The 57,671-nt window shown below is 64.9% G+C and carries 44 protein-coding genes (2 of these 44 cut by a window edge); 15 read left to right on the top strand and 29 right to left on the bottom strand.

Going from position 1 to position 57,671, the window contains the following annotated elements:
• From V6M50_RS16645 to V6M50_RS16620, 6 genes are all read right to left on the bottom strand, one after another.
• Positions 1-572, bottom strand: the 5' portion of a protein-coding gene (locus V6M50_RS16645) for a YkvI family membrane protein (RefSeq protein ID WP_332819696.1). 568 nt of this gene lie to the left of the window's left edge; the window shows 572 of its 1,140 coding nt (coding positions 1-572); it begins with the start codon at positions 570-572; its stop codon lies beyond the left edge, outside the window.
• A complete protein-coding gene (locus tag V6M50_RS16640) occupies positions 569-1,609 on the bottom strand; it encodes a DUF1611 domain-containing protein (protein ID WP_332819695.1) in 1,041 nt (346 codons plus the stop codon). The genes V6M50_RS16645 and V6M50_RS16640 overlap by 4 nt, the downstream gene beginning before the upstream one ends.
• Positions 1,610-1,629: 20 nt before the next feature.
• A complete protein-coding gene (locus tag V6M50_RS16635) occupies positions 1,630-3,816 on the bottom strand; it encodes a TonB-dependent receptor (RefSeq protein WP_332819694.1) in 2,187 nt (728 codons plus the stop codon).
• Between the two features lie 4 nt (positions 3,817-3,820).
• Positions 3,821-4,963 carry a dipeptidase gene (locus tag V6M50_RS16630; protein WP_332819693.1) on the bottom strand — a complete coding sequence of 381 codons (1,143 nt, stop codon included), beginning with the start codon at positions 4,961-4,963 and terminating at the stop codon, positions 3,821-3,823.
• Positions 4,964-5,144: 181 nt separating this feature from the next.
• The gene (locus V6M50_RS16625) at positions 5,145-6,137 is read right to left on the bottom strand and encodes a dipeptide epimerase (RefSeq protein WP_332819692.1); all 993 of its coding nucleotides are present in this window, start codon (positions 6,135-6,137) and stop codon (positions 5,145-5,147) included.
• Positions 6,138-6,151: 14 nt separating this feature from the next.
• Entirely contained in the window at positions 6,152-8,131 is a 1,980-nt protein-coding gene (locus V6M50_RS16620) for a serine hydrolase domain-containing protein (RefSeq protein ID WP_332819691.1), read from the bottom strand.
• A 140-nt stretch (positions 8,132-8,271) separates the two neighbouring features.
• On the opposite strand from V6M50_RS16620, the gene V6M50_RS16615 reads away from it, so the two are divergent.
• Genes V6M50_RS16615 through V6M50_RS16605 form a run of 3 tightly spaced genes read left to right on the top strand, consistent with a single transcriptional unit; the run spans position 8,272 to position 10,877 of the window.
• On the top strand, positions 8,272-8,895 hold the full coding sequence (locus V6M50_RS16615; RefSeq protein ID WP_332819690.1) for a helix-turn-helix domain-containing protein: 624 nt from the start codon (positions 8,272-8,274) through the stop codon (positions 8,893-8,895).
• Between the two features lie 56 nt (positions 8,896-8,951).
• Positions 8,952-10,622, top strand: coding sequence for an N-acyl-D-amino-acid deacylase family protein (locus V6M50_RS16610; RefSeq protein ID WP_332819711.1), 1,671 nt, complete (start codon positions 8,952-8,954; stop codon positions 10,620-10,622).
• Between the two features lie 48 nt (positions 10,623-10,670).
• The gene (locus V6M50_RS16605; RefSeq protein ID WP_332819689.1) at positions 10,671-10,877 is read left to right on the top strand and encodes a hypothetical protein; all 207 of its coding nucleotides are present in this window, start codon (positions 10,671-10,673) and stop codon (positions 10,875-10,877) included.
• A 17-nt stretch (positions 10,878-10,894) separates the two neighbouring features.
• Here the strand turns inward: V6M50_RS16605 and V6M50_RS16600 are convergent, their stop codons facing one another.
• A complete protein-coding gene (locus V6M50_RS16600) occupies positions 10,895-11,938 on the bottom strand; it encodes a proline racemase family protein (RefSeq protein WP_332819688.1) in 1,044 nt (347 codons plus the stop codon).
• Positions 11,939-12,136: 198 nt separating this feature from the next.
• On the opposite strand from V6M50_RS16600, the gene V6M50_RS16595 reads away from it, so the two are divergent.
• The 9 genes from V6M50_RS16595 to V6M50_RS16555 all read left to right on the top strand — a co-directional run bounded on the left by V6M50_RS16595 (position 12,137) and on the right by V6M50_RS16555 (position 21,929).
• Positions 12,137-12,484 (top strand): RidA family protein, encoded by a 348-nt coding sequence (locus tag V6M50_RS16595; RefSeq protein WP_332819687.1) that lies wholly within the window; start codon positions 12,137-12,139, stop codon positions 12,482-12,484.
• Positions 12,485-12,643: 159 nt separating this feature from the next.
• Positions 12,644-13,504, top strand: a complete 861-nt coding sequence (locus tag V6M50_RS16590; protein ID WP_332819686.1) for a TorF family putative porin — start codon at positions 12,644-12,646, stop codon at positions 13,502-13,504.
• A gap of 105 nt (positions 13,505-13,609) precedes the next feature.
• Positions 13,610-13,699, top strand: coding sequence for a K(+)-transporting ATPase subunit F (gene kdpF, locus V6M50_RS16585; protein ID WP_066860912.1), 90 nt, complete (start codon positions 13,610-13,612; stop codon positions 13,697-13,699).
• Positions 13,700-13,713: 14 nt separating this feature from the next.
• Positions 13,714-15,417: a potassium-transporting ATPase subunit KdpA gene (gene kdpA / locus V6M50_RS16580; protein ID WP_332819685.1), complete on the top strand. Its 1,704-nt coding sequence runs from the start codon at positions 13,714-13,716 to the stop codon at positions 15,415-15,417.
• Between the two features lie 13 nt (positions 15,418-15,430).
• Entirely contained in the window at positions 15,431-17,470 is a 2,040-nt protein-coding gene (gene kdpB, locus V6M50_RS16575) for a potassium-transporting ATPase subunit KdpB (protein ID WP_332819684.1), read from the top strand.
• Positions 17,471-17,481: 11 nt separating this feature from the next.
• Positions 17,482-18,075, top strand: a complete 594-nt coding sequence (gene kdpC / locus V6M50_RS16570) for a potassium-transporting ATPase subunit KdpC (protein WP_332819683.1) — start codon at positions 17,482-17,484, stop codon at positions 18,073-18,075.
• Positions 18,072-20,747 carry a sensor histidine kinase KdpD gene (locus V6M50_RS16565; RefSeq protein WP_332819682.1) on the top strand — a complete coding sequence of 892 codons (2,676 nt, stop codon included), beginning with the start codon at positions 18,072-18,074 and terminating at the stop codon, positions 20,745-20,747. Before kdpC ends, V6M50_RS16565 begins: the two co-directional genes overlap by 4 nt.
• Positions 20,747-21,433, top strand: a complete 687-nt coding sequence (locus V6M50_RS16560; protein WP_332819681.1) for a response regulator transcription factor — start codon at positions 20,747-20,749, stop codon at positions 21,431-21,433. Before V6M50_RS16565 ends, V6M50_RS16560 begins: the two co-directional genes overlap by 1 nt.
• 121 nt (positions 21,434-21,554) lie before the next feature.
• Positions 21,555-21,929 carry a hypothetical protein gene (locus V6M50_RS16555; protein ID WP_332819680.1) on the top strand — a complete coding sequence of 125 codons (375 nt, stop codon included), beginning with the start codon at positions 21,555-21,557 and terminating at the stop codon, positions 21,927-21,929.
• Here V6M50_RS16555 and V6M50_RS16550 read toward each other — a convergent pair.
• From V6M50_RS16550 to V6M50_RS16510, 9 genes are all read right to left on the bottom strand, one after another.
• Positions 21,886-25,170, bottom strand: a complete 3,285-nt coding sequence (locus tag V6M50_RS16550; protein ID WP_332819679.1) for an efflux RND transporter permease subunit — start codon at positions 25,168-25,170, stop codon at positions 21,886-21,888. The genes V6M50_RS16555 and V6M50_RS16550 overlap by 44 nt on opposite strands.
• Position 25,171: 1 nt before the next feature.
• Positions 25,172-26,341, bottom strand: coding sequence for an efflux RND transporter periplasmic adaptor subunit (locus V6M50_RS16545; protein ID WP_332819678.1), 1,170 nt, complete (start codon positions 26,339-26,341; stop codon positions 25,172-25,174).
• Between the two features lie 12 nt (positions 26,342-26,353).
• Entirely contained in the window at positions 26,354-27,550 is a 1,197-nt protein-coding gene (locus V6M50_RS16540) for a TolC family protein (protein ID WP_332819677.1), read from the bottom strand.
• Positions 27,551-27,617: 67 nt separating this feature from the next.
• Positions 27,618-27,953, bottom strand: a complete 336-nt coding sequence (locus tag V6M50_RS16535) for a hypothetical protein (RefSeq protein ID WP_332819676.1) — start codon at positions 27,951-27,953, stop codon at positions 27,618-27,620.
• Between the two features lie 218 nt (positions 27,954-28,171).
• Positions 28,172-28,591 (bottom strand): hypothetical protein, encoded by a 420-nt coding sequence (locus V6M50_RS16530; protein ID WP_332819675.1) that lies wholly within the window; start codon positions 28,589-28,591, stop codon positions 28,172-28,174.
• Positions 28,592-28,905: 314 nt separating this feature from the next.
• The gene (sciP, locus tag V6M50_RS16525; protein ID WP_332819674.1) at positions 28,906-29,193 is read right to left on the bottom strand and encodes a CtrA inhibitor SciP; all 288 of its coding nucleotides are present in this window, start codon (positions 29,191-29,193) and stop codon (positions 28,906-28,908) included.
• A gap of 545 nt (positions 29,194-29,738) precedes the next feature.
• The gene (locus V6M50_RS16520) at positions 29,739-30,305 is read right to left on the bottom strand and encodes a methylated-DNA--[protein]-cysteine S-methyltransferase (RefSeq protein ID WP_332819673.1); all 567 of its coding nucleotides are present in this window, start codon (positions 30,303-30,305) and stop codon (positions 29,739-29,741) included.
• Positions 30,306-30,403: 98 nt separating this feature from the next.
• Complete coding sequence (locus V6M50_RS16515) at positions 30,404-31,087, bottom strand: hypothetical protein (protein ID WP_332819672.1); 684 nt, start codon at positions 31,085-31,087, stop codon at positions 30,404-30,406.
• Positions 31,088-31,115: 28 nt separating this feature from the next.
• Positions 31,116-31,418 carry a hypothetical protein gene (locus tag V6M50_RS16510; protein ID WP_332819671.1) on the bottom strand — a complete coding sequence of 101 codons (303 nt, stop codon included), beginning with the start codon at positions 31,416-31,418 and terminating at the stop codon, positions 31,116-31,118.
• Positions 31,419-31,710: 292 nt separating this feature from the next.
• Between V6M50_RS16510 and V6M50_RS16505 the strand changes: the two genes are divergently transcribed.
• Together V6M50_RS16505 and V6M50_RS16500 are read left to right on the top strand one after the other, a co-directional pair.
• Positions 31,711-32,622, top strand: a complete 912-nt coding sequence (locus V6M50_RS16505) for a LysR family transcriptional regulator (RefSeq protein ID WP_332819670.1) — start codon at positions 31,711-31,713, stop codon at positions 32,620-32,622.
• A 95-nt stretch (positions 32,623-32,717) separates the two neighbouring features.
• Entirely contained in the window at positions 32,718-33,962 is a 1,245-nt protein-coding gene (locus V6M50_RS16500) for an acyl-CoA dehydrogenase family protein (RefSeq protein WP_332819669.1), read from the top strand.
• 35 nt (positions 33,963-33,997) lie between these two features.
• Here the strand turns inward: V6M50_RS16500 and V6M50_RS16495 are convergent, their stop codons facing one another.
• The 11 genes from V6M50_RS16495 to V6M50_RS16445 all read right to left on the bottom strand — a co-directional run bounded on the left by V6M50_RS16495 (position 33,998) and on the right by V6M50_RS16445 (position 53,912).
• Positions 33,998-34,459: a GNAT family N-acetyltransferase gene (locus V6M50_RS16495; RefSeq protein ID WP_332819668.1), complete on the bottom strand. Its 462-nt coding sequence runs from the start codon at positions 34,457-34,459 to the stop codon at positions 33,998-34,000.
• A 20-nt stretch (positions 34,460-34,479) separates the two neighbouring features.
• Entirely contained in the window at positions 34,480-36,810 is a 2,331-nt protein-coding gene (locus tag V6M50_RS16490; protein WP_332819667.1) for a GH92 family glycosyl hydrolase, read from the bottom strand.
• Between the two features lie 58 nt (positions 36,811-36,868).
• Entirely contained in the window at positions 36,869-37,804 is a 936-nt protein-coding gene (locus V6M50_RS16485; RefSeq protein ID WP_332819666.1) for an ROK family protein, read from the bottom strand.
• Positions 37,805-37,999: 195 nt separating this feature from the next.
• Positions 38,000-40,336 (bottom strand): GH92 family glycosyl hydrolase, encoded by a 2,337-nt coding sequence (locus V6M50_RS16480; RefSeq protein WP_332819665.1) that lies wholly within the window; start codon positions 40,334-40,336, stop codon positions 38,000-38,002.
• Positions 40,337-40,350: 14 nt separating this feature from the next.
• On the bottom strand, positions 40,351-41,790 hold the full coding sequence (locus tag V6M50_RS16475; protein ID WP_332819710.1) for a glycoside hydrolase family 125 protein: 1,440 nt from the start codon (positions 41,788-41,790) through the stop codon (positions 40,351-40,353).
• Positions 41,791-41,797: 7 nt separating this feature from the next.
• Positions 41,798-44,122 carry a GH92 family glycosyl hydrolase gene (locus tag V6M50_RS16470; RefSeq protein WP_332819709.1) on the bottom strand — a complete coding sequence of 775 codons (2,325 nt, stop codon included), beginning with the start codon at positions 44,120-44,122 and terminating at the stop codon, positions 41,798-41,800.
• Positions 44,123-44,136: 14 nt separating this feature from the next.
• Positions 44,137-45,210, bottom strand: a complete 1,074-nt coding sequence (locus tag V6M50_RS16465) for a glycoside hydrolase family 43 protein (protein WP_332819664.1) — start codon at positions 45,208-45,210, stop codon at positions 44,137-44,139.
• A gap of 126 nt (positions 45,211-45,336) precedes the next feature.
• Positions 45,337-48,333, bottom strand: a complete 2,997-nt coding sequence (locus V6M50_RS16460; RefSeq protein ID WP_332819708.1) for a TonB-dependent receptor — start codon at positions 48,331-48,333, stop codon at positions 45,337-45,339.
• 293 nt (positions 48,334-48,626) lie between these two features.
• Positions 48,627-50,576, bottom strand: coding sequence for a glycoside hydrolase family 2 protein (locus V6M50_RS16455; RefSeq protein WP_332819663.1), 1,950 nt, complete (start codon positions 50,574-50,576; stop codon positions 48,627-48,629).
• 103 nt (positions 50,577-50,679) lie between these two features.
• The gene (locus tag V6M50_RS16450; RefSeq protein WP_332819662.1) at positions 50,680-53,049 is read right to left on the bottom strand and encodes a GH92 family glycosyl hydrolase; all 2,370 of its coding nucleotides are present in this window, start codon (positions 53,047-53,049) and stop codon (positions 50,680-50,682) included.
• 32 nt (positions 53,050-53,081) lie between these two features.
• Positions 53,082-53,912 (bottom strand): class I mannose-6-phosphate isomerase, encoded by an 831-nt coding sequence (locus V6M50_RS16445; RefSeq protein ID WP_332819661.1) that lies wholly within the window; start codon positions 53,910-53,912, stop codon positions 53,082-53,084.
• Between the two features lie 182 nt (positions 53,913-54,094).
• Here V6M50_RS16445 and V6M50_RS16440 point away from each other — a divergent pair, with 182 nt between their 5' ends.
• Positions 54,095-55,465 carry a sugar porter family MFS transporter gene (locus tag V6M50_RS16440; RefSeq protein WP_332819660.1) on the top strand — a complete coding sequence of 457 codons (1,371 nt, stop codon included), beginning with the start codon at positions 54,095-54,097 and terminating at the stop codon, positions 55,463-55,465.
• A 23-nt stretch (positions 55,466-55,488) separates the two neighbouring features.
• Here the strand turns inward: V6M50_RS16440 and V6M50_RS16435 are convergent, their stop codons facing one another.
• On the bottom strand, positions 55,489-56,658 hold the full coding sequence (locus tag V6M50_RS16435) for an ROK family transcriptional regulator (RefSeq protein WP_332819659.1): 1,170 nt from the start codon (positions 56,656-56,658) through the stop codon (positions 55,489-55,491).
• Between the two features lie 220 nt (positions 56,659-56,878).
• Positions 56,879-57,671, bottom strand: partial view of an N-acyl-D-amino-acid deacylase family protein gene (locus V6M50_RS16430; protein ID WP_332819658.1) — the end only. The gene runs 857 nt beyond the window's last position; only the last 793 of its 1,650 coding nucleotides appear in the window; the start codon falls outside the window, past its right edge; its stop codon occupies positions 56,879-56,881.

Raw genomic sequence — 57,671 nt, 5'->3', positions numbered from 1 at the left:
TTGCCCGACGGCGGCGGCGCATCGGCAAAGCCCCGCCCGATCAGCCCGCCGAAGCTCGCGAGCGCGAGGACAAGGAAAAGCCCGTAAACGGCATAGAGCAGGATCGAGACGTATTTGAACATCCGCTCGACCGCGCCCGTGCCCCATGCAATCACCGCGACAATCGCGACCGCGAGCAACACCGACCCAAGCGCCTCAGGCCAGCCGAAGGTCGCGGCACCGATCGCGCCTGCTGCGGCGCCAAACACCGCAAGGATCAGAATGACAAAGATGATGTACGCGACCTCGAACGCGACCCAGGCAGGGCCGAGAAGCCCCTTGAAAAAGCCGCGATAATCATAGGCTCCAAGCGAGCGCGCGAGCGCGAAGGTCAGCGCCGCTACGACGCTCCAGACAAGCGTCGCGAGCAGCATCGCGGCGAGCCCGCCCCACGGCCCCGCGGGAACAAAATATTCGGCGAGCTCGCGCCCCGTCGCATATCCGCCGCCGATAATGACGGCCTTCAGCGCAAACCCGGGCAGCAGGAAGCGCTGGAACCAGCTCGACCTGCCGCCCGTCTCGCCCACACTCACGCGAGAATATTTTCGACGAGCGCGTCGAACGCCGCGCCGCCGCGGATCGGATCGGCGACGGGAAGGCCAAGCCGCTGCCGTTCGGCGGCCATCAAGGCTTCGGCCGCGTCGGCATCGTAGGCCGACGTGTTGAGGCTGACGCCGCCGCAGCGGATCGCCGGATTGGTGCGGCTGCCGAGGCGGATCGTCAGGTCGATGACCTCCTCGATCGAAGGCAGAGCGAAACTTTCCATGCCGAGGATCACCTTGCGCGTCGGGTCGTGGCAGACGACGAAGACATCGGGCTGGCTGCCATGAAGCAGCCCCAGCGACACCGCGGCATAGGCGGGGTTGAAGATCGACCCCTGCCCTTCGATCAGATCCCAATGATGATCGGGCGCGTCGGGGCTCAATATCTCCGCGGCCCCCGCCTCGAAATCCGAAACCACCGCGTCCATCGGCATGCCGCCCCCCGCGATCATGATGCCCGTCTGGCCGGTCGCGCGAAAATCGGCGTCGATGCCGCGTTCGACGAACGCGCGATGCAGCGCGAGCGCGGTATATTTCTTGCCGAGCGCGCAATCGGTCCCGACGGTGAGCAGCCGTTTGCCGCTGCGCTTGCGGCCATTGCCGATCGGGATCGACGGCGGCGGGGTGCGCACGTCGATCAGCCGCTGCCCGGTACGCTTCGCCGCCTCGGCCAGCACGGGCAGGCTCGCCAGCCGGACGTGGAGCCCGCTGACGATGTCGAGCCCGGCCTCCATCGCCTCGACCAGCGCGGCGATCCAGCTGTCGCCGATCACCCCGCCCTGGTTCGCGACCCCGATCACCAGCGACCGTGCCCCAGCCGCCCGCGCTTCGGCGGGCGACAGGCGCGGCAGGCCGGTGGTGACGGTGCAGCCCGTGATCGCGAGCTCGCCGACGCAGCGGTCGGCCGCCCAGTCGGCGAGACCGAAGGCGGTCTTGGCATAGCCCGCCTCGGTCGTGTCGCCGAGGAACAGCAGATAGGGTTGCGGCAGGGTCAGGCTGTCAGCCAGCCTGCCGATGGGCGCGTTCATCGTTTCCAACTCCAATCCGCTCAAAAGGCCATGTCGAGCGCGACGCCGATAGTCCGTGGCTGCAACGGCGAAATCGCAAGGAAGCTCGGGCGGTTGAGTCCGTCGGCCATCGTCGACCGCGCCATCTCGCCCTTGTTGTCGAACAGGTTGCGGGCATAGGCGCGCACTGTCCAGTGATCGTTGAACGTGATCGAGGCGTTGAGGTCAACCGACGTGTAGGGTTTGGCGCGTGCGACGAGCGGGTCGCTCTCGACCAGCGAAAGCCGGCTGCTGGCGTGACGGACGCCGGCGCCGAAGCTGCCCTTGTTGCTGCTGCCGAGTTCGAACTCATAATCGGCGCGCAGCGCGCCGCTGAACTTCGGCACCGCGGGCAGGCGGTCGCCGTCGACGCCGCTGATGTCTGGCACATCCTCGCTGAGCACCGCGTCGGTGTAGCTGCCCGTCGCGCTGATCGTCAGGCCGGGCGCCGGGCGCAGCGCGAAGCTGCCCTCGATGCCCTTGCTCCTCGCCTTGCCGCCGTTCGCCCCGCCCGACACGCCGCCAAAGGAACGCACGACCTGAATGTCGGTCCAGTCCATCAAGAAGAGCGCGACATCGACCGAGACCATGCGATCAGCGAAATCGGCCTTCAGCCCGACCTCATAGTTTTTCATCCGGTCGGCATCGACCGTCGGCGGCACATTGGGAACGATGACGTTCGGGCCGCCGGGCCGATAGCCGGTGGCGAGACGCGCATAGAGCATCGCATCCTCATTGATGTGGAACTGCGGACTGATCGAATAGGTGAAGACATCCTCCGACGATTTGCCGGGATCATCGGCCTGCGGCACGATCGCGCCCGAGCTGATCTGGCGGAAGGTCTGGTCGTTGCGTGCCCAGCGCAGCCCGCCGGTGATTTCGAACTGCTCGCTCAATTTGAAGGTCGCGTTACCGAAGACCGCATATTCCTTGTAGGTCGCGGGCAGGCCGACGGTCGCGAGCGGATCGAGCGGTGCGATCGGATTGCCCGCCATATCGAACGAGCGGACAAGCTGCGAATTGCTCGTCTTCTCATCGGTGAAGAAGCCGCCGATCAGCCATTCGAAACGCCCGCCGCTCGGCGAGGCGAGACGCACCTCCTGCGTCCATTTCTTGAGGCCGAGATCGAGCGCGAAAGGCGTGATGCCCGGCGGAATCGCGCCGCCGGTGAGCAGCGGGAAGAGCACGCCAAAGGCATAGCTCGCGTCCTGCACCTGCGCGCTCTGCGTCTTGCTGTAGGTCGTCGCCGAGGTCAGCGTCGCGGCGCCGAAATCATAGTCGATCGTCGCCGAATAATAGTCGAGATCGACGTCGAAAGATTCGGGGACATAATTATTGTACGAGCGCCCATCGCCGAGCCGCTTGCCGGTGAGGTCGGCGGCATAAAGACCATTGCCTTCGGAATCGAGCGACTGCCAGATCGCGGCAAGCTTCACGCTGAGTTCGGGCGTCGGCGTCCACAACAGCGCGACGCGGCCGCCGCGCTGCTCATAGTCGTTCTGGTCTTTCAGCGCAGCATTGTTGACGCTGTCGACCCAGCCCGGCGTGCTGCGCCACGCGAAACTGCCGCTGACCGCCAGCCTGTCCTCGACGATCGGCACATTGACCATCGCCTGCGCCCCCCAGCCGAGCCCGTCGCCGCCCTTGATCGCAAAGCCTTCGACCCCGGCGCGCACCTTGAATTCGCGGGTGTCGGGCTGGACGGTGACATATTTCACCAGACCGCCGATCGAGCTCGCGCCATAGAGCGTGCCCTGCGGCCCCTTCAGCACCTCGATCCGTTGAAGATCATAGGGCATGAGGTCGATTGTGAACGCCCCGGCGCGGTTGTAGATCGCGCTTGAGCCCACGGGCGCGTCGTCGAGATAGATGCCGACGGTCTGGCTGTTGTTGAGCGGCGCGACGCCGCGCAGCGTGATCGTCGTCTGCCCCGGCGTGCCGCTGTTGCTGACGTTCATGCCAGGAACGTAACCCGCATAGTCGACAAGCGAGGCCGAACCCTGTTCCTGCAGCTCCTCACCGCTGACGACGGCGATCGAGATCGGCACGTCCTGCACATTCTGCACGCGCTTTTGCGCGGTGACGACGATTTCGCCCGTCGCCTCGACGGCGACCGGTTCCTGCGCCTGCGCCGGCATAGCGGCCATCAATGCGGCGATGCTTCCCGTGATAAAGAGTCCCTGTTTCATTGCCTTACCCCCAGACTTGGGCGAGCAGGCGGCGGAAATTGCCACCGAGCACGGCCCGGATGTTTTCGTTGGAATAGCCGCGGCGGATCAGCTCCTCGGTCAGGTCAAAGACCTTGAGGGGGTGGTCAAAGCCGTCGATGTCGATCTTGTCGCGAAAGGCGTAGCTGCCCTTGTAGAGCCCCTTGAGCGCCGCATATTCGGCCGGGATCATGTCGTCATAGCCATGGAGATCGGCGTCGGAGCCGATGCCGACATGGTCGATCCCGACAAGCTTTGCGACATGGTCGATATGGTCGGCCATATGCCCGACGTTGGTCGGATCGGTCAGGCGGACGAACATGCGCACCCCGGTTATACCCATGACGCCGCCCTTCGCCGCGAGCACCTTGATCGCCGCGTCGGTCTTGACGCGCGGATGGTCGACCAGCGCGCGCGCGTTGCTGTGGGTGATCGCGATCGGTCCCTTGGCGATGGCGATGGCGTCGAGCGTCGTCTTGTCGCCGCAGTGCGAGACGTCGACGAGCATGCGCTGCTTTTCCATCTCGGCGATGATCGCAGCGCCATAATCGCTAACCCCGCCATCGACGCGTTCGGTGCTACCCGACCCGATCATATTCTGGCTGTTATAGGTGAGCTGCGCGCAGCGGAGGCCGAGGCGGCGGAACAGCGCGACATCCTCGATCTTCTCGAAATGCTCGGCATTCTGGATGCCCATGATGACCGCGCATTTCTTGTCGGCCTTGGCGCGATCGAGATCGGCGACGGTGTCGACGAGCGTGAAGACATGGCTGTTGCGCCCGGCAAAGCCCTGCCAGCCGGCGAGGAAGGCGAGCGCTTGGCTCTTCGCATCGGGTCCGCCGAGGCCATAGGCGTTGTGAAAGCCGGTGATGCCCGACGCTTGGAACTCGGCCGCTTCGGCGTCGGTCAGCCGATGCGCGACATAGTCCTCCGACATCGTGATCTTGAGCGGCGCGAGCATGTCGATCACCAGCGACGAAGCGACGAGATCGACCGCGCGGCGCGAATAGCTGCGCCCCGGCGCCGCGGCAAACGCATAGGCTCCCCGGTTCACCATCGGCGCGGACAAAGCGACCCCGACCGCGCCCGCGATGACCGCACGGCGCGTTATTGGGAATGACGCTGCCATTCCAGCCTCCCCTCTTATGTTGATTTCAATTTCAAGACTATTGTCCTAATTAGAAAATTGTCAACCCATTTAGGACAATATGAACCATTTATTTCGTCATCCCGGCGAAGGCCGGGATCTCGACGGCGCGTCAGAACGGAAGGGCGAGATCCCGGCCTTCGCCGGGATGACGGTGAGGACTTTACCCTCCCCAAATTTCCGCGGGGCAGTGAATCATCCCGCCGCGATATTCGACACCCGGCACACGATCGCGCGCGAGAAAGGTCGGGCCGTCGAGGTCGACGATGTCGCAAAGCTGGCCGAGCACGAAGGATGGCGCCATCGACAGGCTGGAGCCCATCATGTTGCCGACCATCACATCGAGCCCCAGAAGCTTCGCCTGCTGCGCGATCGCCAGCCCCTCGGTCAACCCGCCGCATTTATCGAGCTTGATATTGACGACATCGAACCGCCCGACGAGCGAAGCGGTGTCGGCGAGCGACACCGCGCTTTCGTCGGCGACGAAGGGCAAGGGCCGCTTGAGCCCGTCGAGATCGTCCTCGCGCCCGCGTTTGAGCGGCTGTTCAAGCTGCGCGACGCGCGTCGACACCAGCACGGGGAGCAGCTCGACGAGCGTCGCCACGTCATAGCCCTGATTCGCGTCGACCCCGATCCACGCATGCGGACGCGCGGTGCGGATCGCGACGATGCGTGCGATGTCGTCGCTCAAATCGCCGGTCAACTTGACCTTGATCGGCGCCTCGGGATCGATCGCCAGCGCGGCCTTCGCCATATTCCCGGCGCTGTCCGCACCGAGCGTCAGCGTCGAGCGCAGCGCCTTGGGCGGCTTCAGCCCGGCGAGTTCCCAAACCGGGCGCCCCGCCTGTTTGGCCTCCAGCTCCCAGAAGGCGCAGTCGAGCGCGTTCCGCGCCCCGCCCGGCGGCAAAAGATGTTGCAATTCCTCGCGCGTCGCGCCGGCTTCGATGTCGCCGCGGACGCGCGTCGCCTCGGCCAGCATATGGTCGATGTCGTCGCCGAGATAATAGACCCCCGCGCCCTCGCCGCGCCCGACATGCTCGCCGTCCGACAGTTCGGCGACAAGCAGCGCGGTTTCGGTGAAGACATGCCCCGAAATGCGAAAAGGCTGGTGATAGGGAAAGCGCTCGACCCGAAGGTCGAGCGTCAATTCCCGCATGCGCTGCGTCGCCATCAATAGACCATCCCGAAGCCGTAGAGATGGAAGGCGAGCGTCACCCAGACGAGCACCGCAGCGGCAAGGATCAGCAGCACCGCGCCGAGCTTCATCGTCCAGCGGCGCTTGCCCTTGATGCTGAGCCACAGGTGCCAGCCAGCCGTGGCGAGCAGGCCGAAGGCCGCGACCGGGGTCAGGATGCGCAGCAGCTGGATCAACCAGTCGAGCGGACCGCCGAGGCTGCCAATATCGGCCGAGAAGGCGGCGATCAGGCCGATCCAGCCGGCCAGCGCCGCAATCGCTGCCCAGGCGAAGATGCGCGACAGGCGGTAGGCACGCCGCGCCTTGCCCTCGAGCGCGAATTCGGCCTTGAAGCTGCGCCGCACCAGCGCGCGCACCGGCCACGCCAGCGCCGCGAGCAGGATGATCGCGAAGGCGAAGATCAGCGCCGGATTGAGCCACGCGGCATTGACGCTCGCCGGGGCAGGCTCGAACACCATGAAAGGCGAACCGGCATCGATGCTCCAGCGAACGACCCGGCCGTCCTTCACTTCGGCGGCAAGCCGTTCGCCCGTGCCCGTGTCGCGCCACACAAAGGGCTCGACCTCGACCCAGTCGCGCGCGCCGGCGCCAAGGCCGTCGAGCGCCGGCAGCGTGATCTTGCCATCCTCGGTCAGCGAGATCGTCGCCTGTCCGAGCAGGCCGAACAGGCTCGCGAAATTGGTGAAGCTGCCGCGGCTGCTGACATAATTGCCGGCCATCATCTGCGCATGCGCGGCGGCGGTCTTGGCATCAACGGTGCCAGGCTTTTCGGCGCCGGGCAGGTAGCGGTCGGCGAATTTGTGGAACAAGGCGCTACGCACCGCGCCCGCGTCGCCCGCTTTGCCGGCGCTGTTCATCGAGATGTAGACGCCGATGTCGGCATCGGGGAACAACCAAAGATAGGAGTGGAACCACACGGTGTCGCCGCCATGCGCGATCGCGCGGTGGCCGTTGACCCATTGTTCGTAAAAACCAAGCGCCATGCTGTTGAGCGGACCGACGCCGGGGGCTTTGAAGTCGTGCATCTGTTTCGCGGTTTCGGGCTTCATCAGCCCCGCACCGTCACCCAGGTGCGCGATCATGAACTTGCCCATGTCGGAACCGCTCGCCGACAGGCTGCCTGCGGGCGCGGGAACGATAATCTCGAACGGCTTGGGTTTCTGCGTGACGTCGGGATAGCCCTTCGACATGTGCGGCGCGAGCCGCGCCGGAAGCGGCTGGCGGAACGTCGAATGCGTCATGCCGAGCGGCGTGAAGATATGATTTTCGATATAATTGTCGAACGGCTCGCCGCTGACCCGCTCGACGATATAACCCGCGAGCGCGGTCGCATAGTTGGAATAGGCGGGGGTCGTCCCGGGCGCGAACACGCGGTCGGGCAGCGCCAGCGGCATCTGCTTCTTGAGCGTCATGACGGCCTTGGGATCGCTGCTGATCAGGTGACGTATCGATTCCTGGAAACCGGCGGTGTGCGTCATGATGTTACGCATCGTGACCGGCTTGCCTTCAAAGGGCGGAATCTTGAAATCGAGATAGGCGTTGATGTCCTTGTCGAGGTCGATCTTGCCCGCTTCGACCTGCTGCATCACCGCGGTCCAGGTGAGGAGTTTCGACACCGATCCCGGACGGAAAAGCGTGGTCTCGGGCAGGACGGGCGCGCGCTTCGCGACGTCGGAAAAGCCATAACCCTTTTCGAGCACGACCTGATTGCCGCGAACGACAACGACGACCGCGCCCGGGATACGCGCGCGTTCGAGCGCATAAGGCAGGTAACCGTCGAGCCATGCTTCGAGATCCTTGGCATCGAGCGCGACGGGCGCTGCGGGCGCCTTTGCCGCCGGCATTGCAGCAGCTTCGACCTTTTTCGCGGCCGGAGCCGGCACCGGCCCCTGCGCCGCCAGCGGCAGCGCGGCAAGAGCCGCCAGCCCGATCATCGCCTTACGGATGAAACGCATCGCTTTCCCCTTTTCTCTGGCGCGACGGTCAAGCCTTGCGGCAAGTCGCGCGACCCCTTACCAAGGGCTGATAACTATTAGCCCGATAGGGACATAATGATCCTGATTGGAAAATTGTCAAATATGGAATGGAAAAACTGATGGCGGATCGTTCAACCCCGCCCACGCTCGGCACCGTGATGAAGGGCATTCGCTCGCGAAACGGCTGGACACTCAAGGAGATGAGCGCGAAATCGGGCATCCCGGTTTCGACGCTGTCGAAGGTCGAGCACGACCGCCTGACGCTGAGTTATGACAAATTGCAACAGCTCAGCCAGCGTCTCAGCATCCGCATGTCGGACCTGTTCGCCGAGGATGAGGAGAATGGTGCGCCGCGCGTGACGGGGCGGCGGAGCATCGGGACCATCGATCAGGCGGTGCGCGTCACGACCGACAATTACGACTATCATTATCTCTGCACCGACCTGCGGCAAAAGCGGATGATCCCGATCATCACCCGGATTCGCGCCCACAGCGCGAGCGAATTCGGCGAGCTGGTGCGGCACCAGGGCGAGGAATTCATCTATGTCCTCGAGGGCGCGATCGAGATCCACACCGAATTCTACGACCCGGTGTCACTCAAGACCGGACAGGGCATCTATCTCGATTCGTCGATGGGCCACGCCTATGTCGTCGCCGCGGGATTTGAGGAGGCGCTGGTGCTCGGCGTCTGCTCAAGCGCCGACGACGGGCTGATGGACTCACTCATGAGCCTGCACGGCTAACCGCCTTTTCCCGGAGAATTTGGATGACAGCGCACCGGCCCTTCGCCCCTTCCGTGATGCTGCTGTGCAGCTCGGTGCTGCTTTCGGCCTCCGTCGCCGCAAAGCCCGCCGCGCCCGGCTATGACATCGTGATCCGCGGCGGCACGCTATACGACGGGTCGGGCAAGCCGCCGGTCACCGGCGATATCGCGATCAAGGGCGACCGCATCGTCGCGGTGGGCAAAGTCGACGGCAAGGGGCGCACCGAAATGTCGGCGCGCGGGATGGCGGTCGCCCCGGGCTTCATCAACATGCTGAGCTGGGCGACCGAATCGCTGATCGCCGACCCGAGGAGCCAGAGCGACATAAGGCAGGGTGTCACGCTCGAGGTGATGGGCGAAGGCTGGTCGATGGGGCCGCTCAATGCCACGATGAAGGCGCAGGAGGTCGAGCGCCAGGGCGATATCAAATATCCGGTCGAATGGACGAGCCTCGGCAACTATCTGGCGTATCTGGAGAAACGCGGGATTTCGACCAATGTTGCAAGCTTTGTCGGCGCGGCGACGGTGCGCGTGCATGAACTGGGCGAAGGCGATGTCGATCCCGACGCCGAACAGCTCATGCGGATGCGCGCGCTCGTCCGGCAGGCGATGAACGAGGGCGCGCTCGGCGTCGGCAGCTCGCTCATCTATGCGCCCGGCTCCTATGCCGAGACCGACGAGCTCGTCGCGTTGACCAGCGAGGCCGCGAAATGCGGCGGCATGTATATCAGCCACATGCGTTCCGAGGGCGACCGGATCGAGCAAGCGGTCGACGAGTTGATCGAAATATCGCGGCGCTCGGGCGCGCCAGCCGAAATCTATCATCTCAAGATGGCGGGGCGGAGCAATTGGGGCAAACTCCCCGCCGTCGTCGGCAAGATCGAGGCCGCGCGCGCCGCGGGCCAGCGGATCACGACCGACATGTACACCTATACCGCCGGGGCGACCGGGCTCGACGCCGCGATGCCGACCTGGGTGCAGGCCGGCGGGCTGGAGGAATGGATCAAGCGGCTGAAGGACCCCGCGACCCGCGCGCGCGTCGCCGCCGAAATGCAGAAGCCCGGCAGCGACTGGGAAAATCTTTACCTCGGCGCGGGCGCCGACAAGATGATCCTCGTCGGGTTCAAGAATGAGAAGCTGAAGCCGCTGACCGGCAAGACCCTCGCCGAAGTCGCCAAGCTGCGCGGCAAGAGCGCCGAGGAAACCGCGATGGACCTCGTCGTCGAGGATGGCTCGCGCGTCGGCACCGTCTATTTCCTGATGTCGGAGGATAATGTCCGCGCGCAGGTCAAGCTGCCGTGGATGAGCTTCGGATCCGACGCCGCATCGCAAGCAACCGAGGGCGTCTTCCTGAAATCGGGCGCCCACCCGCGCAGCTATGGCAATTTCGCGCGCCTGCTCGGCCGCTATGTCCGCGACGAGAAGCTGATCTCGCTCGAGCAGGCGGTGTACCGGCTCACCACCCTTCCCGCGACCAATCTGGGCATCGCGGATCGCGGCGCGCTGAAGCCCGGCTATTACGCCGATGTCGTCGTCTTCGATCCCGCGACGATCGGCGACCGGTCGACCTTCGAGAAGCCGCACCAATATTCGGTCGGCATGCGCGACGTCTTCGTCAACGGCGTCGCGGTGCTGCAGGACGGCGAACATCGCGGCACCACACCGGGGCGCGCGGTGCGCGGTGCCGGCTGGAAGCGATGCGGATAGCCGTCTTCGCGCTGGACAGAATCGGCGGGCCGCCGCTACCGGCGCGCGATGGGTATCAACGCAACGATCATGAACACCGCCACCGGCCAGCCGATCCAGACGATGAGCTTCGGCCGCATGCCGAAGCCCTGGGCCAGCTTCAACCTCGCGACCGGCGAACTGGTCACCGCCGAGCGGATCGACGTCGGCAAGCCGGCACCGGGTAAATTCGCGGCGACGGTGCATGTTTGGGTGACCGTCAAGCCGCGCGGCTGAAAACTCGCGGGCAATTTTTACCGTGCGGCGACATCGCCGAAACGCGTGGGCAGTTCAAAACCGTGCGCGAAGGGATCGCCCGGTTCGGCGACAAACTCCGCACGCCCGGCATAATAGGCGCGCCCCGCGACCTTGACGCGCGACACGAGCTGGCCGCCCGCACCGTGCACGCTCCACAGCGTGCCGGTGAAGGCTTCGCCCGAAATCCCGCGTACCTCGCACGATTGCCCGACCTCGACCTCGCCGCGCGCGGCGGCAAGCGCGATGCGCGCGGTGACTCCGCTGCCGGTGGGCGAGCGGTCGATCTGCCCTTCGGCAAAGATGCAGAGGTTCGAACTGACGCCCATCCCGAGCGCGACGTCGTCGGTCAGGATGGCGCCGTATAAAAAGCCGAGGTCGGGTTCGGTCGGATGCGCGATCGGCACCGCGGCGCGAACGGCGTCGGTGATCGCGACGCCCGCCGCGACCAGCTCGGCGACCGGCGTGTCGGCGAGCGACAGCCCGAACCGCGACGCGGGCAGGATGACATAATAGGCGCCGCCAAAGGCGATGTCATAGGCGATCGGGCCCCACCCCGGCACGTCGATATGCCGGTCGCGGTGGCTCGCAAAGGATTCGACGCTGATGAACGAGACCAGTGGCGACGTGCCGCCGTCCGCTTCGACCTCGACCTGCACCACGCCGCACGGCGCCTCAAGCCCGAAGGTCGCGCGCCCATCCGTCATCGCCACCCGCCCGCTGTCGACCGCCCAGCGCCCGATGGCGATCGTCGCATGACCGCACATGGTGCTATAGCCTTCCTGATGCGTGAACAGCACCGCGAGGTCGGCGGCGGGATCGCTCGGTGTGGTCGGGATGACGCCGTACATGCCCGCATGGCCGCGCGGTTCGAGCATCGCCATGCGCCGCAGATGGTCGAACCGCGCCAGGGCATCGCGCCGCCGCGCGAGGATCGTGGCGCCTTCGAGTTCGGGATAGCCCTCTTCGATGATCCGGACGGGTTCGCCCGCGGTGTGCATGTCGACAACGCGCAGCCGCGCCTGTTCGGGCAGGGAAGTCATCCGATCAATACCTTTCGATCCGGTCGATACGCGCCATCGGCGCGCGCCAAACGCATCGCCTCCATGACCATATCGCCCGCGATATTGCGACCGCAAAATATGGCCGCCACTTTTTTCCTATATGGGTTTGCCTAATCGGGCATCGCGCGCGAAAGCGGGCAGCCCCTCTCCCGGGACAAACACAAGAAGGAGACAGATATGAGCATCGAACGCCTGCATTCGGGCCCACGCATGAGCCAGGCGGTGATCCATGGCGGGATCGTGTATCTTGCGGGGCAGGTCGGCGCGCCCGACGAAGATGCGACCGCGCAGACCCGCGCCGTACTCGCCTCGATCGACACGCTGCTGGCCGAAGCCGGCACCGACCGGTCGCGGTTACTCACCGCCACCGTCTGGCTCGCCGACATGGCCGATTTCGCGGCGATGAATATGGTGTGGGAAGAATGGATCGGCGGCGTCAATGCCCCGACGCGCGCGACCGGCGAAGTGCGGCTCGCGACCCCTGCTTACAAGGTCGAGGTCATCGTCACCGCCGCGCTGCGCTGAGGCTTTCCGGGTTGGCGCGAAATCGTGCCTGCATATGAAAAACATATGCCGAATGCCGAATTCGCTCTCGAATTGATACGCTGAGCCCACCTAATTGGGCGTCCTCATGATTCGCATTCCCCACCGATTGGCGGTGGCGGAATCGCGAATGGGGGACCTATGCACAAATCGATACTCTTCCCGATCATCGGCCTCACGGGTTTCGCCGCGGTGCCAGCCTATGCCCAATCCGAGACCGACGCACCCGAGGCAAAGCCCGCGGTCGTCGTCAACGGTTCGGCGACCCTGACTTCCGACTACCGCTTCCGCGGCGTTTCACAGACCGACGAGAATATGGCCGTCCAGGGCGGCATTACGATCTCGCACGAGAGCGGTTTCTATGCCGGCGCCTGGGCGGCGAACCTCTCCGCCTGGGGCACCTTCGGCGGCGCGAACATGGAACTCGACTTGATCGCGGGTTACAAGGCGCAGCTTTCGGACAACGTCACGCTCGATACCGGGCTGACCTGGTACATGTATCCGGGCGGTGCCGACAAAAGCGATTTTGCCGAACCCTATGTCAAGCTCACCGGCACGACCGGCCCCGCGACGCTGACCGCGGGCGCCGCCTATGCCCCGAAACAGCAGGCGCTCGGCCGCTGGTATTATACGGGTGCCGATGCGGTGGCGGGCGTCTACAACGATCCCGGCGACAAGGAAGACAATCTCTACCTTTGGGGAGATGCGGCTGTGGCTATCGCGGGAACACCGATCACGGCGAAGGCGCATATCGGGCATAGCGCGGGCAACGATGGCCTTGGCCCCAATGCCACGAGCGTCACGCCCACGGGCAGCTATTGGGACTGGTCGCTCGGCGCCGACGCGACGTGGCGCAATCTGACGCTGAACCTCAGCTATGTCGACACCGACATTTCCGCCAGCGACTCGGCCTATCTCCAACCCGGCTTCAGCAAGGGCCAGGACGGCACCGGATCGATTGCCGACGAGGCGGTCGTCGTGTCACTCGCCGCAGCCTTCTAGAAAGGAACGAAGATGCAGGATCTGCTCTGGATCGCGATACTGGCCGGACTGCTGGCGGCAACGCTCGCCTATGTCCGCCTGTGCGACAATGCGTGAGGTGACGCGATGACCATCGACCTCTGGCTCGCCGCGCTCACCGCGCTCGGTCTTCTCCTCTATCTCGTGGCGGTTCTGATCCGCCCCGAACGCTTCTAGAAAGGAGCGTCGTCATGACCATCCAGGGATGGATCCTCATCCTCGCCTTCATCGGCATCCTGCTCGCGCTGACCAAACCGGTCGGCATGTGGCTTTTCGCGCTGTACGAAGGGCGCCGAACACCGCTTCATACGGTGCTCGGTCCCGTCGAGACCGGCTTCTACAAGCTCGCGGGCATCGAGCCCAATGCCGAGCAAAGCTGGCGCCGTTATGCGGTGCACATGCTGATCTTCAACTTCATGCTCCTGCTGTTCACCTATGCCGTCCTGCGCCTCCAGGGTGTGCTTCCCGGCAACCCGCAAGGACTTGCCGGGGTCGGCGAGCATCTGTCATTCAACACCGCGGTCAGCTTTACGACCAACACCAACTGGCAAAGCTATGGCGGCGAATCGACGATGTCGAACCTCAGCCAGATGCTGGGGCTGACGATCCACAACTTCCTGTCGGCGGCGACGGGCATCGCGCTCGCCTTTGCACTGTTCCGCGGCTTTGCCCGGCGCTCGGCGGCGACGATCGGCAATTTCTGGGCCGATGCGACACGGGTGACGCTCTACCTGCTGCTGCCGCTCTGCGTCCTGCTGACGATTTTCTATATCGCCAACGGCGTGCCGCAGACGCTCGCGGGTGTGGTCGACGTCTCGACGCTCGAAGGCGCCAAACAGTCGCTCCTGCTCGGCCCGGTGGCCAGCCAGGAAGCAATCAAGATGCTCGGCACCAACGGTGGCGGCTTCTTCAACGCCAACAGCGCACACCCGTTCGAAAACCCCAATGCGTTGACCAACCTTGTGCAGATGCTGTCGATCTTCGTCATCGGCTTCGGCCTGACCTGGACCTTCGGCAAGGCGGTCGGCAATACGCGGCAAGGCTGGGCGATCCTGTCGGCGATGATCATCCTGTTCGTCGCCGGGGTCAGCATCACCTATTGGCAGGAAGCCGCGGGCAACCCGATCCTGCATCAACTCGGTGTCGCGGGCGGCAATATGGAGGGCAAGGAGGTCCGCTTCGGCATCGCCGCATCGGCGCTCTTCTCGGTCGTTACCACCGCGGCATCGTGCGGCGCGGTCAATGCGATGCACGACAGCTTCACGGCGCTCGGCGGCATGATCCCGCTGTTCAACATGCAGTTGGGTGAGGTCGTCATCGGCGGCGTCGGCGCGGGCATTTATGGTTTCCTGCTGTTCGCCATCCTCGCGGTGTTCGTCGCCGGGCTGATGGTCGGTCGGACCCCCGAATATGTCGGCAAGAAGATCGAGGCGCGGGAAGTGAAGCTCGCGGTGCTGGCGATCGCCATCCTGCCGCTCACCATCCTCGGCCTCACCGCACTCTCGTCGGTGGCCGAAGCGGGACTGGCCGGGCCGCTCAACAAGGGACCGCACGGCTTCTCGGAAATCCTCTACGCCTTCACCTCGGCGGTTGCGAACAATGGGTCGGCCTTTGCCGGTCTTACGGCCAACACACCCTGGTATAATGGCTTGCTCGGTGTGGCGATGTGGCTCGGCCGCTTCTTCATCATCGTGCCCATGCTGGCGATCGCCGGCAGCCTAGCGGCGAAGAAATACACCCCCGAGAGCACCGGATCCTTTCCGACCACCGGCGGCCTGTGGGTCGGCCTGTTGGTCGGGATCATCCTGATCCTCGGCGGCCTTACGTTCCTGCCGAGCCTCGCGCTCGGTCCCATCGCCGATCATCTCGCGATGATCCGCGGCCAAACCTTCTAAGCGGGGAGCCGACATGGCACGCGCAAACACAAAATCTCTGTTCACGGCCGACCTGATCGTTCCGGCGATCGGCGACGCCTTTCGCAAACTCAATCCCAAGGAGCTGATCCGCAACCCGGTGATGTTCACGACCGCGGTCGTGGCCACGCTGCTCACCGTGCTGCTCGTCGTCGGGCAGGACGGGCTTGCGACCGGCTTCAAGCTCCAGCTGGTGATCTGGCTCTGGCTGACGGTGCTGTTCGGCACCTTTGCCGAGGCACTCGCCGAAGGCCGCGGCAAGGCGCAGGCGGCCTCGCTACGCGCCACCAAGGCCGAACTGACCGCCAAGCGCCTCAAGGGCGGCGACGGGCGCCAGGTCGAAAATGTCCCGGCGAGCGCGCTCAAGGTCGGGGACATCGTCCTCGTCGAAACCGGCGACCTCATTCCCTCTGACGGCGAAGTCGTCCTGGGCGTGGCGTCGGTCAACGAGGCGGCGATCACCGGCGAAAGCGCGCCGGTGATCCGCGAGGCGGGCGGCGACCGCTCCGCCGTCACCGCGGGCACGCGCGTCATCTCCGACGAAATCCGCGTGCGGGTGACGGTGGGTCCGGGTCAGGGCTTCCTCGACCGGATGATCGCGCTGGTCGAAGGCGCCGAGCGGCAGAAAACGCCGAACGAGATCGCCCTCACCCTCCTGCTCGTCGGCCTGACGATCATCTTCCTGATCGCGGTCGGCACGATTCCGGGCTTTGCCACCTATGCGGGCGGCGCGATCCCGGTGAGCATCCTCGCCGCGCTTCTCATCACGCTGATCCCGACGACGATCGCGGCGCTGCTCTCGGCGATCGGCATCGCGGGCATGGACCGGCTGGTGCGCTTCAACGTCCTCGCCAAATCGGGCCGCGCGGTCGAAGCGGCGGGCGACGTCGATGTGCTGCTGCTCGACAAGACGGGCACGATCACGATCGGCGATCGGCAGGCCAGCGAATTCCGCCCCGTCGGCGGCGTGCAGGTCGGCGAACTTGCCGAGGCGGCGCTGCTCGCCAGCCTCGCCGACGAAACGCCCGAGGGTCGCTCGATCGTGGCCCTCGCGCGCGAACGCTTCCAAATCTCCACACAGGCACTGCCAGCGGGTGCCGAAGTCATCCCCTTTACCGCGCAGACGCGCATCTCGGGGGTCCAGATCGGCACGTCGGTCATCCAGAAGGGCGCCGTCGATTCGGTCTTCAAGGCCAATCCGGGCGCCGAAGAGACCGCGACCGCCACCGAACTCCGCCGTATCACCGACGAGATCGCGCGCGGGGGCGGCACCCCGCTCGCGGTCGCCGTCGACGGCAAGCTGCTCGGCGCGATCTTCCTCAAGGACATCGTCAAGGCGGGCATTCGCGAGCGTTTCGGCGAGCTGCGCCAGATGGGCATCCGCACGGTGATGATCACCGGCGACAACCCGCTGACCGCCGCCGCGATTGCTGCAGAAGCAGGCGTCGACGATTTCCTCGCGCAGGCGACGCCCGAGGACAAGCTCGAGCTGATCCGCAAGGAACAGCAAGGCGGGCGTCTTGTCGCGATGTGCGGCGACGGCACCAACGACGCCCCTGCCCTTGCGCAAGCCGACGTCGGCGTCGCGATGAACACGGGCACGCAGGCGGCGCGCGAGGCGGGCAATATGGTCGATCTCGACAGCGATCCGACCAAGCTGATCGAGGTCGTCGGCCTCGGCAAGCAATTGCTGATGACCCGCGGCGCGCTCACCACCTTCTCGGTCGCGAACGACGTCGCCAAATATTTCGCGATCATTCCCGCGATGTTTGTCGTGCTCTATCCAGGACTGGGCGTGCTCAACGTCATGGGGCTGGGGAGCCCCGAAAGCGCGATCCTGTCGGCGATCATCTTCAACGCGCTGATCATCCCGCTGCTGGTGCCGCTCGCGCTTAGGGGCGTCGCCTACAAGCCGATGGGGGCCGGCCCGCTGCTCGCCCGCAACCTTGCCGTCTATGGGCTTGGCGGCCTCGTCGCGCCGTTCGTCGGCATCAAACTCATCGACCTGGCCGTTGGCGGCCTCGGTCTGGCCTAAGGGAGCATAGCATGGGCAACGACTTCACATCCGCGCTGCGACCCGCGATCGTCATGACGATCCTGTTCGCCATCCTGCTCGGCATCGGCTATCCTCTGGCGATGACCGGCATCGGACAGGCGATATTCCCCAGCCAGGCCAATGGCAGCCTGATCCGCGACCAGGCCGGCAAGGTCATCGGCTCGGCCGTCGTCGGCCAAGCCTTTACCTCCGACGGTTATTTCCAGACCCGGCCGTCGGCCGCCGGCGACGGCTATGACGGGCTCGCTTCCTCGGGTTCCAACCTCGGCCCGACGGCGCAGGCGCTGACCGATCGCGTCAAAGCCGACGTCGAAAAGCGGCAGGCCGAAGGCCTGACCGGCGCAGTGCCTGCCGATCTGGTGACCGCCAGCGGTTCGGGGCTCGATCCGGACCTCTCGCCCGCAGCGGCGCTGGCGCAGGCCCCGCGCATTGCCAAGGTGCGCGGACTGCCCGAAAACCGCGTGCGCGCGCTCGTGGCCGAGCAGACCAAGCATCCTCTGCTCGGCATCCTGGGTGAGGAACGCGTCAACGTCCTCGCCATCAACCAGGCGCTCGATCGCCTCGGGGCCGGCCGGGATCGGTGAGGGCGGGCGAGCCAGATCGCCCCGATCCAGACGCTCTCCTGCGGCAAGCGTCGCAGGAGAGCCGGGGACGTCTCAAGATTTTTCTGGGTGCGGCGCCGGGTGTCGGCAAGACCTATGAGATGCTGACCGACGGCGCGGCGCGGGCACGCGACGGGGTGGACGTGGTGATCGGCGTCGTCGAAACCCACGGCCGCGCCGAAACCGAGGCGCTCGTTCGCGGCCATGAGGTGATGCCGCGCCGCGCCATTCCCTATGAGGGCCGCACGCTCAGCGAAATGGATCTCGACGCGATCCTCGAACGCGCGCCGCGCCTCGTGCTGGTCGACGAACTCGCCCACACCAATGCGCCGGGAAGCCGGCATCCCAAACGCTATCAGGATGTCGAGGAACTGCTCGGTGCCGGTATCGATGTCTATTCGACGCTCAACATCCAGCATATCGAGAGCCTGAACGACGTCGTCGCGTCCTTCACGCGGGTGCGTGTCCGTGAGACCGTGCCCGACAGCATCCTCGAAACCGCCGAGATCGAGGTCGTCGACATCCCGCCCGACGAGCTGATCGAGCGGCTGAAGGCCGGCAAGGTCTATCTGCCACAGGAAGCGACGCGCGCGCTGTCGCACTTCTTCTCGAAATCGAACCTGTCGGCGCTCCGCGAACTGGCGCTGCGCCGCGCGGCGCAGGCGGTCGATGCCCAGATGCTCGATCATGTCCGCGCGCTCGGCGTCGGCGGCACCTGGGCGGGCGGCGAACGGATTGTCGTCGCGATCAACGAGCTGCCCGGCGCCGACGGGCTGGTACGCGCCGCCAAACGGAGCGCCGATGCGCTGCACGCGCCCTGGACCGCCGTTTATATCGAGACCCAGCGCGCCCAGTCGTTTGGCGAAGCCGAACATCGGCAGCTTGCCGCGGTCATGAACCTCACGACCCGGCTCGGCGGCAGCGTCGCGACCGTCCCCGCCATATCGATCGTCGACGGGATCAAGGCCTATCTGAAGGATGCGCGCGCAACCCAGCTCATCGTCGGTAAATCGCATCGCTCGCGCATGTTCGAATTGCGTCATGGCTCGGTCGTCGATCGGCTTGTGCGCGAGACGCCCGACGTTGCCGTGCATGTCCTTCCGCTCGACGCCTCCCCTGCCCAGCCCCGCGGTTTTCGCATCCCCCGCGGGCCGTGGGGATCGCGGCGCGGCTATCTGTGGACGACCGCGATGGTCGCCGGTGTCACAGCGGCCGCGAGCGCGCTGTTTCATATTCTCGATCTGGGCAATGTCGCGCTGCTCTACCTGTTGCCGGTCATGGTGGCGGCGACGCTGTTCGGGCTGCGCACCGGGCTGTTTGCCGGCCTCGCCTCGAGCCTCGCCTATAATTTCTTCTTCTTGCCCCCGACGGGTACGCTGACCGTCAACAATCCCGAAAATGTCATCTCGATCCTCGTCCTGCTGGGGGTCGCGATCGTCACCAGCCAGCTCACGTCGCGGGTGCGCGCGCAAGCCGATATGGCGGCCGCGAGCGCCCGCGCCAACGCGGCGCTCGCCGGTTTCCTTCGCCGTCTGACCCCGCTTGGCGATCCGGTCGAGCTCGCCCGGGCGATTTGCGAGGATGTCGCGCGCCTGTTCGATTTGCGGACTGTCCTGTTGGTGCCGAGCGGCGGGACGGGTCTGGTGATCCAGGCCGCCAGCGATCTGCAATTCCGCCTCGAAACGATGGAGCTCGCCGCGGCGCAATGGGCCTATGACAACGGGACGCCGACCGGAAAAGGATCGGGCACGCTCGCCGCGTCCGACTGGTATTTCCAGCCGCTGCGCGCCGGCGAGAACGTCCAGGGCGTGCTTGGGCTGGCGAAGGAAAATGGCGAGGATCCGCTACGCCCCGACCAGCTGCCGCTGCTGACCAGCCTCGTCGACCAAGCCGCGCTTGCGCTCGAGCGGCTACGGCTCGAAGAGGAAATGCGCGATGTCGATGTCGTGCGCACGCGCGACCGGTTGCGCGCCGCCCTCCTCTCTTCGGTCAGCCATGACCTTCGGACGCCGCTGACCGCGGTGATGGCGGCGGCGGCCGAGCTGCATCACGGGGTAACCCCCGACCTCATCGCGACGATCGAGGCCGAGGCGGCGCGGCTGAACCGCTTTGTCGCCAACCTGCTCGACATGGCGCGCGTCGAAGCCGGAGCGCTTAACCTGAAGGTCGAGGCGGTCGACCTCACCGATGCCGTCGCGGGCGCGGCGCACGACGCCCGGCGTTCGCTCGAAGGCCATGCCATCCAGCTCGCCGTCCCGCCGGCTATGCCGCTGGTCAAGGTCGACCAGCAGCTTCTGCATCACTGCCTTTTGAACCTGCTCGACAATGCCGGCCGCTATGCCGATCCGGGCTCGCCGATCATCATCGAAGCGGCGCACAGCTTCGGCATGCTCAAACTCTCGGTCATCGACGAAGGGCCCGGCCTGCCGCCGGGCCGCGAGGCCGAGGTGTTCGAGACCTTCCGCCGCTTCGAGGGCTCCGATCGGGCCGTCGGCGGCACCGGATTGGGCCTCGCCATCGTGAAGGCCTTTTCGGAAGCCATGGGAATGACGGTCGAAGCCGCAAACCGGACCGACCGGACCGGCGCGCGCTTCAGCCTTTGCTTTCCTTCGCCGCTCATCGTGCGCAACAGCTCCCCAGAAAGTGAACTCTGATGTCCGCCAAAATTCTTGTCGTCGACGATGAACAGTCGATCCGGCGGCTGCTGCGCAACACGCTCGAACGCGCCGGCCACCAGGTCGTCGAGGCGGTGGATGGACGAAGTGCGCTCGCCATGGCGGCGATAGAAAAGCCCAACGCGGTGCTGCTCGATCTCGGCCTTCCCGACCGCGACGGGCTCGAACTCGTTCCGCTGCTCAAGAAGGAAGGCGACACCGTCATCCTCGTCGTTTCGGCGCGCGATGCGACCGACCAGAAGGTCGCGGCGCTCGATCTTGGCGCCGCGGACTATGTGACCAAGCCGTTCGATGGCGAGGAATTGCTGGCGCGCCTGCGCGTCGCCCTGCGCCATCATGGCGTATCCGAAACCGCGCCCAAGATTTTCCGCAAGGGCGATCTTGAGGTCGACCTCGACCAGCGTATCGCGCGGCGGGGCGGCGTCGAGGCGCATCTGACACGCAAGGAACATGATGTGCTCGCGCTGCTCGCCGCCAATGTCGGGCGCGTGGTGACGCACCAGCGCATCCTCGCCGCCGCCTGGCATGGCAGCGAAGACGCGCCGGTCGAATATCTCCGCATCGTCATCCGCAACCTGCGGCAAAAGGTCGAAGAGCCCGGCGCGGTGGGCAGCGTGATCGCGAACGAACTTGGCGTCGGTTACCGGCTGCTCGGCGACAGCTGAACCGACGGACAAACAGGACGGACGGCCGGGACATTATGCCAAGACTATGCCGATCGCCGGATTCGATCTCGAAACCCTATGCGGCCGCCTATAGATGGATTGCTACATCAAGGAATGTGGCATGCGCGACTGGTATCACGACAGAAGGACCGACATCGGATTGCGGCTGGGCGGCGCGGCGCTATGCGGCCTCGCCTGGCTTGCCTTCCGCGAACTCGCCGCGCTCCACCTCTCGAGGATCCACGCCGACCCCGGGGCCGGGGCTCTGCTTCTGGCTGCCGCCGGCTTTCTGTGCGCAAGCCTGGGTGCGGTGCTCATCACCCAAGGGCGCCATATCTTCGACAGCGTCGAAGTCAGCGAGCGGTGGCGGACCGCGAGGATGTCGCCGGTTCCGCCAACCGCGGAAGCCGCGAGCATGAACTCGCCCACGCTCGCAGCCTCTGCGGTTACGGCTAGGACATCGCTTCGTCCGCCGGTTTTCCGCCGCCATCCCTGACGAACACCCGCTCGCCCAGCGTCGTGACGTCGGTATAGTCCCCCGCCACATGCTTTTCATGCCGACCGCGCAGCAGCAAATGGCTGATCGCGGGCAGGACGAACAGCGTCAGCAAGGTGGAGGTGATCAACCCGCCGATCACGACGATGGCGAGCGGCTTTTGCACCTCGGCGCCGGTTCCGGTGGCGAGCGCCATCGGCACGAAGCCGATCGCGGGAACGATGCCGGTCATCAGCACCGCGCGGACGCGTTCCATCGTCCCCTCGCCGATCGCGACATCGACGGGTTTCCCTTCCTCGATGCGCTGGTTGATGCTCGACATCACCACCAGCCCGTTGAGCACGGTGACGCCCGACAACACGATGAAGCCGACCGCCGCCGATACCGAGAAAGGCAGGCCAGTGAGCAGAAGCGCGAACACGCCGCCCGCCAGCGCCAGTGGAATCGCCGAATAGACCGCGACCGCTTGCCGCACGCCGCCGAGCGCCAGGAAGAGGATGCCAAAGATCGCCGCGAAGATGATCGGGATCACAATCGACAACCTGGCCGAGGCGGCTTGCAAATTCTCGAACTGCCCGCCCCATTCGATGAAGCTGCCGGGGGGCAATTCCACCTGCGCTTTGACCTTCTCCTGCGCTTCGGCGACGAACGAGCCGAGGTCGTTGCCGCGAACATTGGCCTGGACGACGACACGGCGCTTGCCGTTCTCGCGGCTGACCTGGTTCAGCCCTTCCGAGAAGCTGAATCTGGCAAGCTCACTGAGCGGCACCGATGCGCGCGCGCCGCCCTCGCCGGGTAGAAGCACCGGCAGCGCGCCCACGGCATCGAGATCGTCGCGCGCCCGGCCGTCGAGCCTGACGACGATGTCGTATCGTCGGTCGCCTTCGAATACGGCGCCCGCTTCACGCCCGCCGAGCGCCGCCGCGACGGTATCGCTGACATCCCGAAGCGTCAGGCCATAACGCGCGATGGCATCGCGGTCGAACTGGACGTCGAGGACAGGAAATCCCGCCGTCTGCTCGACCTTGACGTCCGCCGCCCCCGGAACCGTCCCAAGGATCGCGGCGACTTCTTGCGCTGCCCGGCCCATTTCATCGAGATCGTCGCCATAGAGCTTGATCGCAATATCGCCGCGCACCCCGGCGATCAGCTCGTTGAAACGCAACTGAATCGGCTGGCTGATCTCGAACGCATTGCCGACCAGTGGCGCGAGTTTTTGCTCGACCCGCGCGATCACATCATCCTTGGTCCGGACACCCTCCGGCCACGCGTCGCGCGGTTTCAGGATGATGAAGGTGTCCGATGCGTTCGGCGGCATCGGATCGCTCGCGACCTCGGCCGTGCCCGTCTTCGAATAGATGAAGGCGACCTCGGGCAGCGAAGACACCGCCTTCTCGACCTTGAGCTGCATCGCCTGCGACGTCGCAAGCGAGGTCGAGGGGATGCGCAGCGCCTGCATAGCGAGATTGCCTTCCCCCAGCACCGGAATGAACTCGCTGCCGAGCATGGTAAAGACCAGAGCGGCGGCCGCAAATGTACCGCCCCCCGCGCCGATCCATGGCCACGGCCGCGCAATGACGCGATCGAGGACGGGCGCGTAGCGCTGCTTGATCCACGCCACCGCCTTCACTTCCTTTTCGGCCACTTCGCCGCGGATCAGCAAAGCCACCATCGCGGGTACGAAGGTCAGCGATGCGATGAACGCGCCGCCCAGCGCCAGCAACACGGTGATCGCCATCGGCGAGAAGGTCTTGCCTTCGACCCCCGTGAAGGTCAGCAGCGGCACGAAGACGAGGAAGATGATCGCCTGTCCATAGATCGTCGGCTTGACCATTTCACGCGACGCCTCGAACACCTCGTGCAATCGCTCGGTCAGCGTCAGCAATCGCCCTTCACGATGTTGCCGTTCGGCCAGCCTTCGCAGGCAATTTTCGATGATGATGATCGAGCCGTCGACGATCAGCCCGAAATCGAGCGCACCGAGGCTCATCAAATTGCCCGATGTGCCGGTGATATTCATCCCCGTCCCCATGATCAGGAACGAGATCGGGATCACCAGCGTGGCGATGACCGCGGCCCGGAAATTGCCGAGCAGCCAGAACAGCACCGCCGCGACGAGCAGCGCGCCCTCGGCCAGATTCTTCTCGACCGTGCCGATCGTGGCGTCGACCAGCTGCGAGCGGTCGAGCACCGGCTTGACGACAATGCCCGGGGGCATCGACTTCGCGACCTCTTTCAACCGCTCGGCCGCGGCCGAGGCGACAAGGCGGCTGTTGCCGTCGGCCAGCATGAGCACCGTGCCGACGACGAGCTCCCTGCCATTTTCGGATGCCGATCCGGTTCTGAGTTCGCCCCCGATCTGCACCGTCGCGACATCGCGCACCGGCACGGGCACACCGCCGCGGCGCGCCACTGCCGCGCGGCCGATCTCGTCGAGCGTGCGAATGCGGCCGTCGGCGCGCACGAGGAACGCCTCGCCGCCGCGTTCGACAAAATTGGCGCCGACCGAGATATTGGCGCGCTCCAGCGCTTCGGCGAGTTCGGAAAAGCTAATGCCGTAACTCGCCAATTTGGTCGCGTCGGGCTGGACGACGAACTGCTTTTCATAACCGCCGATCGAATCGATGCCCGCCACGCCCGGTACCGACCGCAGTTGCGGGCGGATCACCCAGTCCTGGACGGAGCGCAGATAGCCGAGCTTGGCGACGTCATCGGTCAGGATTTCGCCCGATGGGGTCCTATACGAGCCGTCGGGCTGAAACCCCTGCTTGCCCGCAACACTCGCCTTGTTCGCGCTGCGATCGAAATCGACGGTGTACATCAGCACTTCGCCAAGCCCGGTCGACACCGGCCCCATTTGCGGTTCGGCGCCTTCGGGTAGGGTACCCTTGGCCTGACCCAGCCGTTCGGCGACCTGCTGGCGCGCGAAATAGAGATCGGTGCGATCCTCGAAAATCACCGTGACCTGGCTGAACCCGTTGCGCGAAATCGAGCGCGAGCTTTGCAGCCCCGGAATTCCCGCCATCGCGGTTTCGATGGGAAAGGTGACGAGGCGTTCGATGTCGAGTGGCCCCAGATTGGGTTCGACGGTGTTGATCTGCACCTGCTTGTTGGTGATGTCGGGGACGGCATCGATCGGCAGCTTGAGCAATTGTGTCAGGCCATAGGCCGAGACGATGAGGGTGATGAGGACCACGGCCCAGCGAAAGCGTATCGACGCATCGAGAAGTTTTTCGATCATCTCAATGCTCCGCCTCGCCCTTGCCGATTTCGGCTTTGAGCAGGAAGGCACCCCGCGTCGCGATCACCGCGCCGGATTTCACGCCATCGACAATCTCGATGCGGCCGCCACCGCGCTTGCCGGTGACCACCGTGGTCGCCTGAAAGCCCCTGGTGGTCTTGACGAACACAACGTCGCGCCCCTCGACGGTCTGTACCGCCTCTTCGGGCAAGGCGATCAAGCGGGAACCGGCGCTGCCGCGCGGCTTGATCCGCACTCGCAAGCCTTGTCCCGGCGTCAGCCCGCCAATGCCCCCGGGCACGAGAATGATCGTCGCCGCCTTGCTTTCGGGATCGAGGCCGGGAGTTGCCGAACGGACTGTCGCGTTCGCGGTTTCGCCGCCGGGCAGCTCGATGATCGCCGTATCGCCGGCGTTTATCCGCCGCGCATCGGCGGCGAGCACCGACGCGTTGATCTGGATACGGCCGGGATCGGAGACGCGGAACAATTCGGTCCCGGCGAGCACATAGGATCCGAGCTTGGCATCCGATTTGGTGACCCGTCCAGAAATCAGGCTCGTCACAGCGAGGGTGCGGCCATCACGCGACACCTTGGCGGCCGCTGCAGCCGACTGCGACCGACGCGCTTCGGCCTCGGCCTCGGCGAGCGCCGCCGCAGCAGCCTCGAGGTCCTGCCGGGCCGTGATACGGGCGTCGAACAGCTTCTTCTCGCGGGAATAGGTCGACCGCGCGAGCGCCAGCCGGGCCGTCGCGGCACTCCGCTCGGATGCGATGGCGGTCGCGTCGCGGCTTTCGATGACCGCGACGGCATCACCCGCGCGAACCGCGTCGCCGAGGCGGCGGTCGATGCGGATAATCGCACCGTCGGCGCGCGCCGTCAGGACGGCCTCACCCTCGGGCGTCGACGTCACGACCCCTTGCGCCAATATCTCGGATCCGAGGCCTCCGGCCCCGACCGTCTCGGTGACGATGCCGGCGCCGCTCGCACGTGCCTCGTCCATCGGGATCAGGCCCTCGACATGGCCTTCCTCTTCCTCCCCGGCGGGTGCTGCCGCGGGTGCGGCAGCCAAAGGCGTGGTCATCGCGCGACCGATCCATATGCCGCCGCCGAGAAGGATCGCTCCGACGGCAACGGCGGCCATCAGGCGGTTTTTGTTTTCGAATATTTGCATGATGTCAGTCCCTTATTGCGCATTCGCGCGGCCCAGCGCGGCAAGCGCGCGGGCGCGATCGAACTCGGCTTCGATGCGTTTGAGATGGGCACTGGTCAGCGCCGCCTGGGCATCGATCAGCTCGATGAGCGTGAACTTGCCCTGCTGGTATCCGACCTCGGCGACGCGCGCGGCTTCGGTGGCTTGCCCGAGGCCGGCTCCCGACAGCATGGCGAGGCGCTCGTTGGCCGCCGTCAGCATCAGTTCGGCATCGCGGCGCGTAAACTGCGTGTCGAGGCGGGCCTGCGCCAGCTGTGCTTCGGCCGCCTCGCCCGATGCCTGCGCCGCCGCGATATTCCCGCGGTTGCGGTTATGGAACGGCAGCAGGATGGATACGCCGACGACAAAGGCCGTTTCGCCACCCTCGCGGAAGTTTCGTACGCCGCCAGAGGCGGTCACGTCGGGCACGCCCTCCGCCTGCGCGAGACGGACGCGGGCCGAGGCCGCCTCGCGCTCGGCAGCTGCGAGCTGCTCGTCCAGGCCTTGCGCATCCGCCGCCAAGCGCGCGGGCATGGGCATCTCCTGCGCCAGCGACGACAGCTCGGGGTCCTCGCTGCCGATCAGCAGGGCCAGCCGTTGCCGCGCCGACAGCAGCCGCCCTGTCGCAAGCAAATCGTCGGCATTGGCTTCGGCCAGCAGCGCATCGGCGCGCAATTTGGTCAGCGGCGGATCGCGGCCCACATCGACCAGCGTTTCGGCGATCCGCGCCAGCTCTTTCGCCCGCGCAGCAACGCCCCGCACCAACGCGGACCGGTCTTCGGCCACGCGAAGGTCGGCATGCGTGACGGCAATTTCATAAGCGAGATCGGCCTGCGCGCACCGCAGCGCGAGCCGCGCATATTCGACCTCGGCGGAAGCCACCGCCTTGCGCGCTTGTCGCTTGCCGCCCAGCTCGAACTGCTGCGACAGCGCGACCGTGGTCTCGGTCCGGCGAAAGGTCCGATAGGGCCCGGTACCGCTGAAGTTTTCGATCTCCACCGACACATCCGGGTTGGGCCGGACGCCCGCCTGGATCGCGCGGCCTTCGGCCGCCTTCACATCCGCACGCGCCTTGGCGATGCGTGGCGATAAGTCCTGCCCGCGCGCCAGCGCGTCGGACAGCGTGACGGGCTCGGCATACGCCGGGCGACCCGCCATGGTCAGCAACCCTGCAAGCAGCAGGGCGCCCAATGATTTCAACATAAATGCTCCTGATCAATGCGTGACGACGCAGGCAAATGCCTGCGCGAAGCAGTGATCAGGCGGCGGGAGGCTGTGTGGGCGGCGCCGTTGCGTGGGAAGCGAGGACGGTCGCAGGTCCGCGGAAGAACAAGCCGTTTGAACCGGGCATGCCGGTCGCCTGTACGCGGCCGTTCAGCTCGGCGCACGCCGAGCAATGATGATGATCGATATGCAGCGCCGGCGCGCCGTCCGGCGATTTTTCATCCGCATCGCCCGAAGCGCCGAGAATGTCGCAGTCGGCATCGACGATTTCCATCGAATGCCCGGCTTCTTCGCCCGCCATAGCCGGCACCATCACGCTGCCGAACAGCAGCGAGACGGCAAGAATGAGACGGGCGAGAAAAGCCGACATGGCGCGGCGCCTATCATGAACCCCGTTGGGCGGCAATCTTGTCGCTCGTACCGCGCTCGCGCGCCGCAGGCCTCGCATCATCTTTCCTTCCCGAACCGAGTCGGGTCGGACCACGCTTTGCACCCTGTAGCAGGTACAGGGTCAAGGCCCGAATGAAGACGCGTCTATCCCGCACCCCCTGCCACCGCCTGCAAATATACTTGCGAGCCCTATCGTGATCATAATGCCATCATCGCAATGGCCACCGTTCCTGCTGCGATAACCAGCAGCAAGGCCGCGCGTGGGCCGTAAGCGCGGGCTGCCGAAAACAGCCGCGCGCCGGTCGGCGGGCCGATCTTGAGATCGAGGCCGCCGACGTCACCCGGTGGATTACCCCATTGCCCCGAAAAGGGCGGCGGCGAGGCCAAGTCCGGCCCGTCGGTGCCGCTTGCAAGAGCAAGTTTCTCGAACGCTACCGCCATCTTCTCCTCGCGAAGGATTCGATTGACCACATGTCGCCGCGGATCATCCTCCCCGCCGGGCAGATCGGCCATGATCCGCTCGACTTCGGTATCGAGCGCATGAAGGCGGTCGATCGCTTCCATGGCACCCATTCGGTCGCGGCGCTCGAACGCAAGCTGCAGCCGCATCAGCGACATGATGCTGGCGCGGCAAAGCTGAAGGCCCAGCGCCGCATCGCCCGGCGTGACCGCAACCTCGTTCCGTGGGAAGTCGTGGGCGATAGGGCGGCCGCCATCGGGCGTCGAAACGGCGTTCACATTGGCACTCCTGCATCCTCAGCCGCCCCGTTTAACCGGTTAGAAGCACTGAGGCGGCTTCAGGAGTCCTGATCGGACCACCCGTGACGAGGATACGCCGGACGGCATAAGGGGGCGACGCGAGCAGAAGCCAGCTGCTCGCGTCATCCAAAAATCGATTCCGCTATTCAGTGTGAAGAGGCGCGGGGCCGATTTCAGTCCATGAACCGTTCACGGTAGTGCTGGATGCGCGTGACCCGCAATCCCGGCACCCCGACCCGTTCAAACAGACGCTGCCAGGTCGCCAGTTCCTCATGGCTCATACGGTATCGCCGGCAGGCTTCATCGGGGGTCAGCAGACCGCCGTCGACCGCCGCGACGACCTGCGCCTTGCGGCGGCTCACCCAACGCGTCGTGCCTGCCGGTGGCAGGCTACCCAGCGTCAAATCCTCGCCCATGGGGCCCGTTACCGGTGCCCGGCGAAATTTCTGATTCTCAAGCACTCGACTCTCCAGTCGCACGGCCAACGCCGCGATTGTGCCCCCTCGCTTCTTGCAACTTCACGATCCTGATTGAGCCCGGTTAACAAATGCTTCGCGCAAAGCCCGCCATGCGACGAGCCGTTCGTCGTGAAAGCCTGTCTGGATGCCCTGCGGCTCAATTCGAGCTGCCTTCGCTGGATTTCACGCGGTCCCGAATGTTCGGCTCGGTGAGGGGCGAAGCCATCGCCGGAAGCAGCCGAATATTTTGGTGTCCCTCGCATCTGGTCGTGCATCTAGAGGCTCATGCCTATAGTTTCACAGAACATGGCGGCGTCGTATGGAACCCGCTAAAGACCGGCTGGACCCCGGGCGCCGCTGTCCTTTTTCCTCGTCGCGTACGCGATCATGCCGAGGCAGAGGATATGCACTGAGCCGCGTGATTTGTGGCCATCATTTCCCGACCGATACCGAAGCCGTCCGTCAAAGCCGATCCGGCAGTCCCGGCCGGCATTGCCAAACCCGTCGAGGCGCAAGCCGACTGACAGGCAGGTCGGCGGATGAACTACCTAGAAGTCGAACCCTTGCTGCGCCTGGTTCCGGGCGGGCGCGCCGGCCGCCACGCCTTCGAGCTCGAGCATCCGCGCCTTCGACGCGGCACCCCCCGGCGCAGAAAAGCCGCCAATCTTGCCGCCAGCGGCAGTGACGCGATGGCAAGGGATGATCAGCGGGATCGGATTCGTCGCCATGGCCTGCCCGACGTCGCGCGCAGATTCAGGCCCGGCCCCGAGCATGTGCGCGATCGCGCCGTAGGTGGTTGTCTCGCCCCAACCGAGCTGGCGCACCTGATCGTAAACCCGTGCGAAGAAGGGATCCTGCTCGCCCAGATCGATCGACACCGCCGAGAAGTCGACGCGCTCTCCCGCGAAATAGCATATGGCCGCGTCGATGACCGCCTGAACATCAGCCGGCGGTTGCGCACGCACCGCGCCAGCCAGGCGGCGCGATATGGCGCGCTCTGCTTCATACGCGGTCGGCGCCGGCAGGCCCAGACCTGTGATGCCGGTGCCGTTCCAGCCGATCGCGGCAACACCAGCCGCGGTTTCGAAAAGCTGATAATGGTTTTTGCCGACCATGCTCCATTCCCCATATGTGCCACGGAGATATAGGAATTCTTTCGCCCGAAACCATATCGCAGGTTCGAGAACGGCATTTCATGGCTCAGGCGGCCCTGTCAGGAAGCGGCAGCGTTCGGGAAAGGCTGCGCGCGTAAACGCGGGAAAACGACGTCAAGCGGCTTGGTGTCGGGCAACACATAGACATATCCGCCTTTCTTCTGGAAAAGTGGACGGACGCTCTTGTTGTAAAGCGCCATAGGCACGTTGATGCAGCCAAATGTGATGCGATTGTCGTCTATCGCCGGTGACAACATGCGCTGGCGGCGCCGTTCCTTCTGGTTGCCCTTCGGGATCGGGTGGAGCGCCACGGACGTGGCATAATCGACCCAGAGCACCTTCTGCCTGCCAGCCGCCATTCCGAATTTCGCGAGGAAGCGCCCCGCGGGCGTTGTCCGCTCCGCGGGGCCGATCTCGGCGAGATTCTTGGTTCCAATGCCCGGAGTAGCCTCGTCTCCGACGGCCACACCGATCAATACCGGAGCTGCGCCAAGCAATTTCCCCTTTGCATCGAATAAAAGGAGGGAGGCGGCCGCCTTGTCGATAATGATATACGGCAGGGCGCCGTTATCCCCCGACGCGGCGATCCAATCGGCAACGCGCGTGGCGGCCTCCGATCGTCTCGCCTCGTCATTTTCCGCAGCGCTCGTCTGCGACACCGTCTGCTCTGAGGTTGGAGGCTTCTCCACCGCTTGTGCAGGCAGGGGGGCGACCAGCGCAAGCGCCAGCAAGGCATGGATCATCGCTCGATGCACTTATTGCCTTGCCGCGTCAGTTGCGCGGCCGCTTCTGCTGGGCTTGCTGCATTCGCTGCTCGATACCATCCACCCGGGCATTGAGTTGATCCAGGCGCTGACCATTATTCTGCGCCTGCCCCGATGCCGACTGGGCTTCTGCCTGTGCGGATTTCGCGGTGGCGTCGGTCGCCTGCAATTGCGTTTCGAGCGCATCGACGCGCTGGCTTACAACGGCGACCTGCTCGCGCACAAAGCCCTTGGTGGCACAGCCACCCAAAGCCAGGGACCCAGTCAAAATCATGACTGCGGGTGCTAGTTTCTTGAGAGACGGGGACATCGAATTCTCCTAATCGTTAATGCCCCCCAGCCGTCCCAAGCCGAGCGCCGACATTCGAACAACGCGATTCTGTCCGGCTGTGCATTCGCTCGGGTAAATGGATGGACTCAGAAGCCCTCCGGCGTACCGCGCAGATGCATCGTGAGCGGAAGCGACAGCGGCGTTCCGGATGTTGGGCACGCCCTCAACTTCCTCCGCGGGACAACGTCGCCGCGATGTCAGTTCACTTCCCCGCCTTTGGCAGTTATGGGTCGGCAACACTCCACATGCCGACTTCGCTTAGGAGAAAGCCTTGCGGCATCTTGCCCGGTTCGATCTCAACCTGCTCAGGATATTCGATGCGATTTTCGCCAGGGGCGGGGTGTCGGCCGCGGCGCGGCACCTGAACCTTTCGCAGCCTGCGATCAGCCACGCGCTCGCCAGGCTGCGCGACACCTTCGACGACCCGCTCTTCGTGCGGCAGGGGAACAGGCTGATGCCGACCCCGGCGGCGCGCGCCATCGCGGGGCCGGTACGTGAGGCGCTGAGCGGGCTCGATGCAGCGCTCGATGCCGCGACGTCGTTCGATCCCGCCGAGGCGACGCGCGAGTTTCGTATCGGGGTGCGGCTGTCGGGCGAGATGCCCCGCTTCTCGTCGCTCGTGTCGCGCGTGCGGAGCGAGGCGCCGCATGTGGCGCTCGCGAGCGTGACCTTTCGCCGGCGCGATCTGGTGAAGATGCTCGCCAATGGCGACCTCGACCTCGCGCTCGATGTCGCCCTGCCCGCCGACGATCGGCTCCGCAGCCAATATCTCGGGACCGAACCGATCGTCGTCGTGGCGCGTAAGGGGCATCCGCGCGTCGACGGCGCGATCGATCTCGACGCCTATCTCGCGCTCGAGCATGTTGTCGCGACCGCGCGACCCTATGGTCCCGGGCTCGAGGATATGGCGCTCGAACGCATGGGTCTTGTCCGGCGCGTCGCCGTCCGGTGCCAGCATGCGATCACCGCCTGGCAGATCGTCGCCTCGTCCGACATGCTCTTTTCGCTCCCGCAATCGCATGCCGAGGTGCTCGACGCGATGTGGCCGATGCAGCTCGTCGACCTGCCGCTGCCGGTCGAACAGAGCGGCAGCTATCTATACTGGCATCAAGCGGCGCAGGCCGATCCCGGCCTTGGCTGGTTGCGCGCGATCATCATCGACGAACTGGCGAAAGCGGACTAGTCATTCGTAAAGCGAATATATAATATTCGATCCTATCATTTTCTTGGATGACATGACGCCGCTACCCTACCGGGCAAATCCAGCGGAGAACTGCCATGTCGCCGATCGAACTCGAAGCCGAACTCAACGACCTCAGGATGTCGAAGGAAGCACAGCCGCTCTTCGATGCCGTGAAGCGCCACATCGCCGAAAATGTCGACCCGATCACCGAGGAATTTTTCCGGCTCGGCGAGGGCCGGGCCGATCGCTGGAGCTGGGCACCGGGGCAGCTCGAACTGCTCGAAGATGCGAAGAACAAGGCGAAGGCAGCGGGCCTGTGGAACTTCTTCCTGCCGCACGGCGACACGGGAACGCCGCTCAGCAACCTCGACTATGCCTATATCGCCGCCGAGCTCGGCAAGTCGCCGCTCGCTTCGGAATCGCTGAATTGTTCGGCGCCCGATACTGGCAATATGGAAGTGCTCGAAATGGTCGGCACCGCCGAGCAGAAAGAGCGGTGGCTTAAGCCGTTGCTGAACGGCGAAATCCGCTCGGCCTATGTGATGACCGAGCCGGGTGTCGCTTCGTCGGACGCGAGCAATTTAGAGACGAGCGCGCGGCTCGAGGGCGATGAGTGGGTCATCAACGGCGAGAAATATTTCATCAGCGGCGCAGGCGATCCGCGCTGCAAGATATTGATCTGCATGGTGAACACAAACCCCGAGGCCGCGAGGAAAGCCCAGCATTCGCAGATCCTGGTGCCGATGGACACGCCCGGGGTGCAGGTGCTCGGCCCAATGCACGTGTTCGGCGCCGACCATGCGCCGCAGGGGCATATGCACATGCGCTTCGACAATGTCCGCGTGCCGAAGGACAATATGCTGCTCGGCGAGGGCCGCGGGTTCGAGATTTCGCAGATGCGCCTCGGGCCGGGTCGTATCCATCATTGCATGCGCACGATCGGCAAGGCCGAACGCGCGCTCGACCTGATGGTGAAGCGCGGCAATTCGCGCACGGCCTTCGGCCGCCAGCTGTCGCAACTCGGCAAGAATCTCGAAGTGATCGCGCGCGCGCGGATCGAGATCGAGGCGATGCGCCTGATCGTGCTCAAGGCGGCCAAGGCGATGGACCTGCTCGGCAACCGCGAGGCGCGCGTCTGGGTGAGCATGGCCAAGGCGATGGTTCCCGAACGGACCTGCCAGATCATCGACCAGGCGATCCAGATCCACGGCGCGACGGGCATTTCGCAGTGGACCCCGCTTGCCGACCTGTACGCCGACGTACGCCATCTGCGTTTCGCCGACGGTCCCGACGAGGTTCACTATATGGTGGTCGGCCGCGACGAACTCGGGCGGCATTGATCGCGCGGGCGGGAGCCGAAAGCGGCCGGTTGGTATCAGATCGCCATGCGATAAACGATGAATCCCGCATGTTCGGCGAGCCGGTCGTACAATCGGCGTGCGACGCCATTGCCCTCGTGCGTCAGCCAGTAGACGCGGCTCGCGCCGGCGGCGCGCGCCGCGGCGCCGACGCGACCCAGGAGAGCGCCGGCAACGCCGCGGCCGCGCGCGGCCTGCGATGTGAACAGGTCCTGGAGGTAGCAGCTGTCGGCGATCGCGGTGGTGCTGCGATGATAGAGGAAGTGGGCGAGGCCGACGAGTTCGCCGCCGGTCTCGGCAACGAGCGCGTGGACCGGCTGGCGCGGATCGAGGAAACGCGCCCATGTCTCGGCGGTGATGTCGGCGGGAAGCGCGGTGTCGCCGCTGCGTCCGTAAAAGGCGTTGTAGCCGTCCCAGAGCGGTAGCCAGCGATCGAAATCGGCGGCGACGGGCGCGCGGATGATGAGGTCGTCGGACATGGCGTTGGCTTTCGTGGCGGTCAGGGGGTGCGACGCGCGGTCGAGAGCGAATAGGGACGCGCCTCGGGCGCCTTGCCCCACGCCGCATCGGGCTGTGCCTGCATCGTGAAGCGCAGCGTGCCGCCGGCGCGGATTTCGGCATCCGAAATCCAGCTGCGCGTCAGCGGTTTGCCGTTCAGTTCGACTTTGCCGACGTATCGGTTGGCGTCGGAGAGGCCCGTTGTCTCGACGGTGAAGCGCTTGCCGCCGGGCAGGTTCAGCACCGCGCGGTCGACGAACGGCCGGCCGATCACATATTGGTTCGACCCCGGCGCGACGGGGTAGAAGCCGAGCCCGGTGAAGACGAGCCATGCCGACATCTGGCCAAGGTCGTCGTTGCCCGAAAGCCCGTCGGGGGTCGGCTTATACTGGCTGTCGACGATCTGCTTCAGCCGCTCCTGCGTCCGCCACGGCGCGCCGGCATAGGCATAGAGATAGGCGACGTGGTGGCTCGGCTCGTTGCCATGGATATATTGGCCGATCAGCCCGGCAATATCCTCGGCATGGCTGTAGTCGAGCTTGCTATTGTCATAGTCGAACATCGCGTCGAGCTTCGCGATCGTCTTGGCATCGCCGCCGAGGATACCGAAGAGCGCGGCCTGGTCCTGCGGGACGAACCAGCTGTACTGCCAGGCATTTCCCTCGGTATAGTCCGAGCCATAGTTGATCGCGGTCGGGTCGAAGGGGGTGCGGAAGCTATCGTCGGCTTTGCGCCCGCGGAGCCAGCCGGTCTTGGCATCGAAGCTGTTCCGCCAGTAACCCGCGCGTTTGTAGAAACGGTCGGCGATGTCCTTGCGGCCCATCTTTTCGGCCATCCGCGCGATCGTCCAGTCGTCATAGGCATATTCGACCGTCTTCGACGCCGCCTCGGGCTCGCGGTCGATCGCGACATAGCCGAGCTTCATATAGTCGCCGAGCCCGCCATAGGGCGCGTAGTCGGCGCTTGCGACCATCGCGTCGAGCGCCTCGTTCGCGTCGAAATCGCCCACGCCCTTCATATAGGCGTCGGCGATGACGGGGACAGCGTGATAGCCGATCATCGTCCATGTCTCGCGCCCATGGAACTGCCACACGGGGAGGATGCCGTGCGGGCTGTGCCTGCGGCTCGCGACGAGCGATTTTACGATGTCGGTGGTCGTCTCTTCAGGCTGGACGAGCGTCAGCAGCGGATGCTGAGCGCGGAAGGTATCCCACAGCGAAAAGGTCGAGCGGAAGGTATAATCCTTCGCGGCGTGGACCTGGTCGTCGGGGCCGCGATAGCGGCCGTCGACGTCGCTCCACACGCTCGGCGCGAGCAGGCTGTGATAGAGCGCGGTGTAGAAATTGGTGCGCATCGGCGCGGGTGCTTCGATTTCGAGCGCGCCGAGCGCCTTGCGCCATTCGCCTTCGGTGCGCGACCGCACGGTATCGAAGTCGGCGCTTTCGGCGTCGAGATTGGCGACAGCGCCCGCCTCGTCGACCCCCGACAAGGCGACGCGGACTTCGAGCGGGCCGCCGAGCTCACCGAAATCGAGCCGCGCTTCGAGCGCCTTGCCGAGCTTTTCGGCGAGCACATCGCTGCCGCGCCCGGGTGCCTGGAAACCCTTGTAGGGAATCTTCTCGTCGCGATCGAGGAAAGCATGGGTCTTGACCGGCGCCGAGAAGCGCATCGCGAAATGGAGCTTGCGCCCCGGCGCCCAGCCGCGCGTCTCGCGGAAACCGGTGAGCGTGCCATCGGGGCGCAGATGCAGCCCCGACCAGAGGATCTTGCCCGAATAATCGTAGAGCGATGAGCGGAGGTCGAGCAGCAGATGCGCGTCCTTGCCCGCCGGGAAGCTGTAGCGGTGGACGCCGACGCGCGTTCCCGCGGTGAGTTCGGCGCGGATGCCGCTGTCGGCGAGCGTCACGGCATAATAGCCGGGGCTCGCCTTTTCGGTCGCATGGTCGAAACGCTGGCGGTAGCCCGAGCCGGGCTGCTTCGGGTTGCCCGGATCGAGCTTGACCTCGCCAACCTGTGGCATGACGAGGATGTCGCCGAGATCCGAATGGCCGGCGCCGGAAAAATGGGTGTGGCTGAACCCCTGGATCGTCGGGTCGGGATAGCTGTAGCCCGCGGCATGATCATAGCATTCGCGGATCTGGCACGTCGCGTCGGTGTCGGGCGACAGCTGGACCATGCCGAAGGGCGCGGTCGCGCCGGGGAAGGTGTGACCTTCGGGGCCGGTGCCGATCATCGGATCGACGAAGCCGAGCGGATCGGGCGCCGGCTGCTCGGCGGCGGACTGGATCGGCAGCAGAGCGAGCAGCGCAGCGGCGACGGACAGGCGTTTCATTCCGCCCTTGTGCCGCCAAGCGCCGGCGCTGTCCAATGGCGAACAGGAAGAGCAATCCTCACGGCGCTGCATATGTTCCCGCGCTTTCGACCGCCTCCATCGCCAGCGCGATCGCGCCCAGCGGACCCGCCATCGTTCCGAGTTCGGGCGACGTCACATAGGCCCCATCGCCGGGGATCTGCATATAGCCCGCAAGGCTGGCCGCTACCTTGGCGTTGATCCGGGGCAGCAATTGCGGCTGGCCCGACAGCACACCGCCGCCCATCGCGACGCGCATCGGCCCGGTGGTGCAGGCCAGCGCATGCACCATCGTGGCGAGACTGTGCACGATCGGCTCCCACACCGGATCGTCGGGCCCGACGCCGGACAGTGGCCGCCCATCGAGCCGCGCGTTCAATGCGGTGCCCGATGCCAATCCCTCGACGCAGTCGTCGTGGAAGCGGCAAACGCTGACCATGTCATCGCCCTTCAGGCGGGGAACGAGGATATGGCCGATCTCGCTGTGGCTGAAACCGCGGGTGGGGCGGCCGTGGACGATCAACCCGACCCCGACCCCGGTGCCCACGGTCACATAGGCGAAATCGTCGAGGCCGCGGCCGCTGCCCCAGCGGATTTCCGCGAGCGCCGCGCCGTTGACGTCGGTGTCGAACCCGATCGGAACGTCGAACGCCGATCGCAGCGGCCCGAGCAGGTCGGCGCCTTCCCAATCGGACTTGTTCGTCGCGCCGATCTGACCGTAGCCGGCCTTGCCGGGGTCGAGCTTGATCGGGCCGAAGGACGCGATACCGAGACCGCAAAAACCGTGCGATCGCGACCAGCTATCGAGCACGGCCTTGATCGCCGGCAGCGTTTCCCACGGCACCGTCGTCGCGATCGTTCGTTGGTCGCGGATGTCGTCCGGGCCCGCGGCAAGCGTGCAGATGCACTTGGTGCCGCCGAGCTCGACGCCGGCGAACAGGCGCGCTTCGCCGCGGTCTGTTACGGGACCATCCATCAGCGCCATCCCCTCGCCCAATCGCTGAGGCTTCTGAAGGGCGCCGGGCCGCAGCGCAAGGCCGAAGCCCGACCGGCCGCCAGAAACATCGTTTCGGATCCGGCGGGGTGGGGCGGCAGGATTTGGGGAGATTTCACGAGAGATTCCGTTCTTATCATTTTCTTTTCGTTACCAAAAACTTGTCTTTAATCTGGCTCATGCGGAAGCAGGACCGAAGGAAGGCGGTCGGTCACCCTTGGCAGTGCCAAACTGCGACGGCTTGGCGCCCATCTCGAAAACCAGCTCACCGCCGCCGATCAGGTCGGCATGCGCGATCCAGTTCTTGCTCCAGGGTTTGCCGTTCCAGCTGACCGACTGGACATAAGGCCGATCGGGACCATTGCCCTCGGCGCGGACGGTCAGCGTCTTGCCTTCGCCCACCGTCACCTCGGCGACATCGAACAGCGGGGATCCGAACACATAGATCGCACTTACAGGATCGACCGGATAGAAGCCGAGCGCCGAGAGGATGAACCACGCGCTCATCTGGCCGCAATCGTCGTTGCCGATCACCCCGTCGGGGTCGTTCTTGTACATTTCGGTGAGCAGGCGCCGGATCATCGCCTGCGTCTTCGCGGGCGCGCCGCAATAGGCGTACATGTACGCGACATGATGGTTCGGTTCGTTGCCGTGCGCATATTGGCCGACGAGCCCCGAGATGTCGGGCGGCGCATTGTCGGGCAAGGTCGAGGGCGCGTTGAACAGCGCGTCGAGTTTCTTCTCGAACTCGGCATCGCCGCCAAAATGGTCGATCAGGCCATGGATGTCGTGCTGGTTGAGGAAGGTCGCCTGCCAGCCGTTCGCTTCGGTATAGTCGCGCCACTTTTTGACGTCATGACCGATCTGGACGGGATCATAATCCTTCCACCAGCTGCCGTCCTTGAAGCGCGGGCGGGCGAAGCGGGTTTCGGGGTCGATGACGCCGCGATAATTTTGCGCGCGCTTGCGCAGCGCCGCCGCATCGTCCTTGGCGCCGACCGCGTCGGCGAGATGCGCCATCGCCCAGTCGTCATAGGCATATTCCTGCGTCCGGCTGACCGATTCCCACACCTCGTCGCACGGGATATAGCCGAGGTCGTAATAGAAATCGCGGCCGAGCGTGCTGTCGATATCCTTATACTCGCGGTCGAAGGCGCGGCGGCGGATGTTCGGCCAGGCGGCGGCGTAATCGGCCTTGATCCCCTTCGCATGCGCCTCGGCGAGCACCGAGACGGCGTGCCAGCCGATCATGCACGCGGTCTCGACCCCCTGCAGCGGCCAGACGAGCGGGCCGGCTGGGCTTTGCGCGGTCTGGCGGCAGAGGTCGCGCGTCAGCAGCGCGGCGCGCGCGGGATCGATCAGCGTCAGCAGCGGATGGAGCGCGCGATAGGTGTCCCACAGCGAATAGGTGCTGAACGCCTCCTCGCCCTTCGCCGCTTCATGCACCTGCCGGTCGAGCCCGACATAACGCCCGTCGCGATCGGTGAAGAGCGTCGGCGCGAGCTGCGCATGATAGAGCGCGCTCGTCATGATCGTCCGCTGCGCCTCGGTGCCGCCCGACACGCGAATGCCGCCGAGCGCCTTCGCCCAGGTGCCGCGCGCGGCCTTGAGCGCGCCGTCGAAGTCCCAAGCCGGGACCTCCTGCGCCAGTGCATCATGCGCGCCTTTTACATCGACCGCCGAAAGCCCTGTCTTGATCAGAATCGGCTGGCCACCGGCATCGTCGAAGAAGAAGGCGACCTTGAGCTTGTTGCCCTTGATCGACTTCGCGCCTTCGGGAGCGGGCTTGCCGTCGTCACCGAAAAATTGCACGCGATCGGGCCTCCGCGACATCTGCATCGCGAAATGGATGCGCCGGCCCTTGGCCCAGCGATTGACCTGCCGGCCGCCGGTCAGCATGCCGTCGTCGCCGAGGTCGAGCGACGCGTCCTCGACGACGATACCCTTGTCCCAGTCATCCTCGATCGCGTGCGCGAAATCGATCAGGATATGCGCAGGCCCCTGGCCGAAGCGATAGCGGTGCAGCCCGCAACGTTCGGTGACGGTCAGCTCGGCGAGCACGCCGGTCTCGAGCTTCACGCGATAATAGCCGGGCTCGGCATGTTCGTCCGAATAACGCTGGCGATAGCCCTCGCCGGGTTTCTCGATCGTGCCGGGTTCGAGCTTCAGCTCGCGCCGCGTCGGCACGACGAGAATATCGAGCATGTCGCCGATGCCGGTGCCCGACAAATGCGTGTGGCTGAACCCCATGATCGAGCCATCTTTCTGATGATAGCCCGAGCAGGCATCCCAGCCGTGGGTGTTCGTATCGGGGCTGAGCTGCGCCATTCCGAACGGCAGCGACGCGCCGGGGAAGGTGTGGCCGTGCCCGCCGGTGCCGATGAAGAGGTTCGGCTTGCCAATCGCGACTGCCTTGCCCTCGCCCGCAACACGCGAGCAGCCGGCGGGGATTGCGCCGCCGAGTGCGAGCAGGCCCGTGGTCGCGAGAAGCTGGCGGCGGCTGGTGGTGATCATCGTCCCCTCCCCGCTCACAGCGGCCGTGCCAGCAGCGCGGGGCGCTTGTCGGCGACCTCGACGATCAGCTGGCCGAACAGCGCGTTGGCCCAGGCGAACCAGCTGCGCGTGAAATTCTTCGGATCGTCCTTGTGGAAGCTTTCGTGCATGAAGCCGGTGCCGCCATGCGTCGTCTTCAGCCAGCGCAGGCATTGCAGGATCGTCGCATCGTCGTCGGCGTTCATCGCGCGGGTGATGATCGACATTGGCCAGATCATGTCGAGGCCGATGTGGGGCCCGCCGATCCCCTCTGCGGCCGTGCCCTTGAAGAAATAGGGGTTGCGGTCGGACCAGGCGAGCGCGGCGGTGCGAAGGAAAATCGGATCGTTCTTGTCGACGACGTCGATCAGCGGCAGGCCCGACAGGCTCGGCACATTGGCGTCGTCCATGAACACCCAGTTGCCGAAGCCGTCGATTTCATAGGCCCAGACCTGACCGCCCTTGCCGTCGTCGATCAGCGCATGCGCTTTCAGCGCGGCCTCGACCTCGGCGGCGAGCGCCTCGGCGTCGGCCGCCGCGGCACTGTCTCCGCGCGCTTCGCGGTGAACGATGGCGATCTTGCGGAGCACCGACACCGCGAACAGGTTCGACGGGATCAGGAAGGGATAGAGGCACGCATCGTCCGACGGGCGGAACATCGAGTGGATCAGGCCGACTTTTTTCGTCGGCGAACCATAACCGCTCAGCATCACGCTGTCGGTAGGCTGGAGCGCCGGGCGCTGGAAGCTGTAGGGGCCCGGCCCATCCTTGCGCTGCTGGGCGCGGAAGGTCTCCACCGCGAGTTTCATCGCGCGCGACCATATGTCGTCGAACGGCGTCTTGTCGCGCGAGCGCGTCCAATATTCGTGGGACAGCCGCATCGGATAGCAGAGCGAGTCGATTTCCCACTTCCGCTCGGCGACACCGGGCTTCATCTCGGTCTTGTCGGTCTGCGACCATTCGAGCTTCGACGGCGCGGTCGGATCCTTGTCGAACGCATTGGCATAGGGGTCGATCAGGATGCAGCGCGCCTGCCGCTGGATCAGCCCCTGGAACAGCCGCTTGAGCTTCGCGTCCTTGGCGACGAGGTGGATATAGGGCTGCACCTGCGCCGAGCTGTCGCGCAGCCACATCGCCTCGATATCGCCGGTGATCACGAAGGTGTCGGGGCGGCCATCAAGCGTGCCCGTCTGCACCGTCGTGTCGAGCGTGTTCGGGTAGCAATTTTCGAACAACCAGGCGAGTTCGGGGTCGGCGATCTTCGCCTTCACCCGCGCGATCTCGGCCTCGATCGCGGGGCTGGTGAAGGCGCGCTGCGCAGGCGCCGGACGCTTGCTGGCGAAGCCGCCCGCAGCGGCGCGTGCGGCGGCGGGCATCGCGGCCGCCAGCGCGAGCGCGCCGGCGCCGGCCATGATCTCGCGGCGATTGGGGGTCATGCTCATCCTACTTTCCACGCGCGCTGATCGAGAAGGGCGCATCGGCGGGGGCGGCGCCCCATTGCTTGTTCGGCTTGGCGCCCATCACGAAGTCGACCGTGCCGCCCTGCGACAGCGCGCGATGGGTGAAATAGGTCTTGCTCTGCGGCTTCCCGCCAAGCGCGACCGACTGAAGATAGACGTTCGTCGCGCTATTATTCGCGGCGTTGATCGTCAGCGTCTTGCCGTTCGGCATCGTCAGCACCGCCTTTTGGAACAGCGGGCTGCCGATCGCATATTCGCCCGTCGCCGAGGCGACCGGGTAGAAGCCCAATGCCGAGAAGACGTACCAGGCCGAGGTCTGGCCATTATCCTCGTCGCCCGGATAGCCGTCAGGCGCCGAAGAATAGAGCTTCGCCATGATGTCGCGCACACGATGCTGCGTCTTCCACGGCGCACCCGCCCAGTTGTAGAGATAGGGCATGTGCTGGATCGGCTGGTTGCCGTGGGCATATTGGCCCATGTCGACGATCTGCATCTCGCGGATCTCGTGGATCACCTGGCCGTAATAGCTTTCGTCGAAGATCGGCGGGGTGGTGAAGATCGCATCGAGCCGCTCGACGAATTTCTCGCGCCCACCCATCAGCGTCATCAGCCCCTGGACGTCCTGCATCACCGCCCAGCTGTAATGAAGCGCGTTACCCTCGGTGAAGGCGTCGCCCCATTTGTACGGGTTGAACGGCGTCGACCACGACCCGTCCTGGTTGCGGCCGCGGATCCAGCCGCTCTGATTGTCGTAGAGCTTCTGATAGTTCAGCGCCCTTTCGCGATATTTCTTCGCATCGGCATCCTTGCCGAGCGCTTTCGCGAGCTGCGCGATCGAAAAGTCGGCGGTCGCATATTCGAGCGTGCGTGCGGCATTCTCGTTGATGCCGACGTCATAGGGGACATAGCCGAGCTGGTTGTAATATTCGGCGCCCTCGCGCCCGACCGCGGCGATCACCTTGCCCGCCTTGTCCTTCGGCCGGCCCTCGCTTGTCGTCGCATTCTTGATCATCGCTTCATAGAGCGTCTCGACGTCGAAACCGCGCACACCGTTGAAATAGGCGTCGGCGATCAGGTTCGCCGAGTTCGACCCGATCATCACGTTGCGATAGCCGGGGCTTGCCCATTCGGGCAGCCAGCCGCCCTCCTTATAGGTGTTGACCAGCCCCTGCATGATCTGGCTGTCGAGGTCGGGATACATCAGCGCGAAGAAGGGGAAGACCGCGCGCCAGGTGTCCCAGAAGCCGTTGTCGGTGAACATGTAACCGTCATGCACCTTGCCGTCGTACGGGCTGTAGTGGACGATCTTTCCGGTCGCGTCCTTTTCGTGGAACATGCGCGGGAATTGCAGCATCCGGTACAGCGACGAATAGAAGGTGCGGACCTTTTCGGGGTCGGGATCGGTCACACGGATGCGCGAGAGTTCCTTTTCCCACGCCGCCTTCGCCTTTGCTTGCGTCGCATCGAAGCTGTCACTGCCGATTTCGCTGCGCAAGTTCAGCAACGCCTGTTCGGGGCTGATGAACGACGACGCGACGCGGACATGGACCTTGTCGCCCTTCTTGGTCTTGAAGCTCAGCACCGCGCCGACATGATCGCCCTCGCGCGCGAGTTCGTTCGTCGGCGCGTTCTCGCCCGCCCAGGTGCGCGCGAGCGTGAAGTCGCGGTCGAATTCGGCGACGAAATAATTGTGGAAATTGTCGGGCACGCCGCCGCTGTTGTTGCGGACATAGCCGGTGATGCGGCGGTTCTTGACGTCAACCTTGACCATCGAGCCGCCAGCGAGACCGTCGAGCAGGATGTGCGCGTCATCGCTCTCGGGGAAGGTGAAGCGGAACTGCGCGGCGCGCTCGGTCGGCGCGACCTCCGCGGTCACGTCATAATCTGCGAGATAGACTTTGTACGAATAGGGGCGCGCGACCTCAGCCTTGTGGCTGAACCAGCTGCCGCGGTCCTGCTGCTTGACCTTCACCGGGCCGGTTTCGGCCATCAGCGCGAAAGCGGCATAGTCGTTCATCCACGGGCTCGGCTGGTGCGTCTGCTTGATGCCGCTGATCTTTTCGCCGTCATAGGTATAGCCCCAGCCGTTTCCCGGTTCACCGGTCACCGGGGTCCAGCTGTTCATGCCAAAGGGCACCGCGACCGCGGGATAGGTGTTGCCGTACGACAGGCGGTAGCTCGAATCGGTGCCCATCAGCGGGTTGACGAAATCGACGAGCGCGGTCTGCTGCGTGCCCGACTGCGCGAGCGCCGCGGGCGTCCCGACGCTGGTGAGCACAAGCGCGCTTGCGGCGGCGCTCAGCATCATCTTGCGGATCGTCTTCACTTCGTCTCTCCCCTGTTTGCCGGCGATCCCGGCAGCGGGCGCGCTGCGACGCCCTCGTTCGTCATTATCACCGGCGCGATCGTGCCGTCGGCGTTGAAGGTCATACGGTCGATCGCGAGCTGGCGCCGCTCACCGCTTGTTTCATCGAGCGGACGGCGATGGTACGCGATATACCAGTCGTCGGTACCCGGCACATTGACCACCGAATGATGCCCCGCGCCGCGCGCGATCTTGAAATCCTGGCTCAATATCTTGCCCATCAGCTTGAACGGCCCGGTGGGCGACGGCCCCATCGCATAGGCGACCGAATAGTCGGGGCCAGTCCAGCCGCCCTCCGACCACATCAGATAATAGACGCCCTTGCGCTTCACCATGAACGAACCCTCGACATAGCCGGGGGGCGTGATTTCCTTATAGGTCGTGCCGTCGGCAAAAGGCTCGATCGAGGTCAGGTCGCCGCCCAGCCGCACGACGTTGCAATGCTTCCAGCCGCCATAATAGAGATAATGCTGCCCATCGTCGTCGCGAAAGACGAACTGGTCGATCGGCTGCGCGCCATTATGGAAGGCGTCGATCAGCGGCTTGCCGATCGCATCCTTGAACGGCCCCTCGGGGCGATTGCTGACCGCAACGCCGATGCCGCCAAGCTGGTCGTCCGACTGAATATCGTTCGCGCCGAAGAAGAGATAATATTTGCCGTCCTTCTCGATCGCCGAGGGCGCCCACACGGCATAGGCGGCCCAGGCGACATTCTCGACATCGAGAGCATGGTCGTGCTTCGTCCAGTGGACGAGGTCGGGCGATGAAAAGGCGTTAAAGAAGGTCTGGAAATGATAGGAAGGCCTGACCGTCTTTTGCTCGCGCAATTCCTTCTGCTTTTCGCTGAAATGCTTTGAGACGTCCGGCGTCTCGCCATGGTCCGAATAAGTGGGATAGATCCAGTAGCGATCGCCGAAGACACGCATTTCGGGGTCGGCGTACCAGCCGGGGACGATCGGATTCTGCGCCGAAGCGGTGCCGCTGGCCAACAGCGTTGCACCCAGGATCAGCGATTTCAACCCGACACGCACGCCTGCGTCCCTCCCCATCTATCCGTTATAAATTTGCCGTACCGAAGCATGAACCCGCGCGCCCGGAAAGAGGTGGGTGGCTCCTTGCGGAGCCACCCAAGTGGGAGAGCTGGGGTATGGGCCCCATCAGAACTTGTATGACACACCAACATAGGCGCGGCGACCGAAGTAGTTGCTGCGGACAAAGCGATCCTTGGTGTCGTTACCAAGGTGCTGGCGCTCTTCCGATTTGGTCAGGTTGATGACCGAAGCGGTGAGCATCAGCCCGTCCATCAGCTCGTACGACGCGTTGATGTCGACCTGTTCATAGGGGTCGGTGTAGATGTTGAGACCCGAAGAGAGCCCTTCGACAACTTCGCCGCGGCGGTTGTACGAAGCGCGGACGAGGAATTTGTCGGTTTCGTAGAAGACCGACGCGTTGACCTGCGTCTTCGCGCTGCCGACGAGTGCCGATTTGCCCACTGTCTCGCCGTCGAGTGTGATGTCGGCGACCGAGGTGTCGTTATAGGTGAAGTTCACCTGCGCACCGAGGCCGAAATCGAACGTGTGCTGGGCGTAGACTTCGACGCCCTGCGACTTGGCGTTCGAGCCGTTGGCGACGGTCGAATAGGGCTGGATCAGCACCTGTTCGCCATTCACTTCGCGTGTCACGTCGAGCACGAGCGGAACGACGAAGTCGGACACGTCCTTGCGGAATAGGCCGACGCCGAGCACCGAGCCGCGCTTGAAATACCATTCGACGCCAAGGTCGTACTGCCAGGCAGAGAAGGGCTGGAGATCGGCGTTGCCGCCGCTGCCCGACCAGCCTTCGAATTCGCCGAACTGGCCGCGGTCAAAGGCATAGGCCTCCGAACGATAGGTGAGCGAACGCTGCGACCCCAGATCGTTGAACGACGGGCGCGCAATCACCTTGGCGACCGCGCCGCGTACGACGATATCCGGTGTGACCTCATAGACGACGTTCAGGCTCGGCAGCCAGTCGGTGTAGCTTTTCGACTGGTCGACCTGGGTGTTGACGATCACCTCGCGCTGCGAAAGCGGCAGCACCTGGCAATTGCCGTCGGGGCCGATCGGCACGTTCGGATCGAACGGGCCGCCCGGGCCGTTGACGCAATAGTCGTTGAGGAATTGCAGGCGATCCGAGGTCAAGCCCGACTGCTTCGTGTGCGCAACGCGGACGCCGATGTTGCCGCGCAGCGGGCCGGTTGCGAAATCGGCCTGGACATAGCCGGCGAACACCTTCTCCTTCAGGTCATAGGTGTTGTTCGGCTCGGGGACGCGCACCGACGGGCCATAGGTTTCGTTGATATAGTCGAGATAATTGCTGAAGTTGATGCCGGGGAACGAACTCGCATTGAACCCGCCGGCGATGTTGCCGATCGGCTTGTCATAGAAATATTCGGGGCGAGCAACGGCGCCCGCGGGCGTGTCCTGATAGCGCAGCTTGGTCGCCGGATCGGCGTACCATTCGTTGCGGCCGGTTTCGCGGTGGATGCTCATCTCGCGCCACTTGCCGCCGACACGGAACGCGCTGAGGAAGCTGTCGAAGCGGCGGACGAGATCGAGCTGCGCATAGCGCTGCGTGATCGCGCTGTTGGTGAAGCCCGATCCGGTCGAGCCGACGTCGATCTGGGCGATGCCGTTCTTGATATTCTCCTGCAGTTCGGGCGAGAATTCCATGTTGAGATTTCCGCCGGTGAAATCCCACATGCTCAGGAAGTTGCCGTTCTGCTCCTGCCCGGTCACCGTCAGGCGCGGCTTTACAGCGACGCCGAAGCGCATCGACGGACCGCCGGTGGCCCGCGTCTTGCCGAATTTCAGCACCGCGTCGAAATTGTCCTGATTCCAGGCAACCTCGGTCTCGAACGTGTTCGAAACCTGCTTTTCGCGGCTGTACGAGCCCGCGAGCTGCGGCGTTTCCATCGTGCACGGCGGCGTGTTGACGAGGCATCCGGTTCCAACTGCGGGCACCTGGAAATTCGCCGACTGGAAGATCGTGCCGCTCTCGTCGAAGGTCGGCGCGGTGAAGAAATTGCCATAACCCCATTCGGGGATCTTGAGCACGTTGCTCTGCCAGTTGCTCTTATAATCGAAGCGGAAATAATTGGCAGTGACGGTCAGATTTTCGATCGGGCGCATCTGCGCGGTCGCCTGGATGCCCAGGCGCTTGCGCTGCTGCGAAAAGACTTCGGCATTGACCGACTGCGGCGCCCAATAGCCCGAGTAATGCTTGCCGTCCTGACCCGTCACGCCGGTGCCCGGCCAATAGGAAATCGCGTCGTCATTCTCGAACGGATTGCCGTTGACGTCGGTCGCGGGCGTTATGATGTCGCCGTTCGCGTCGCGGTCGCTCCACCAGCGCCAGGTCTCGGTCGAACCGCGCAATTCGCGATTCGCGCGTTCCTGATAGGTCGCGCCGATCAGGAAGCCGAGGCGCTCTTCGGGGTCTTTCCACGAAATCTGGCCGGCGATTTGCGGATCGAATTTCTTCGTCGTATCCGAATAGGTGCCCTCGGCCGAGACGAAGCCCGACCAGGCCGGCAGGTCGAACGGACGGCGGGTGTTGAGGATCACCGTGCCGCCGACGCCGCCCTCTTCGAGCCGCGCCTCGGCGGACTTGTAGACTTCGGTGCTGGCGATGAAGTTCGACGGCAGCAGGACATAGTTGAACGAACGCGACGGATCGCCGCTGTCGGCGCCGGCGATGAAATTTCCGTTGAGCAGGGTCAGCGTCAGGTCCGACTGAAGACCGCGGATGCTGACGCGGCTGCCCTCGCCGCCGTCGCGGGTGATGATCACACCCGGCACGCGCTGCAGCGCGTCGGCGACGTTCTTGTCGGGGAATTTGCCAATGTCCTCGGCGGTGATGACCTCGATCAGCGAATTGGCTTCGCGCTTCTGTTCGAGGCTCTGCTCGATCGATTTGCGATAGCCGGTGACGACGATCGCGTCGCCCGGCGCCTCTGCCGTCTCGTCTGCCGGCGGCTGCGTCGCCGGCGCTGCCTGCGCATGGGCCTGCCCGGCGCTGCACAGCGCGGCGAGCGTGCCCGCGCTCAGCATCAGTTCGCGCACCAGCCGCTCGCGCCGCGCCGCTTTCGCTGAATGGATTTGTCCTGCCTTCATCACATCGACCTCCCTGTTCGAGGGGCTGTTCGCCCCCACTCGTTATCCGGTGCCATCGAGTCACCGGGCAGCGGATCATCCGACCCGTTGAGCCTCTATCAGAATATAAAAAACAATTTGTCAAAATAAATTTTTCAAGCCGGTGGCGGGACGCGATGAATCGTTACGGAACCGTCAAAACGCGCAGTTTTTCGTAGTTTTGCGTGGAAATCGGCTCACGGCCGCAGACCATCGCGCCCGCCATCCCCGACTCCGGGGACAGCAGGTGCCGTCACGCTCTCGCCCGCCGCCGGTCAGTCCGGAGTCGGGGTGTTCCACAGCGGCGCGGAGATCTCAGCCAACGCCTCCGCCGACGCCTTCGGCACCGCGCGGTCATAGGTCAAAAGGCCGTTGATCTCGTCCTCGACGTCGGTCGTCTGGGTGTAGACCGAGGCGCTGAGTCCGGCCTCCTTCGCCTGCCGGATCACGCCTTCCATCTTGCGGCGGAAGCGGACGAGATATTCCTTCTCGTCCTGCGCGACCTGATAGCTCCAATTGCCCTTGCCCGGCTTCCAGATATGCCCCGGCACCGGGAAACCGACCCCGCCATATTCGCCGAGCACGATCGCGCGGTCGGCCTGCAGCAGTGGCGTTTTCGGCACATCCTCATAGGTGTGGATGTCGAGCATATCGGAGTCGTTCGGCGCGACGTCGAGCCAGCCCGAATTGGCATCGACCAGCCGCGTCGGATCGATCCCCTTCACGAAACGCGACAGGGTCGCCGAATCATATTGGCCCCACCCCTCATTGTTGACGACCCACGTCACGATCGAGGGGAAGGCGCGCAGCTCGCCGATCATCTCGGACAATTGCTTTTGCTGCTCGGCCATCGTCTCCGACGGGAAGATCGCCTGATACTGACTGGTGCCGGCGAGATACTGGTCCTCGCCGCCGCCCGAGGGCATGTCCTGCCAGATCAGCATGCCGAGCCGGTCGGCGTCGTGATAATAGCGCGCGGGTTCGACCTTGATATGCTTGCGCAGCATGTTGAACCCCGCCTTCTTCAGGAAGACGATGTCGCTCTTCATCGCCTCCTCCGACGGCGGCGTATAAAGCCCGTCGGGCCACCAGCCCTGATCGAGCGTGCCGTGCTGGAACAGCGGCTTGTTGTTGAGCAGGATCGCGGGCTGCCCCGCCACCCGGCCGGGCCCGATCGAGATCTTACGCATCGCGAAATAGGCCGCGACGCTATCGCGCGGCGCGCCCTGCACCCGCGCCTTCGCATAGACGCGCCGCTCATGATCGGTGAAGCGCGAGTCATAGGCCTTGCGGTCGCGCTCGGCTTCGCCCGCATAGGGATCGGCGATCGTCACCAGCTCGACCTTGAGATCATAGAGATGAGGGTCGTCCGGCGACCAGAGATGCGCGTTCGGAATGGCAAGCGACGCCTGCCGGTTGGCGCGAATGATCGTCGAGGCGACCGTCTTGCCGCCCGCGCTCGCGGTCAGCCGCACCGCGTCATTGTCGTTCGCCCAGCCGGAGAGCGCCACGGCGACATCGACGGTGCCGCGGTCGATGTCGGGGGTTGCGCGCACTTCTGCGATATGGAGCTTCGGGACCGGCTCGATCCACACCGTCTGCCAGATGCCGCTGACCGCGGTGTACCAGATGCCCGCGGGATCGAGGATCTGCTTGCCGCGCGGCTGCGTGCCCACGCTGGTCGGATCGGTGACCTCGACGATCAATTCGTTCGCGCCCGATTTCATATACGGTGTGATGTCGAAACCGAAAGCGTCGAAACCGCCCTTGTGCGAGCCGACGACCGATCCGTTGACGCGCACCGTGGCCTCATAATCGACCGCGCCGAAGTTGAGCATGACATGCTCGCCCTGCCATTCGGCGGGGACGGTGAAGCTGCGGCGATACCAGACACGGTCGTCGGGCGTCACCTTGCGTGCGACGCGCGACAGCCTGGACTCGACCGGGAATGGCACGAGGATTTTCCCGTCCATCGTCGCCGGACGCTCGGCCGCCGTGGGCGCGATGGCATAATCCCAGAGGCCGTTGAGGTTGACCCAGCGATCGCGCACCATCTGCGGGCGCGGATAGAGACGCCAGGCGTTTTCGGGTGTCACTTCCTTGCCCCACCGCGTCATCAGATCGCTGGTGTAGACGGCGTCACCAGCGGGCGGTGCGGCAGTCTGGGCCTGCGCCGCGACCGGCGCGAGAGCGAGAAAAGATGCGATGATCAAAAGGCTGCGCATGGAAACGATCCTGTTGGAATTGGGGAGAGCCCAGGACCCTTAAGGGGGATGAGGCGGGTCCTGGGCTCGCGCCCCCGCGGGGGCTGCGGGGGCGATGGGCTGGTTAGCGCTTTCGCGACATCGACGGCGGCGCGGCGTCGGGCGCGGCGCCCCACGCCTTGTTAGGCTTCGGCCCCATGGTGAAGACGAAGGTCGCGCCGTCCTTGACATCGTCGTGACGGAACCATGGCTTGTTCCACGGCTTGCCGTTCAGGGTCGCCGACTGGATGTAGACATTGGTCGCCGAATTATTATTCGCGACGATCCGCAGCGTCTTGCCATTGCCCATGTCGAGGCTGGCGTCGTCGAACACCGGGCTGCCAATGATATAGTCCTGGCTCGACGGATCGACCGGGTAGAAGCCGAGCGCCGAGAGCGCGTACCACGAAGAGGTCGCGCCCTGATCGTCCATCCCCGGATAGCCGTAACCCGACGCATCGCTGCCATAGGTTGTGCCCAGGATCTGGCGCACCAGCGCCTGTGTCTTCCAAGGCTGGCCGCTCCAGTTGTAATAATAGGGCGCCTGCTGGTCGGGCTGGTTGCCGTGGACATATTGCCCGATCACGCCGGTGCAATCGCGGCAGATGCCGGTGGGGTTATACGGCTTGGTGAAAAACTCGTCGAGCTTGGCATTGAACGCATCGCGCCCCCCGATGAGGCCGATCAGCCCCTGCACGTCGTGCGGCACGAGCCACAAGGTCGACCAGCCCGACGCCTCCTTCATCATGAAATTATAATAGGGTTCCTGCGGGTCGAAGGGCGCGATCCACTTGCCGTCGGCGGTGCGCCCGCGGATGAAGCCGATCGATTTGTCGAAGACGTTGGCATAATTGCCCGCGCGCTTCAGGAACATCTTGTGGTCGGCATCCTTGCCGAGCTTTTTCGCGTAGAGCGCGAGCGCATAATCGTCCCACGCATATTCGAGCGTCTTGTCCGCCCCCGCCTTGCCGCCGGCATAGGGCGGGCTGGGATTATGGTCGGGCACGATGTCCGATATCCAGCCCTGCTTCATATATTCGGCGAGATAGCCGCGCGGCCCCTTCGGGTCGGTCGCGTTCTTGCGCAGATATTCATAGGCGGCTTCATAATCGAATTCGATACCGCGCTCCCACGCGCCGAGGAACAGGAACACCGCGTTGTCGCCGTGGAAGGAGGTGTTCATATAGCCCTTCTCGCGCGCCATCGCGAGTTCGGACGCCATGATGTTCTGGACCGCATCGGGCTCCATCAGTTCGAGCAGCACGATCTGGTTGCGCCCCGTATCCCAGAAGGGAACCGGACCGTAACGGTCGTGCGTCGCCGTCTGGACCTTGCCATTGGTGTCGGCGAATTTCTCGCCCTTCTGCGCGATCAGGCGCGGCGAAGCGAAGGACTGGAACAGCGTCGAGTAGAAGAGCTTGCGCTGCTTATCGGTGCCGCCGGTCACGCGGACGCGGTTCAGGAGCTGCGCCCAAGTATCGCGCGCCGCCGCATGGACGCCTTCGAAATCCCATCCCGGCACTTCGGCGGCGAGCCGCTGTGCGGCCTGCTCATAGCTGGTGCCATGCGCCATCTTCACCAGCACCTGCTCGCCGGCTTTCGTCTTGAAGGTCACATAGCTGCCGGCATAGCTGCCCGACATCTCGCGCCCGCCGGGTTTCACGTCGCTGGTGCCGATGCCCCAGCCCGCATTGTCGCCGGGCGCCTTGCGGAAGGTGCCGAGCGCGGCGAAGGGCTTCGAAAATTCGGCGACGAAATAGCCGCCGTCGGCGCTGTCCTTGTCGTTCGATATGCCGCGTATGATGCGGTCGCCGACGACCTCGACCGAGCCGCCGTGGCGCGGCAGGTTGACGATGATGTTCGACCGCTCGCTCGCAGGAAAGGTGAAGCGCATCACGCTCGCCCAGCGCGTCGCGGTGAGTTCGGCCTGCGTGCGGAAGCTGTCGAGATAGACCGAATAATAGCCCGGCGACGCCTTCTCGCGCGACTTGTCATAGTATGACTGGCTGTAGGCGGGCGGCGGCGACCAGTCGCCGACCACCGGCATGATGAAAGGCTCGGCGCCGCCGCCATAGGTCGAGCCGCCGCCGCCGGTGAAGCCGATCATCGTCGGGTTGGTGTAATAATAGGGAACGGGGACGCCGTTCGGATAGAGAAGCTCGATATTATTGTTCACCGGCGCCGCCTCGACCGATCCGTGCGGAAGGCGCGCGCCCGGCGAGGTCTGCCCCGAATAGACCGGCTCCCCCGGCGGCGGCGCATTGCCGATCAGTTTCGGATCGTCGAGCGGCGCGGTCCCGACCAGCGGATCGGCGAGATCGACGGGCGATTGTGCCTGCTGCGCCGTCGCGGTTGGGAAGGCCAGTATGAGCGGCAGCATCGCCAAGGACGATGCGATGATCGCCATCTTTCGCGATCTGCGCTTGCCCTGCCATCGGACGGTCTCATCTCTCATCTGGATCCTCCTCCCGATCATCATCTTGTGCGTCAGCCGTGCAGGCGCCGGTCGCCCGGATAGGCCAGCAACAGGTCGGCGGTGGCGTTGGCATCGATGCGCGTCGTGCCAGCGAGCGTCAGGCATTCGCCGGCGCGAAAGGGAATATTGTCGATCACACCGCCTCCGCTTACCGGGATCAGCCAAGCGGTCGTGTCCTCGGGCAGCGACAGCGTACGCGCGCCACCACCAAGCCGCTCGAGTATGAATTTCGGCCCCTCGACCAAGATCGTGCGGTCGTCGGCAACGCGGCCGGGCGAAGCATAGGGCACATAGGGAGAGGCGTCGGCGACCGCGACGCCGTCGTCCAGATACAGCTCGCGCGGCCGGCCATAATCATAGAGACGATAGGTCGTTTCGCTATTCTGCTGCACCTCGATCAGCGTCAGCCCTGCGCCGATCGCATGCACCGTGCCCGACGGGACATAGAAAAAGTCACCCGCCTTGACCGGCTTCCAGTCGAGCAATTGCTCGATGCTGCCGTCGAGTGCCGCCTGGCGCAGCGCGACCTTGTCGACCGGTTCCTTCGTCCCCAGCGCGATGGTGGCATCGGGCGCGGCATCGAGGATCAGCCAGCATTCGTCCTTGCCGCGCGGCAATCCACGGGCATGCGCCTGCTCGTCGTCGGGGTGCACCTGCACCGACAGCTTCTCGCTGGTGAAGAGATATTTGATCAGGAGGTCGGGCTGACTGTCGCCGGGCGCCTGAAACCAGACCTCGCCGACCGGCTCGCCGCCCGCGGGCGGATCGCGAAACGGACCCCATAGTCGGTGGCGCCCCCAGGGCTTTTCCACGCGGTGGGTCGCAAGCAATGTCGCCGGCACGAGCCTCTCCCTGTTTCCCGCCCGCCCTTCCGGTTCGGATCTGGTTTTTAGAAAACTGCCCTGGCCGGGCGCTCCTCGTCAAGATAATAATGAAAATTAATTTATTTGATCGGAATCGGCTTTGTGGCATGTTGATCGACAATCAGGACGGGCGCCGGCGCTCGATCCGTTGGAGAGAGTGGATGACAGGCAAGCACGACCGCGACGCGTTTTCCGGTCCCGACGCACCGCAGCGCGTCGGCGGTAGCCGCACCTTGGCCGCCGCGATCGGGACAGCGGCATTGGCCGGCCTCCTCTTCGGGTTCGATACCGCGGTGATCGCCGGCGTCACAGGCGACCTGACCAATCTGTTCGCCCTCACCCCCGAAACGCTCGGGATTACCGTTTCGGCGGCGTTATGGGGAACCCTCGTCGGCGCGCTGTTCGCCGGCAAGCCCGGTGACGCGTTCGGCAGTCGCGACAGTTTGCGCGTGCTCGCTGCCTTCTATTTCATCGCGGGAATTGGCTGCGCGCTTGCATCGAGCTGGCCGATGTTCCTCATCTTCCGCTTCCTGTGCGGGCTTGCGATCGGCGGCTCTTCGGTCCTCGCGCCCATCTATATCGCCGAAATCGCGCCGCCGCGACATCGCGGATTGCTGGTCGGCCTGTTCCAGCTGATGATCGTGACCGGCATTCTGGTCGCCTATCTCAGCAATGCGACGATCGCGGGGCTGGTCGGCGGAGACGCGGCCTGGCGGTGGAAGCTGGGGGTCACCGCCGCCCCTGCCCTGCTGTTCTTCGTGCTGCTGTTCGCGATTCCCAACAGCCCGCGCTGGCTCGTCGCGAAGGGACGCCGCGACGAAGCGCGCGTGGCACTGGCGCGGATCGGCACGTCCCCCGATGCGGCCGAAGCCGAACTCCGCCGCGTCGAGCAAGCACTCGAGCGCGACCCACCCGGCGAGAAACTCTCGTGGCGCCGCCATCGCCGGCCGATGATGCTCGCGGTCCTTGTCGCGATGTTCAACCAGCTCGCCGGGATCAACGCGGTGCTCTATTATCTGAACGACATCTTCGTCCGCGCCGGGTCGCTGTCGCCCGACCGCCAGGCCGTGCTGATCGGGATCGCCAACCTGATCTTCACGCTGGTCGGCATGGCGCTGATCGACCGGCTGGGACGCAAGACGTTGCTGTTGATCGGCGCCGCCGGCATGGCCCTGTGCCTCGCCGTCGCGGCCGGGGTTCTGTTCGGCACGCTCGGCACCGGCCTGATGCTGCCGGCGCTGATCGGCTTCATCGCCTTCTTCGCGACCAGCCAGGGCGCGGTCATCTGGGTCTATATCTCGGAAATCTTCCCCACGCCGGTACGCGCGCGGGGAAGCGCGCTCGGCGCCAGCACGCATTGGCTGATGAACGCACTGATCGCCGGCCTCTTTCCCATATTGATAGCCTGGTCGCCGGGAGCGCCGTTCGCAATCTTCGCCGCCGCGATGGTCGTTCAGTTCATCGTCGTCGCGGCCATCTTCCCCGAAACCCGGGGCGTCGATCTCGACGAGATGGCGCAGCGGATCGAGTAGGGCTCCGAGTAGAGTCGGGCGCGTCAGCGCCCCGCCTGCATCAGGATCGATTCCGACGGCAGGACATTGTCGAGGAAAGGGATGATGGCGGCACCGATCGCCGACGCATCATCGGCCGCCCCCGCCCTTCGCACCGGCGCAACCGTGGGAAGCTTGCGCCCGGCCATCCGGGCATTGAGCCGCTCGACGAGCGCATCCGCCAATTTTCCCGGAAGCCGTCCACCGATGAGGATGGCGGCAGGATTGATCAGGCAATTGACCGCAATCAGGGGCTGAACGAGCGCGTCCGCTGCATCGTCGAGCCATTTGAGGATAATGGCGTCCTGATCGGCCGAGCCATCGATCAGCGCCTCGGGCCGGTCCACATTGTGCCCTTCCGCCTCCAGCCGGGCGTACAGCGCCGACAGCGAAACCGTATCCTGCACGATCGCGCCTTCCCCTCGCTCGGGATCGGGCATCGCCCAAATCTCTCCCGATCGCGAATTCGCGCCCCGAACATAGCTTCGATCGATAACCAGGCCACCGCCCAGTCCCGCACTGATCAGCAGGTAAAAGAAGCTTGGATGCGCGATGCCGTTGCCAAGATGCACTTCGCCGAGCGCCGCCGATGCGGCGTCATTATCGGCATGCAGTGGCCAAGGGAGCACATCGCGCAGCAGCTCGCCAACGTCGATGTCGTCCCACGCGTCATACTCTTTGGGCCGATGCGGCAACGAGATACGCCCGAGATCGTCGGGGAGGGCCACCCCGACGCCAAGGATGCGCCCCCGATCAACCCCGCCTTCTTCGAGTAGTTTGGGCAGCGCCTCGCGGACATGATCGACGACCATTTCGGGAAGCGCGAAGGCAATTTCGCGTGTGTGGCGGCTGCGTATCGTGCCGGCGAGGTCGAGCGTGACCAGCGTGATGTGATCGCGGTCGATGTTGAGCCCGATCGCAAAGGCACCGTCGGGATTGATGACGATCCGCATCGCTGGCTGGCCACGCTTCCCCTGCAGCCGCCCCGCCGGCTTGACGAGGCCCAGATCGATCAGCCGTTTCGTGATGTTGACGATGGTTGGCGGCGTGAGCCCGGTCACGCGCGCCAGTTCGCTCCGCGTCGTCTCGTCGGTCAGGCGAATGGCCTGGAGCACGATCCGCTGGTTATAGTCGCCCGCACGCTCGAGATTCGTGCCCGACAGACTGAGGGTCAACCGCGCATCGCGCGCCTCGGCCCCGCTCTTTGTCGTTTGCCGCCGATCAAGACCTGGAAGATGGGGGGTCATCGCTGGACTATTCTCCGGCCTCTCCGAATGCCCGGTACCGGCGCAAGACGCCGAACGGACAGAATCTCATAAATATGAGCGCTTTAATAATTCGATTTTTGATAAAGCGGAGTGGAGGCCTCGTGTCAATGATGAGCGAAGCAGCTTTCTAGGGCCCGGAAAGCTGCTCGGTGCAGCCAGGCGGAGGAGGCCGCAGCAGGGCGCGACCGGCGGTTACGCCCGTTGTTCGGCCGTCATCGACAGCCAATGCGCCGTTGACGAACAGTTTCCGGACGCCGACGCTCAGTTCGCGCGGGCGCACATAGTCGGCGCGCGGCGCATATTGGACGGGGTCAAGCACGACCACGTCGGCGAAATAGCCCGGACGCAGATAGCCGCGCCGGTCGAGCTTGTAGATGTCGGCGGTGCGCCCCGTCGATTGGCGGATGAAGGTCGGCAGGCCGATGACCTTCCGCTCGCGGACATAGCGCACATATTTTTCGGGGAAGGTCGCGAACATGCGGGGGTGGCCGTCCGATCCGTCGGACGATGTCACCATCCACGGCTGTTTCATCAGCAGGTCGACGTCCGCCTGCGCCATGTTGAACGACGCGACCGCGGTGCCGCCGCCGCGTTCCGGATCTTTCGCCTCGATGCTCCACCGGATGATCCGCAGCGCCGCATCGCGGCTGTCCATCTTCCACTCGCCCGCGACCTCTGCGAGCGTCTTTCCGGCCCAGGGAAAACCTTGCGCGATCAGGAGCAGCGCACCTGCCCCGCCGCGGCGGCGAAGATTGTCCTGCATCTCTTCGCGGATCCGCGCCAGCGTGGCGGGATCGTCGAGCCGCTTCAGCAACGCCGCGCCGCCGCCATCGACCGCCCAGCGCGGCAACAGCGACGCATCGAGGCTCGATCCCGACGCCAGCCAGGGATATTGGTCGGCGGTCACATCCACACCCGCC

The organism is Sphingopyxis sp. (assembly GCF_036675685.1).
Taxonomy (GTDB): Bacteria; Pseudomonadota; Alphaproteobacteria; order Sphingomonadales; family Sphingomonadaceae; genus Sphingopyxis.
This window is presented reverse-complemented; position numbering and strand designations above follow the sequence as displayed.

What these genes read in the sequence shown, in the direction of transcription:
- V6M50_RS16455 (WP_332819663.1), bottom strand. Translation starts at nt 50,576, where the DNA reads ATGCGCAGCCTTTTGATCATCGCATCTTTTCTCGCTCTCGCGCCGGTC.
- V6M50_RS16550 (WP_332819679.1), bottom strand. Translation starts at nt 25,170, where the DNA reads ATGATCGAAAAACTTCTCGATGCGTCGATACGCTTTCGCTGGGCCGTG.
- V6M50_RS16640 (WP_332819695.1), bottom strand. Translation starts at nt 1,609, where the DNA reads ATGAACGCGCCCATCGGCAGGCTGGCTGACAGCCTGACCCTGCCGCAA.
- V6M50_RS16500 (WP_332819669.1), top strand. Translation starts at nt 32,718, where the DNA reads ATGTCGCCGATCGAACTCGAAGCCGAACTCAACGACCTCAGGATGTCG.
- V6M50_RS16485 (WP_332819666.1), bottom strand. Translation starts at nt 37,804, where the DNA reads ATGGATGGTCCCGTAACAGACCGCGGCGAAGCGCGCCTGTTCGCCGGC.
- V6M50_RS16535 (WP_332819676.1), bottom strand. Translation starts at nt 27,953, where the DNA reads ATGTCGGCTTTTCTCGCCCGTCTCATTCTTGCCGTCTCGCTGCTGTTC.
- V6M50_RS16600 (WP_332819688.1), bottom strand. Translation starts at nt 11,938, where the DNA reads ATGACTTCCCTGCCCGAACAGGCGCGGCTGCGCGTTGTCGACATGCAC.
- V6M50_RS16555 (WP_332819680.1), top strand. Translation starts at nt 21,555, where the DNA reads ATGCGCGACTGGTATCACGACAGAAGGACCGACATCGGATTGCGGCTG.
- kdpB (WP_332819684.1), top strand. Translation starts at nt 15,431, where the DNA reads ATGGCACGCGCAAACACAAAATCTCTGTTCACGGCCGACCTGATCGTT.
- V6M50_RS16510 (WP_332819671.1), bottom strand. Translation starts at nt 31,418, where the DNA reads ATGTCCCCGTCTCTCAAGAAACTAGCACCCGCAGTCATGATTTTGACT.
- V6M50_RS16495 (WP_332819668.1), bottom strand. Translation starts at nt 34,459, where the DNA reads ATGTCCGACGACCTCATCATCCGCGCGCCCGTCGCCGCCGATTTCGAT.
- V6M50_RS16610 (WP_332819711.1), top strand. Translation starts at nt 8,952, where the DNA reads ATGCTGCTGTGCAGCTCGGTGCTGCTTTCGGCCTCCGTCGCCGCAAAG.
- V6M50_RS16595 (WP_332819687.1), top strand. Translation starts at nt 12,137, where the DNA reads ATGAGCATCGAACGCCTGCATTCGGGCCCACGCATGAGCCAGGCGGTG.
- V6M50_RS16475 (WP_332819710.1), bottom strand. Translation starts at nt 41,790, where the DNA reads ATGACCCCCAATCGCCGCGAGATCATGGCCGGCGCCGGCGCGCTCGCG.
- kdpC (WP_332819683.1), top strand. Translation starts at nt 17,482, where the DNA reads ATGGGCAACGACTTCACATCCGCGCTGCGACCCGCGATCGTCATGACG.
- V6M50_RS16490 (WP_332819667.1), bottom strand. Translation starts at nt 36,810, where the DNA reads ATGAAACGCCTGTCCGTCGCCGCTGCGCTGCTCGCTCTGCTGCCGATC.
- V6M50_RS16630 (WP_332819693.1), bottom strand. Translation starts at nt 4,963, where the DNA reads ATGGCAGCGTCATTCCCAATAACGCGCCGTGCGGTCATCGCGGGCGCG.
- V6M50_RS16560 (WP_332819681.1), top strand. Translation starts at nt 20,747, where the DNA reads ATGTCCGCCAAAATTCTTGTCGTCGACGATGAACAGTCGATCCGGCGG.
- V6M50_RS16625 (WP_332819692.1), bottom strand. Translation starts at nt 6,137, where the DNA reads ATGCGGGAATTGACGCTCGACCTTCGGGTCGAGCGCTTTCCCTATCAC.
- V6M50_RS16530 (WP_332819675.1), bottom strand. Translation starts at nt 28,591, where the DNA reads ATGTCGCTGATGCGGCTGCAGCTTGCGTTCGAGCGCCGCGACCGAATG.
- V6M50_RS16480 (WP_332819665.1), bottom strand. Translation starts at nt 40,336, where the DNA reads ATGATCACCACCAGCCGCCGCCAGCTTCTCGCGACCACGGGCCTGCTC.
- V6M50_RS16520 (WP_332819673.1), bottom strand. Translation starts at nt 30,305, where the DNA reads ATGGTCGGCAAAAACCATTATCAGCTTTTCGAAACCGCGGCTGGTGTT.
- kdpA (WP_332819685.1), top strand. Translation starts at nt 13,714, where the DNA reads ATGACCATCCAGGGATGGATCCTCATCCTCGCCTTCATCGGCATCCTG.
- V6M50_RS16470 (WP_332819709.1), bottom strand. Translation starts at nt 44,122, where the DNA reads ATGATGCTGAGCGCCGCCGCAAGCGCGCTTGTGCTCACCAGCGTCGGG.
- V6M50_RS16460 (WP_332819708.1), bottom strand. Translation starts at nt 48,333, where the DNA reads ATGAAGGCAGGACAAATCCATTCAGCGAAAGCGGCGCGGCGCGAGCGG.
- V6M50_RS16620 (WP_332819691.1), bottom strand. Translation starts at nt 8,131, where the DNA reads ATGCGTTTCATCCGTAAGGCGATGATCGGGCTGGCGGCTCTTGCCGCG.
- V6M50_RS16515 (WP_332819672.1), bottom strand. Translation starts at nt 31,087, where the DNA reads ATGATCCATGCCTTGCTGGCGCTTGCGCTGGTCGCCCCCCTGCCTGCA.
- V6M50_RS16605 (WP_332819689.1), top strand. Translation starts at nt 10,671, where the DNA reads ATGGGTATCAACGCAACGATCATGAACACCGCCACCGGCCAGCCGATC.
- kdpF (WP_066860912.1), top strand. Translation starts at nt 13,610, where the DNA reads ATGACCATCGACCTCTGGCTCGCCGCGCTCACCGCGCTCGGTCTTCTC.
- V6M50_RS16450 (WP_332819662.1), bottom strand. Translation starts at nt 53,049, where the DNA reads ATGAGAGATGAGACCGTCCGATGGCAGGGCAAGCGCAGATCGCGAAAG.
- V6M50_RS16635 (WP_332819694.1), bottom strand. Translation starts at nt 3,816, where the DNA reads ATGAAACAGGGACTCTTTATCACGGGAAGCATCGCCGCATTGATGGCC.
- V6M50_RS16615 (WP_332819690.1), top strand. Translation starts at nt 8,272, where the DNA reads ATGGCGGATCGTTCAACCCCGCCCACGCTCGGCACCGTGATGAAGGGC.
- V6M50_RS16590 (WP_332819686.1), top strand. Translation starts at nt 12,644, where the DNA reads ATGCACAAATCGATACTCTTCCCGATCATCGGCCTCACGGGTTTCGCC.
- V6M50_RS16440 (WP_332819660.1), top strand. Translation starts at nt 54,095, where the DNA reads ATGACAGGCAAGCACGACCGCGACGCGTTTTCCGGTCCCGACGCACCG.
- V6M50_RS16545 (WP_332819678.1), bottom strand. Translation starts at nt 26,341, where the DNA reads ATGCAAATATTCGAAAACAAAAACCGCCTGATGGCCGCCGTTGCCGTC.